Annotated in this window: 51 protein-coding genes and 3 tRNA genes (2 of these 54 running past the window's edge); 26 read left to right on the forward strand and 28 right to left on the reverse strand. The window is 66.9% G+C overall.

Annotation, left to right across the window (positions count from 1 at the left end):
• The 5 genes from ACFXNW_RS01600 to rpmH all read right to left on the reverse strand — a co-directional run.
• A protein-coding gene (locus tag ACFXNW_RS01600) for a protein jag (protein ID WP_379415098.1) crosses the window boundary here: on the reverse strand, positions 1 to 50 show its 5' portion. Its footprint begins 502 nt before the window's first position; only the first 50 of its 552 coding nucleotides appear in the window; the start codon lies at positions 48 to 50; its stop codon lies off the left edge, out of view.
• 99 nt (positions 51 to 149) lie between these two features.
• Positions 150 to 1,232 (reverse strand): membrane protein insertase YidC, encoded by a 1,083-nt coding sequence (gene yidC, locus ACFXNW_RS01605; RefSeq protein WP_379415099.1) that lies wholly within the window; start codon positions 1,230 to 1,232, stop codon positions 150 to 152.
• A 4-nt stretch (positions 1,233 to 1,236) separates the two neighbouring features.
• On the reverse strand, positions 1,237 to 1,623 hold the full coding sequence (gene yidD / locus ACFXNW_RS01610) for a membrane protein insertion efficiency factor YidD (RefSeq protein WP_379415101.1): 387 nt from the start codon (positions 1,621 to 1,623) through the stop codon (positions 1,237 to 1,239).
• A complete protein-coding gene (gene rnpA / locus ACFXNW_RS01615) occupies positions 1,620 to 2,036 on the reverse strand; it encodes a ribonuclease P protein component (RefSeq protein WP_379415102.1) in 417 nt (138 codons plus the stop codon). The genes yidD and rnpA overlap by 4 nt, the downstream gene beginning before the upstream one ends.
• A gap of 88 nt (positions 2,037 to 2,124) precedes the next feature.
• On the reverse strand, positions 2,125 to 2,268 hold the full coding sequence (gene rpmH / locus ACFXNW_RS01620; protein ID WP_280468670.1) for a 50S ribosomal protein L34: 144 nt from the start codon (positions 2,266 to 2,268) through the stop codon (positions 2,125 to 2,127).
• A gap of 531 nt (positions 2,269 to 2,799) precedes the next feature.
• On the opposite strand from rpmH, the gene dnaA reads away from it, so the two are divergent.
• From dnaA to ACFXNW_RS01680, 12 genes are all read left to right on the forward strand, one after another.
• Positions 2,800 to 4,947: a chromosomal replication initiator protein DnaA gene (gene dnaA / locus ACFXNW_RS01625; RefSeq protein ID WP_379415104.1), complete on the forward strand. Its 2,148-nt coding sequence runs from the start codon at positions 2,800 to 2,802 to the stop codon at positions 4,945 to 4,947.
• Between the two features lie 822 nt (positions 4,948 to 5,769).
• Entirely contained in the window at positions 5,770 to 6,945 is a 1,176-nt protein-coding gene (gene dnaN, locus ACFXNW_RS01630; RefSeq protein WP_379415105.1) for a DNA polymerase III subunit beta, read from the forward strand.
• Between the two features lie 162 nt (positions 6,946 to 7,107).
• Positions 7,108 to 8,295 (forward strand): DNA replication/repair protein RecF, encoded by a 1,188-nt coding sequence (gene recF / locus ACFXNW_RS01635; protein WP_379415107.1) that lies wholly within the window; start codon positions 7,108 to 7,110, stop codon positions 8,293 to 8,295.
• 353 nt (positions 8,296 to 8,648) lie between these two features.
• Positions 8,649 to 9,224: a DUF721 family protein gene (locus ACFXNW_RS01640; protein ID WP_379415108.1), complete on the forward strand. Its 576-nt coding sequence runs from the start codon at positions 8,649 to 8,651 to the stop codon at positions 9,222 to 9,224.
• Positions 9,225 to 9,375: 151 nt separating this feature from the next.
• Positions 9,376 to 10,287: an alpha/beta fold hydrolase gene (locus ACFXNW_RS01645; RefSeq protein ID WP_379415109.1), complete on the forward strand. Its 912-nt coding sequence runs from the start codon at positions 9,376 to 9,378 to the stop codon at positions 10,285 to 10,287.
• Between the two features lie 308 nt (positions 10,288 to 10,595).
• Positions 10,596 to 12,653 (forward strand): DNA topoisomerase (ATP-hydrolyzing) subunit B, encoded by a 2,058-nt coding sequence (gene gyrB, locus ACFXNW_RS01650; RefSeq protein ID WP_379415111.1) that lies wholly within the window; start codon positions 10,596 to 10,598, stop codon positions 12,651 to 12,653.
• 92 nt (positions 12,654 to 12,745) lie between these two features.
• Positions 12,746 to 15,256, forward strand: coding sequence for a DNA gyrase subunit A (gene gyrA / locus ACFXNW_RS01655; RefSeq protein ID WP_379415112.1), 2,511 nt, complete (start codon positions 12,746 to 12,748; stop codon positions 15,254 to 15,256).
• 36 nt (positions 15,257 to 15,292) lie between these two features.
• Positions 15,293 to 16,357, forward strand: a complete 1,065-nt coding sequence (locus ACFXNW_RS01660; protein WP_379415113.1) for a DUF3566 domain-containing protein — start codon at positions 15,293 to 15,295, stop codon at positions 16,355 to 16,357.
• A 225-nt stretch (positions 16,358 to 16,582) separates the two neighbouring features.
• A tRNA-Ile gene (locus tag ACFXNW_RS01665) sits at positions 16,583 to 16,656 on the forward strand.
• A 29-nt stretch (positions 16,657 to 16,685) separates the two neighbouring features.
• Entirely contained in the window at positions 16,686 to 16,793 is a 108-nt protein-coding gene (locus ACFXNW_RS01670; RefSeq protein WP_218579846.1) for a DLW-39 family protein, read from the forward strand.
• Between the two features lie 18 nt (positions 16,794 to 16,811).
• Positions 16,812 to 16,884 (forward strand) — tRNA-Ala (locus ACFXNW_RS01675).
• A gap of 461 nt (positions 16,885 to 17,345) precedes the next feature.
• A complete protein-coding gene (locus ACFXNW_RS01680; protein WP_379415114.1) occupies positions 17,346 to 17,879 on the forward strand; it encodes a hypothetical protein in 534 nt (177 codons plus the stop codon).
• 7 nt (positions 17,880 to 17,886) lie between these two features.
• Here the strand turns inward: ACFXNW_RS01680 and ACFXNW_RS01685 are convergent, their stop codons facing one another.
• Positions 17,887 to 18,885, reverse strand: a complete 999-nt coding sequence (locus tag ACFXNW_RS01685) for a hypothetical protein (protein WP_379415116.1) — start codon at positions 18,883 to 18,885, stop codon at positions 17,887 to 17,889.
• Between the two features lie 58 nt (positions 18,886 to 18,943).
• On the reverse strand, positions 18,944 to 19,366 hold the full coding sequence (locus ACFXNW_RS01690) for a winged helix-turn-helix transcriptional regulator (protein WP_379415117.1): 423 nt from the start codon (positions 19,364 to 19,366) through the stop codon (positions 18,944 to 18,946).
• Between the two features lie 82 nt (positions 19,367 to 19,448).
• Between ACFXNW_RS01690 and ACFXNW_RS01695 the strand changes: the two genes are divergently transcribed.
• Positions 19,449 to 19,985, forward strand: a complete 537-nt coding sequence (locus ACFXNW_RS01695; protein ID WP_379415118.1) for a pyridoxamine 5'-phosphate oxidase family protein — start codon at positions 19,449 to 19,451, stop codon at positions 19,983 to 19,985.
• 1 nt (position 19,986) lies between these two features.
• Here the strand turns inward: ACFXNW_RS01695 and ACFXNW_RS01700 are convergent, their stop codons facing one another.
• Entirely contained in the window at positions 19,987 to 20,895 is a 909-nt protein-coding gene (locus tag ACFXNW_RS01700) for an oxygenase MpaB family protein (RefSeq protein ID WP_379415119.1), read from the reverse strand.
• A gap of 122 nt (positions 20,896 to 21,017) precedes the next feature.
• Between ACFXNW_RS01700 and ACFXNW_RS01705 the strand changes: the two genes are divergently transcribed.
• From ACFXNW_RS01705 to ACFXNW_RS01715, 3 genes are all read left to right on the forward strand, one after another.
• The gene (locus tag ACFXNW_RS01705; protein ID WP_379415120.1) at positions 21,018 to 21,938 is read left to right on the forward strand and encodes an acyl-CoA dehydrogenase family protein; all 921 of its coding nucleotides are present in this window, start codon (positions 21,018 to 21,020) and stop codon (positions 21,936 to 21,938) included.
• A 940-nt stretch (positions 21,939 to 22,878) separates the two neighbouring features.
• Positions 22,879 to 23,889, forward strand: coding sequence for an ATP-binding cassette domain-containing protein (locus ACFXNW_RS01710; protein ID WP_379415121.1), 1,011 nt, complete (start codon positions 22,879 to 22,881; stop codon positions 23,887 to 23,889).
• Positions 23,886 to 24,746: an ABC transporter permease gene (locus ACFXNW_RS01715; protein ID WP_379415122.1), complete on the forward strand. Its 861-nt coding sequence runs from the start codon at positions 23,886 to 23,888 to the stop codon at positions 24,744 to 24,746. Before ACFXNW_RS01710 ends, ACFXNW_RS01715 begins: the two co-directional genes overlap by 4 nt.
• A gap of 3 nt (positions 24,747 to 24,749) precedes the next feature.
• Here the strand turns inward: ACFXNW_RS01715 and ACFXNW_RS01720 are convergent, their stop codons facing one another.
• Entirely contained in the window at positions 24,750 to 24,962 is a 213-nt protein-coding gene (locus ACFXNW_RS01720; protein ID WP_379415123.1) for a hypothetical protein, read from the reverse strand.
• Between the two features lie 130 nt (positions 24,963 to 25,092).
• Between ACFXNW_RS01720 and ACFXNW_RS01725 the strand changes: the two genes are divergently transcribed.
• Complete coding sequence (locus ACFXNW_RS01725; RefSeq protein ID WP_379415124.1) at positions 25,093 to 25,965, forward strand: rhomboid family intramembrane serine protease; 873 nt, start codon at positions 25,093 to 25,095, stop codon at positions 25,963 to 25,965.
• A gap of 15 nt (positions 25,966 to 25,980) precedes the next feature.
• Here ACFXNW_RS01725 and ACFXNW_RS01730 read toward each other — a convergent pair whose 3' ends face one another.
• A complete protein-coding gene (locus tag ACFXNW_RS01730; RefSeq protein WP_379415125.1) occupies positions 25,981 to 26,436 on the reverse strand; it encodes a PH domain-containing protein in 456 nt (151 codons plus the stop codon).
• Positions 26,437 to 26,517: 81 nt separating this feature from the next.
• The gene (crgA, locus tag ACFXNW_RS01735; RefSeq protein ID WP_379415126.1) at positions 26,518 to 26,784 is read right to left on the reverse strand and encodes a cell division protein CrgA; all 267 of its coding nucleotides are present in this window, start codon (positions 26,782 to 26,784) and stop codon (positions 26,518 to 26,520) included.
• Between the two features lie 114 nt (positions 26,785 to 26,898).
• Between crgA and ACFXNW_RS01740 the strand changes: the two genes are divergently transcribed.
• From ACFXNW_RS01740 to ACFXNW_RS01750, 3 genes are read left to right on the forward strand one after another with little or no spacing between them, the layout of a single operon-like run.
• Complete coding sequence (locus tag ACFXNW_RS01740) at positions 26,899 to 27,543, forward strand: aminodeoxychorismate/anthranilate synthase component II (protein ID WP_379415127.1); 645 nt, start codon at positions 26,899 to 26,901, stop codon at positions 27,541 to 27,543.
• Positions 27,540 to 28,244 carry a RibD family protein gene (locus ACFXNW_RS01745; protein ID WP_379415128.1) on the forward strand — a complete coding sequence of 235 codons (705 nt, stop codon included), beginning with the start codon at positions 27,540 to 27,542 and terminating at the stop codon, positions 28,242 to 28,244. Before ACFXNW_RS01740 ends, ACFXNW_RS01745 begins: the two co-directional genes overlap by 4 nt.
• A gap of 46 nt (positions 28,245 to 28,290) precedes the next feature.
• Positions 28,291 to 28,752, forward strand: coding sequence for a deaminase (locus ACFXNW_RS01750; protein WP_379415129.1), 462 nt, complete (start codon positions 28,291 to 28,293; stop codon positions 28,750 to 28,752).
• Between the two features lie 12 nt (positions 28,753 to 28,764).
• On the opposite strand, the gene ACFXNW_RS01755 is transcribed toward ACFXNW_RS01750, so the two are convergent.
• From ACFXNW_RS01755 to ACFXNW_RS01790, 8 genes are all read right to left on the reverse strand, one after another.
• Complete coding sequence (locus ACFXNW_RS01755) at positions 28,765 to 29,184, reverse strand: CBS domain-containing protein (protein WP_379415130.1); 420 nt, start codon at positions 29,182 to 29,184, stop codon at positions 28,765 to 28,767.
• A gap of 136 nt (positions 29,185 to 29,320) precedes the next feature.
• Positions 29,321 to 31,264 carry a Stk1 family PASTA domain-containing Ser/Thr kinase gene (gene pknB, locus ACFXNW_RS01760; RefSeq protein WP_379415131.1) on the reverse strand — a complete coding sequence of 648 codons (1,944 nt, stop codon included), beginning with the start codon at positions 31,262 to 31,264 and terminating at the stop codon, positions 29,321 to 29,323.
• Complete coding sequence (locus tag ACFXNW_RS01765) at positions 31,261 to 32,772, reverse strand: protein kinase (protein WP_379415132.1); 1,512 nt, start codon at positions 32,770 to 32,772, stop codon at positions 31,261 to 31,263. Before ACFXNW_RS01765 ends, pknB begins: the two co-directional genes overlap by 4 nt.
• Before the next feature lie 37 nt (positions 32,773 to 32,809).
• Positions 32,810 to 34,276: a peptidoglycan D,D-transpeptidase FtsI family protein gene (locus tag ACFXNW_RS01770; RefSeq protein ID WP_379415134.1), complete on the reverse strand. Its 1,467-nt coding sequence runs from the start codon at positions 34,274 to 34,276 to the stop codon at positions 32,810 to 32,812.
• On the reverse strand, positions 34,273 to 35,763 hold the full coding sequence (locus tag ACFXNW_RS01775) for an FtsW/RodA/SpoVE family cell cycle protein (protein ID WP_379415136.1): 1,491 nt from the start codon (positions 35,761 to 35,763) through the stop codon (positions 34,273 to 34,275). The genes ACFXNW_RS01770 and ACFXNW_RS01775 overlap by 4 nt, the downstream gene beginning before the upstream one ends.
• Positions 35,763 to 37,244, reverse strand: a complete 1,482-nt coding sequence (locus ACFXNW_RS01780) for a PP2C family protein-serine/threonine phosphatase (protein ID WP_379415138.1) — start codon at positions 37,242 to 37,244, stop codon at positions 35,763 to 35,765. Before ACFXNW_RS01780 ends, ACFXNW_RS01775 begins: the two co-directional genes overlap by 1 nt.
• A complete protein-coding gene (locus ACFXNW_RS01785) occupies positions 37,241 to 37,708 on the reverse strand; it encodes an FHA domain-containing protein (protein WP_163822337.1) in 468 nt (155 codons plus the stop codon). The genes ACFXNW_RS01780 and ACFXNW_RS01785 overlap by 4 nt, the downstream gene beginning before the upstream one ends.
• Before the next feature lie 201 nt (positions 37,709 to 37,909).
• The gene (locus tag ACFXNW_RS01790) at positions 37,910 to 39,370 is read right to left on the reverse strand and encodes an FhaA domain-containing protein (protein WP_379415140.1); all 1,461 of its coding nucleotides are present in this window, start codon (positions 39,368 to 39,370) and stop codon (positions 37,910 to 37,912) included.
• A 211-nt stretch (positions 39,371 to 39,581) separates the two neighbouring features.
• On the opposite strand from ACFXNW_RS01790, the gene ACFXNW_RS01795 reads away from it, so the two are divergent.
• Positions 39,582 to 39,664, forward strand: a tRNA-Leu gene (locus ACFXNW_RS01795).
• 62 nt (positions 39,665 to 39,726) lie between these two features.
• On the opposite strand, the gene ACFXNW_RS01800 is transcribed toward ACFXNW_RS01795, so the two are convergent.
• Positions 39,727 to 41,121, reverse strand: coding sequence for an FAD-binding oxidoreductase (locus tag ACFXNW_RS01800; RefSeq protein WP_379415141.1), 1,395 nt, complete (start codon positions 41,119 to 41,121; stop codon positions 39,727 to 39,729).
• A 186-nt stretch (positions 41,122 to 41,307) separates the two neighbouring features.
• On the opposite strand from ACFXNW_RS01800, the gene ACFXNW_RS01805 reads away from it, so the two are divergent.
• Both ACFXNW_RS01805 and ACFXNW_RS01810 read left to right on the forward strand, forming a co-directional pair.
• Positions 41,308 to 41,742: a MarR family winged helix-turn-helix transcriptional regulator gene (locus ACFXNW_RS01805; RefSeq protein ID WP_379415143.1), complete on the forward strand. Its 435-nt coding sequence runs from the start codon at positions 41,308 to 41,310 to the stop codon at positions 41,740 to 41,742.
• Positions 41,743 to 41,798: 56 nt separating this feature from the next.
• Positions 41,799 to 42,566, forward strand: a complete 768-nt coding sequence (locus tag ACFXNW_RS01810) for an SDR family NAD(P)-dependent oxidoreductase (RefSeq protein ID WP_379415145.1) — start codon at positions 41,799 to 41,801, stop codon at positions 42,564 to 42,566.
• 682 nt (positions 42,567 to 43,248) lie between these two features.
• On the opposite strand, the gene ACFXNW_RS01815 is transcribed toward ACFXNW_RS01810, so the two are convergent.
• Positions 43,249 to 44,247: a stage II sporulation protein M gene (locus ACFXNW_RS01815; RefSeq protein WP_379415146.1), complete on the reverse strand. Its 999-nt coding sequence runs from the start codon at positions 44,245 to 44,247 to the stop codon at positions 43,249 to 43,251.
• Between the two features lie 43 nt (positions 44,248 to 44,290).
• On the opposite strand from ACFXNW_RS01815, the gene ACFXNW_RS01820 reads away from it, so the two are divergent.
• The gene (locus ACFXNW_RS01820) at positions 44,291 to 45,094 is read left to right on the forward strand and encodes an RDD family protein (RefSeq protein WP_379415148.1); all 804 of its coding nucleotides are present in this window, start codon (positions 44,291 to 44,293) and stop codon (positions 45,092 to 45,094) included.
• Positions 45,095 to 45,159: 65 nt separating this feature from the next.
• Here the strand turns inward: ACFXNW_RS01820 and ACFXNW_RS01825 are convergent, their stop codons facing one another.
• The 5 genes from ACFXNW_RS01825 to ACFXNW_RS01845 form a co-directional block, all read right to left on the reverse strand.
• A complete protein-coding gene (locus ACFXNW_RS01825) occupies positions 45,160 to 46,467 on the reverse strand; it encodes a DUF58 domain-containing protein (RefSeq protein WP_379415149.1) in 1,308 nt (435 codons plus the stop codon).
• Between the two features lie 3 nt (positions 46,468 to 46,470).
• A complete protein-coding gene (locus ACFXNW_RS01830; RefSeq protein ID WP_379415151.1) occupies positions 46,471 to 47,454 on the reverse strand; it encodes an AAA family ATPase in 984 nt (327 codons plus the stop codon).
• On the reverse strand, positions 47,451 to 48,497 hold the full coding sequence (locus ACFXNW_RS01835) for a DUF4129 domain-containing protein (RefSeq protein WP_379415153.1): 1,047 nt from the start codon (positions 48,495 to 48,497) through the stop codon (positions 47,451 to 47,453). The genes ACFXNW_RS01830 and ACFXNW_RS01835 overlap by 4 nt, the downstream gene beginning before the upstream one ends.
• Positions 48,485 to 49,384 (reverse strand): hypothetical protein, encoded by a 900-nt coding sequence (locus ACFXNW_RS01840; protein ID WP_379415154.1) that lies wholly within the window; start codon positions 49,382 to 49,384, stop codon positions 48,485 to 48,487. Before ACFXNW_RS01840 ends, ACFXNW_RS01835 begins: the two co-directional genes overlap by 13 nt.
• A gap of 67 nt (positions 49,385 to 49,451) precedes the next feature.
• A complete protein-coding gene (locus ACFXNW_RS01845; protein WP_379415155.1) occupies positions 49,452 to 49,994 on the reverse strand; it encodes a TetR/AcrR family transcriptional regulator in 543 nt (180 codons plus the stop codon).
• Between the two features lie 89 nt (positions 49,995 to 50,083).
• Here ACFXNW_RS01845 and ACFXNW_RS01850 point away from each other — a divergent pair, with 89 nt between their 5' ends.
• Complete coding sequence (locus ACFXNW_RS01850) at positions 50,084 to 51,619, forward strand: MFS transporter (RefSeq protein ID WP_379415157.1); 1,536 nt, start codon at positions 50,084 to 50,086, stop codon at positions 51,617 to 51,619.
• Positions 51,620 to 51,640: 21 nt separating this feature from the next.
• On the opposite strand, the gene ACFXNW_RS01855 is transcribed toward ACFXNW_RS01850, so the two are convergent.
• A complete protein-coding gene (locus ACFXNW_RS01855) occupies positions 51,641 to 53,209 on the reverse strand; it encodes an adenylate/guanylate cyclase domain-containing protein (protein WP_379415159.1) in 1,569 nt (522 codons plus the stop codon).
• 313 nt (positions 53,210 to 53,522) lie between these two features.
• Complete coding sequence (locus ACFXNW_RS01860) at positions 53,523 to 55,394, reverse strand: DUF4407 domain-containing protein (protein ID WP_379415161.1); 1,872 nt, start codon at positions 55,392 to 55,394, stop codon at positions 53,523 to 53,525.
• 1,127 nt (positions 55,395 to 56,521) lie between these two features.
• Between ACFXNW_RS01860 and gltB the strand changes: the two genes are divergently transcribed.
• A protein-coding gene (gltB, locus tag ACFXNW_RS01865) for a glutamate synthase large subunit (RefSeq protein WP_379415162.1) crosses the window boundary here: on the forward strand, positions 56,522 to 57,671 show its beginning. 3,497 nt of this gene lie beyond the right edge of the window; only the first 1,150 of its 4,647 coding nucleotides appear in the window; it begins with the start codon at positions 56,522 to 56,524; the stop codon falls past the right edge of the window.

Raw genomic sequence — 57,671 nt, forward strand, 5'->3', positions numbered from 1 at the left:
ACCATCGTCGTTGCCACAGTGGCGTCGCCTCCGTCGGTCTCAACTGTCATGTGATTTCCTTCATCTGCTCGTCGCGGCTGCCGGCTGCCCGGATGTGTCGCGATCAAGGGGTTGCTCGGCGATCGTGGTCTCCCACCGATCGAATGGAATCAGCGGCGTCGCTTCTGATTGGCCCGGCCGCGATTGCCCGACTTCTTCTGACCGCCCGGCCGCTTCTGTCCCGACTGCTTGCCCGATGCCTTCGCCACGGGGGCCGCGCCGTTCGTCGTGGCGGCGTCGTCCTCGCTCTCGCCCTCGGCAGCGGCGCTCGCCTGCTTCTTGCGAGTGTCGACCGGCTTGGCGCCCGGCTTCGGGGCGTTCTGCGCCCGCTGCTCGAGCTTGGCCTGCTTCTTGGCTTCTTCTTCCTTGGCCATCCGGCCGAAGACGAGGTGCTGCTGCCCATAGGTCCAGATGTTGTTGGAGACCCAGTACAGCAGGATGGCGATCGGCAGGAACGGACCACCGACGAGCACACCGAGCGGGAACACCCACAGCGCCAATTTGTTCATCAGTGCGGCCTGCGGGTTGGCGGCAGCTTCCGGCGTTTGGCGCTGGACCGAGGCGCGCGCGTTGAAGTGCGTGGCGACCGAGGCAATGACCATCAGCGGGATGGCGACGGCGGCGATGGAAACCCGACTCGGGATGCCGCCCCAGTCTTCGAAGGCCAGCAGCTCATTGGCCGGGGTGGTGATGAACGCGGAGATCGGCGCGCCGAAGATGCGGGCGCTCAGGAACGACTGGACGTCGGCCGCGCTGAAGACGTAGTTCGGAGTGTTGGCGTTGGTGACGGGATCCATGCCGAGCTGACCCAGACCGTGTCCGGTCCGGTTGAACGAACGCAGCACGTGGAACAGACCGAGGAACACCGGCACCTGAGCCAGGATCGGCAGGCAGCCCATGAGCGGGTTGAAGCCGTTGTCCTTCTGGAGCTTCTGCATCTCCAGCGCCATCTTCTGGCGGTCGTTCTTGTACTTCTTCTGCAGCTCCTTGATCTGAGGCTGCAGCTCCTGCATCTGCTTGGTGGTGCGCACCTGCTTCACGAACGGCTTATAGAGCACAAGCCGCAGCGTGAACACCAGGAACACCACGGCCAGTGCCCAGGTGAGTCCGTTGTCCGCGCCGAACGCGAACCCGAAGACCCGGTGCCAGAACCAAAGGATCCAGGACACCGGGTAATAAATGAAGTCGAGCACGGCTCTATGCACTCCCGTCGTTCGTATCGCCGACCACCGCGGGCGGTGATCCTGTACAAGCCTTGGCCTCCGGCTCCGAGTCGGCCGGCGGGGTCGTATCCCGTGACGATTCGGCGGTTGCCTCGTTCCCGTGCTCGTCGCGGTGTCTGCGCTCCGGAACGGGGTCCCACCCACCAGGGTGCCAGGGTGCACATTTGGCCAGACGCACGACCGTCAGTCCGAGGCCGATGAACAGCCCTCGGGTGCGCAACGCGGTGACCGCGTACTCGCTACAGGTCGGGGTGAAACGGCACACCGGCATGCGGGTGGGGGACACGTATGTCCGGTAGAGCTCGATCAGGAAGATCAGAATATTGGCCGGCAATCGGACCAGAACCGCGGGCGATCTCATACCGGTTCACCCGAACGCACGGCGGGCTGGGCGACGGCGCCGAGACCGAGCTTGCGGACCGCACCGCGCAGTTGGCGCAGCAGCTCCGCCGAATCGGCGGTGGCGGCGCCGGGTAACGCACGAATGACGATATCGGCCTCGACGGGAATCTCGTCGCCGACCTCGGCGCAGATATGACGAAGGCGGCGGGCCACCCGGTGACGAATCACCGCGTTGCCCACCGCCTTGCTGACGATCAATCCGAAGCGCGGACCGCCGACGCGAACCAGCGCGTCCTCGGTCGCTTCGGCAGCCGGATCCACGGTGTGCACGAATGCGTGCACAACCAGATCGCGTCTCCCGGTTCGCCGGCCGCGCCGCACCGTCCTGGAGAAGTCGGCACGACGATGCAGCCGATACGACTCAGGCAGCACCCGAGAGTCCGGGGGCTGGTGAGCGATCAGGGAAGAGGAGCGCAGCGTTCGGCGAACCGGGCATCCGACACCGAATCCGGGAGGAGGATCAGGCCGTCAAGCTGCCGCGGCCCTTACGGCGACGCGCGGAAACGATGGCGCGGCCCGCACGGGTCCGCATCCGGAGACGGAAGCCGTGAACCCGCGCCCGACGACGGTTGTTCGGCTGGAACGTCCGCTTGCCCTTGGCCACGGTCAACACTCCTCGAGTTGGTGGGCACAGGTCGTGCCCGAAGCTTTTCGGTGATTCGCCCATCCTCGGCGCGTGGCGATCCTGGCGAACAGTCAGCACAGGGCAGCCACCGCACCGAGGGGTGACTGTACGAGGGTACTCAGCGGCTACGAACGGGTCAAACTCGCCCATATCAGGGGTATGTGGCCGTGACCTCGTCCACACCCCTGACCGGTGCGCGCGCCGGGCCGATAGTGGCATAGCCGGAGGATTGCCGGCTCCGGTGCTGGTCGAAGCATTACACCCGGTCAGCGCCGCCATGATCCCCAATCCACAGGAGTTCTCCACATCTGTGGATAATTGTGTGGAAAGACCCCGTGAGTGGCATATTCGTTAAGCCGACGGTGCCGCGCCGCCACCGGGAACACCGCGATTCCGGGATGCGACCGAACCGGTCAGGGACCCACGCGGGATCGGATCGAACCACCACGGTAGACGTCTTGCGTACCCCGGCCGTCTGCTCCCATCGACAACCTCCGGGGAGGACACTGCATGGACGACGAGCAGAACGTGTTGGCTACTGTTTGGCCGGAGGTTGTCGCCGAACTCACCACCGGCTCTCCCGATGGTGCCATCCCGTCGGTCTCCCGCGCACAACAGGCGTGGTTGAAGCTCGTCAAGCCATTGACCGTCGCGCAGGGGTTCGCGCTGCTCTCGGTGCCTTCGTCACTGGCACAGGAGGCGATCGAGCGCGATCTACGGGAGCCGATCCTGCGTTCGCTGGCGCGGCGCCTCGGTCCGCAGGTCGAAGGTCTCGGGGTGCGCATCGCCGCGCCGAGCACGCCAGGCACCGAACGTCCGAGCGCCCCGCCTCGGCACGCCAGGATGACCAGCAGGCCGGAACGGCCACGCGAGCAGGCCCGCAGGCCCGAGTATCCGAATGCGGAGTTCGCCGGCCGTGGCGAGTTCAGTCCACCGCGCTATGCCACGGGCAACGATTACGCCCCCGACTATCCCAGCGCCGACTATGCCGCAGGCCGTACCTATCCGCCCGGCCAGGATTATCCACAGGATCAGGAGTTCGATCGGCCCGATAGCTACGGGCGCGCCGACGGGTTCGCCGAGTCCGGTGGGTACGGCGGCTCGGGGGAGAGCTACGAACAGCGCGAGAGCTACGGCAGGCCGGAGTACGGCTCGGACTTCACCGAGGCGAACGAGCACCGACCAGATCAGGACTATCGGCCGGCGGACGACTACCGCAGGCCCGAGTACGCCCCGCGCGGCGAATACCCGGCGCCGAACGCCGAGCGGGAAGACGCGGGTGCGGTCGAGAGCTCGCCCGCACCCCGCCGCGAGTCCGCCCCCGCGCCGCGCCGCGAGTCGGTGCCGCCGGGGCAGGAGTCGCTGTTCACACCTGAGCCCGCGTCGCGCACACCGATCGCCGACCCGCGCGAGCCAGGCCCGGCCGAGGGCCAGTCGCCCGCCGCAGCGCACGAGCCGATTCGCGAAGCAGCACACGAGACCGTCCGGGAACCAGTGCACGAGCCGGTCCGCGAGCCGGTCGGTGATGCCAAGCGCCCCGACCATGACGACGAACCCGTGGTCAACGTCCGCGATTCCTGGCCGACCTACTTCGCCAAGTCACAGGAACCGCAGGCGCCGCAGACCTCGTCGGCGAGTCTGAACGCCAAGTACACCTTCGAGACGTTCGTCATCGGCGCGTCCAACCGTTTCGCGCACGCGGCGGCGGTCGCGATCGCCGAGGCACCGGCGCGGGCCTACAACCCGCTGTTCGTCTGGGGCGCCTCCGGTCTGGGCAAGACTCATCTGCTGCATGCGGCCGGGCATTACGCCCAGCGGCTGTTCCCGGGGATGCGGGTCAAGTACGTCTCCACCGAGGAATTCACCAACGACTTCATCAACAGTCTGCGTGACGATCGCAAAGTGGCGTTCAAGCGCCGCTACCGGGAGACCGACATCCTGCTGGTGGACGACATCCAGTTCATCGAGGGCAAGGAAGGCATCCAGGAAGAGTTCTTCCACACCTTCAACACCCTGCACAACGCCAACAAGCAGATCGTGGTGTCCTCGGACCGGCCGCCCAAGCAGCTGGCCACGCTGGAGGAGCGGCTGCGGACCCGGTTCGAATGGGGCCTGATCACCGATGTGCAGCCGCCCGAGCTGGAGACCCGGATCGCGATCCTGCGCAAAAAGGCCAGGATGGACCGCCTCGATGTCCCGCATGACGTGCTCGAACTCATCGCCAGCCGGGTCGAGCGCAATATCCGCGAGCTCGAAGGCGCGCTGATCCGGGTCACGGCATTCGCCTCGCTGAACGGTCAGCCGCTGGATCTGCCGCTGGCCGAGGTGGTGTTGCGCGATCTGATGCCCGATACCGCGGCACTCGAGATCACCGCGGCCACGATCATGGCCGTCACCGCCGAGTACTTCAATACGACGCTCGAGGAGCTGACCGGCCCGGGTAAGGCCCGTCCGCTGGCTCAGGCACGTCAGATCGCCATGTATCTGTGCCGGGAGCTCACCGATCTGTCGCTGCCGAAGATCGGCCAGGCGTTCGGTCGCGACCACACCACGGTCATGTACGCGGAGAAGAAGGTCCGCAAGGAGATGACCGAACGGCGCCGGGTCTACGACCAGGTTCAAGAACTCACAGCCCGAATCAAACAGCGTTCGCGCTGATCTGCATCCACAGCCTGTGAAAGCTCCTGACCTGGGATGACCCCTGTCCAGGGGTTGTGGATTCCTCGAGGAATTCCTGTGGAGTCCTCGAGGAATCCCATGGTTGTCCACCGTTTTGTGCACAGCCCGCAGCGGCAGGTGCCGCGCGTCCACTCACAGGCCATTTGTCCACAGAGTCCACAGGGTGCGGCCTCCACAGCCGCTGACCGGGCGATATGCGTAGTTGTCCCTGTGGATTCCTCGAGGAATCCATGTGGAGTCCTCGAGGAATCCACCGGTTGTCCACGAGCTGGTGCACATGTGTGAACAACCCGGTGAATCCGGTGGAACAACTCGAGGATGAGCGGTGGATAGATGTGGGACAAACTTCCGGCGTCCACAGACCTCCGCTGTTCATCCTCGAGGCACTCAACACTCATCCCCACCGCACCACGCCCTGTGACCTGCGCAGACGCCCTCATTCCACAGAATCCACAGGGCCTATTACTACTTCAGTTCTTCTTCTAATAGATCTCTCTTCAAAACAGGGTGTGTGGAAAGTCGGTCGGACAGGCTCGGCTTCACGATCGGGTCCAGGCACACAGGCAAGGAGAACGAGCACAGGGCAGAGCCGGACAGCAGAGCCTGCGAGCCGGACCGGAGGGTCGGGCCCGGTGCTCGGCTCGAACGCGGTACCGTTTGGTTGTCGGTCGTCTGTGCCACACTTTCGAAGGCGGCCGCGACAGCACGTCTTTCGAGAACCAGCGCTGACCAGCCGACAGGGCCCGACGACATCGTCGCGCCGCTGCTAGATCACGGAACCGGGAGAGGACAGATCGGGCGATGGAGCTTTCGAGCATGAAGTTTCGGGTCGCCCGTGAGGATTTCGCGGAATCGGTCGCCTGGGTCGCGCGCAGCCTTCCGTCCCGGCCTCCGGTCCCGGTGCTCGGTGGTGTGCTGCTGGTCGCCGACGAAGACGGGCTGACGGTCTCCGGCTTCGACTACGAGGTCTCCGCGCAGATGCGGGTCGCGGCCGAGGTCGCGGGCCCTGGCCAGGTACTCGTCTCCGGGCGGCTGCTGGCCGATATCACCAAGGCGCTGTCCAACAAGCCGGTCGATGTCTCCGTCGACGGCACCCGCGTGCTGATCAGCTGCGGCAGCGCCAAGTTCTCCCTGCCCACGATGCCGGTCGAGGACTATCCCCAGCTTCCCGAGGTCCCGCAGCAGAGCGGTGAACTCAATGCCGATGTCTTCGCCGAGGCGGTCGGCCAGGTGGCCGTCGCCGCGGGCCGCGACGACACGCTGCCGATGCTCACCGGCATCCGGGTCGAGATCGAAGGCCCCCAGGTGGTTCTTGCGGCCACCGACCGCTTCCGGCTCGCGGTGCGCCACATCGAATGGCAGCCCGCCCGCACCGATATCGAGACCGCCGTGCTGATCCCGGCGCGCACCCTGTCGGAGTCGGCGAAGACGCTGGGCGCCACCGATGCGCCGGTACAGCTGTCGCTTGGCACCGGAGCGGGAGCCGACGGGCTGCTCGGCATCGTCAACGCGGGCAGGCGCACCACCACCCGTCTGCTGGACGCGGAATTCCCCAAGTTCCGCCAGTTGCTCCCCAAGGAACACACCTCCCTCGCGACGTTGCAGGTCGCCACCCTCACCGATGCCATCAAGCGTGTGGCCCTCGTCGCCGAGCGCGGTGCCCAGGTGCGGCTGGAGTTCTCCGGTGATGGCCTGTTGCTGTCGGCAGGCGGTGACGACGCCGGCCGGGCCGAGGAGTGGCTGGAGGCCGACTTCCGCGGTGAGCCGCTGACCATCGCCTTCAACCCCGGATACCTCATCGACGGTCTGTCGGCCCTGCATTCGGATCGGGTCACCTTCGGGTTCACCACCCCGAGCCGTCCAGCGGTGCTGCTGCCCGCGTCCGAGGAGGAGCCACAGGCATTGGACTCGGGTGCGTTCGCGGCCCTGGACAGCGCCTACATCTACCTGCTGATGCCGGTCCGGCTCCCGGGCTGAGCGCGGGTGTGACCGTCGGGTGCGAACAGGATCCGAAACCGACCGAACGATACGGCATTTCGGGTCGACGGCATGGATCGGCGACGGAAAACCTTGCGGCACAAGCGACGTTGTCCACAGTTGTGGATACAACTGTGACATCCCATTCGGTGAGCTGAGCCCATGTTCATCCGAGCACTGACGGTGCGCGACTTCCGATCCTGGGAGCACGCGGATATCGAGTTATCCACAGGCGGAACGGTTTTCCTCGGTGCCAACGGCAACGGCAAAACCAATCTGCTGGAAGCCGCGGGCTATCTGTCCACACTCGGCTCACACCGGGTCTCCGGTGACGCACCGTTGCTGCGGATGGGCACCGAGCGCGCCAGAATCGGCGCCACGGTGGTGAATACCGGCCGTGAACTGCGCATCGATATCGAACTCAACCAGGGCTCGCCCAACCGCGCGCAGATCAACCGCTCGCCGGTGCGCAGGCCTCGGGAGATCCTCGGGATCCTGCACACGGTGTTGTTCGCGCCGGAGGATCTGGCACTGGTGCGTGGTGATCCGGGGGAGCGGCGCCGGTTCCTCGACGAGTTGTGCACAGCCAGGCTCCCACGTCTCGCCGCGGTCCGCGCCGATTACGACCGGGTGCTGCGGCAGCGATCGGCGCTGTTGAAGAGCGCGGGCAGGCAGGCCCGCTCGCGCGCCGACCTCGGCACCCTCGACGTGTGGGACGGGCATCTGGCCGCCCACGCGTCGGAGCTGCTTGCCGAGCGGCTGCGGCTGGTGCACGAGCTGTCCCCGCACCTCACCGACTCCTATGCCTCGATCGCACCGCAATCGCGACCGGCCGCCATCGCCTACCGCAGCGCGGCGCTCCCGCCGGAGTTCCTCGACCCCGCGCGTCCGCCCGCTCGCGGCGATATCGCGGAGCTGGAGACGATTCTGCTGCGCGAACTCGCCGCGGCGCGGCCGCGTGAGCTGGAGCGTGGAGTATGCCTGGTCGGCCCGCACCGTGATGATCTCGAGCTGATGCTCGGTGACGCACCGGCGAAGGGGTTCGCCAGCCACGGCGAGTCCTGGTCGTTCGCCCTGGCTCTGCGGCTCGGCTCGTTCGAACTGCTGCGCGAGGGCGGTACCGATCCGGTCCTGCTGCTCGATGACGTCTTCGCCGAGCTCGACCGCCATCGACGTACCGCGCTGGCTTCGGTCGCGGCCGGCGCCGAACAGGTGCTGATCACCGCGGCGGTGCCAGAGGACGTCCCGGCGGAGCTGTCGGCCAACACCCTGCGGGTCGAGACCACCGGTGACGCCGACCGCCGCACCTCCAGGATCATTCACGCCGTCGACTCCTCTGCCGCCGGCTGATCGATGCGCCGCACACCCCCCATCGTCCGGCCCGCCGCGGGCTCGCTGCCGTACAGTTCTCCCATGTGTCCGGACCTCCGTGCCTGGTCGCGCGCATCGATCCCAAGTTGTCAACAACCTGTGGATAACTTCGAATCGTCAGGTCGTGCTCCGTCCTCCCGCAACTCGACCGCGACCGCCGCCCGCACGCGTAAAGAGCGCGAAAAAGTGGGTTCTACCTGGGGGTATACCTTGGTCCATAACGAAACGGCGACGCGGCGCCGCAATGGAACAGCTTGTTGCACAGTGCGTGTCGGAGCCTGGGGACAACTCACCACGACTGGGGACAACTCGACGAGGCGAACGGAGCGACGATGACCGATCAGCCGGAACCTTCGACCACCCCGAGCGCCCCGAGCGACGGTCCGGAGCCGGAACTTCGCGGCATCGACCTGGCCCGACGGGCGTTGGAAGAAGCGCGCGCCGCGGCAAAGGCCAGCGGGAAGTCCGTCGGCCAGGGTCGCTCGTCGCCGCGGCGCGGTCTGCGCACCGGTGCCAGGCGCCGCACCGGATGGTCCGGGCCGAGGCCCGACGAGCGCGATCCACAGATGCTGTCGAAGCTGACCGGCTCGATCGCCAAAAGCCGAGGCTGGTCGACGAAGGTGGCCGAAGGTATGGTGCTCGGCCGCTGGTCCGGCGTGGTCGGTGAGGACATCGCCAGTCACGCCACGCCGGTCAAGCTGGAGAACGGCGTGCTCAGCATTGCCGCCGAATCGACAGCCTGGGCGACGCAACTGCGCATGCTGCAAGCGCAGATTCTGGCCAAGATCAATGCCGCCGTGGGGCAGGGCGTGGTGACCTCGGTGCGGATTTCCGGCCCGGCCGCACCGAGCTGGCGTAAGGGCGAGCGGCATATCAAGGGCCGAGGGCCACGCGATACCTACGGCTGAGCCGACATCTGGTCAGTATGTGGTACTCAGTGTTACGTTGATCCGGCTTGTCGGCCGCCGAAGTCCGCGACGCTGCTGCGTACAGCGGTTTCACGTGGAACAGCGCGCCGATCCGGGTCCGCCGGGCCGCCACTGTCGAAAGGTGAAGTCGATGATCGCCGCCACCGAGCCGTTTCCCGCCCAGTCGACCCGAACGGTCCGCCGGGGCGATATAGAACTCGCGGTGTTCGAATGCGGTAACCCCTCGGGGCCCGCGATCGTCCTGGTCCACGGCTGGCCGGATACCCATACCCTGTGGAACGGCGTCGCCACCAGGCTGGCCGAGCGGTATCGAGTGATCTCCTTCGACAACCGCGGCGCGGGCGCCAGTACTGTCCCGGCCGAGGTCGACGCCTACCGGATCGAGGAGTTGGCCGCAGATGTGCGAGCCGTCGCGGCCGCCGTCGCCCCCGGCGAGCGGGTGCATGTGCTCGGCCACGACTGGGGTTCGGTGATCGGCTGGGAGTTGGCCTCCATGCCCGATGCCGCCGCGTCGATCGCGTCGTTCACCTCGGTCTCCGGCCCGAACCTCGATTTCCTCGGCGCCTACCTGCGCGGCCCGTTCTCCTTCGCCCGCCTGCGTAATTCGTTCGCGCAGGGTATTGCCTCGGCCTACACCGTCGCCTTCCAGATCCCCGGCCTGCCGAATCCCGTGCTGCGGGGTTTGTCCGGTCGGTGGCCGCGCTTCCTCGCCTTCTTCGACGGCCTCGATCCCGCCCTTGTGCGTCCCGCGCCGACCCTGCGCGCCGACATGATCAACAACCTGAAGCTCTACCGCGCCAATATCCGGACGCGGCTCGGCAATCCGCGCCCGCGCCCGATCGACCTGCCGGTCCAGGTGATAGTCGCGACAGGCGACCGCGCGGTGCGCCCGGTGGTGCACGCCGAGGCGGATAATTGGGTGTCGGACCTGACCATGCGCGAGATCCCCGCCCGGCACTGGTCGCCGCTGTCGCATCCGGCGGATCTGGCCCGGCTCACCGCCGAGTTCGTCGATCGAGTGGGTGTAGCGACGCGCGGCTGACGCGCCCGCGGGGACGCGAACCGCAACACAACTCTCACGCCAACACTGATGGCTCGAAACCGGCGGGCGGCGGATCGGACCCGCCGTAATCCGATTTCTTGGATTCTCGTAGCCGTCAGGGGTGTCGTAGGTGCACTGTAGTTTGGGCGTACCAGTAGGATGGTGACGTAACTAGCGGCGATACCTTCGGCGCGTTCCGCACAGCCGCGCGGTGGACCGTGAATCTCGACCAGCTCAGAATCCGGCCCCTGGCGTGTGCTGTGGCGACGCTGTGCTGAGGATCAGCAAGTAAGGAGAGCTACCGACCAGTGGCTGCCAACGACTCCAATGCATCGGGCTCGACCAAGGCGTCTTCGGGTAAGGCGGGCAACAAGGACTACGGTGCCTCCTCCATCACGGTCCTCGAGGGGCTCGAGGCCGTCCGTAAGCGTCCAGGCATGTACATCGGCTCCACCGGTGAGCGCGGTCTGCATCATCTGATCTGGGAAGTGGTCGACAACTCCGTCGACGAGGCGATGGCCGGGTACGCCAGCAAGGTCGAGGTCACCATGCTCGCCGACGGCGGCGTCCAGGTGGTCGACGATGGTCGTGGCATCCCGGTCGCCATGCACGCCCAGGGTGTCCCGACCGTCGAGGTCGTCATGACCCAGCTACACGCAGGCGGAAAGTTCGACTCCGACTCCTACGCTGTTTCCGGTGGTCTGCACGGCGTCGGCATCTCCGTGGTGAACGCGCTGTCCACTCGGCTCGAAGCCGAGATCGATCGCGACGGCTACCACTGGAGCCAGACCTACAAGGACGCCACCCCCGGCAAACTGGTGCAGGGTGAACCGACCAAGCGAACCGGTACCACGATCCGCTTCTGGGCCGATCCGGAAATCTTCGAGACCACCTACTTCAACTTCGAGACGGTCGCACGCCGGCTGCAGGAGATGGCGTTCCTGAACAAGGGACTCACCATCGTCTTGAACGATGAGCGGGTCAGCGATGCCGAGGTCATCGACGAGGTGGTCAGCGAGACCGCTGAGGCGCCCAAGCATGCCGATCCCGACGCGCCCGAGCCCGAGCACAAGGTGAAGACGCGGACCTACCACTACCCGGGCGGCCTGGAGGACTTCGTCCGCCATATCAACCGGACCAAGCAGGCGATCCACAACTCCGTCGTCGGGTTCACCGGCAAGGGTACCGGGCATGAGCTCGAGGTGGCCATGCAGTGGAACTCCGGCTACTCCGAATCGGTGCACACCTTCGCCAACACCATCAACACTCATGAGGGCGGCACCCACGAGGAAGGCTTCCGGTCGGCGCTGACCACGGTGGTCAACAAGTACGCCAAGGACAAGAAGCTCCTCAAGGAAAAAGACGGCAACCTCACCGGTGACGACATCCGTGAGGGCCTGGCCGCCATCGTCAGCGTGAAGGTCAGTGAGCCGCAGTTCGAGGGCCAGACCAAGACCAAGCTGGGCAATACCGAGGTGAAGTCGTTCGTGCAGCGCACCTGCAACGAGCACCTCGCGCATTGGTTCGAGGCCAATCCGGCCGATGCCAAGACCATCGTGAACAAGGCCGTGTCCTCGGCGCAGGCGCGTGTGGCCGCGCGTAAGGCGAGGGAACTGGTGCGCCGCAAGAGCGCCACCGATCTGGGCGGGCTGCCCGGCAAGCTGGCCGACTGCCGGTCCAAGGATCCGAGCAAGTCCGAGATCTACATCGTCGAGGGTGATTCCGCCGGCGGCTCGGCCAAGTCCGGCCGCGACTCGATGTATCAGGCGATCCTGCCCCTGCGCGGCAAGATCATCAACGTCGAGAAGGCGCGCATCGACAGGGTCCTCAAGAACAACGAGGTCCAGGCGATCATCACCGCGTTCGGTACCGGTATCCACGACGAGTTCGATATCGCCAAGCTGCGCTATCACAAGATCGTGCTGATGGCCGACGCCGACGTCGACGGCCAGCACATCTCCACCCTGCTGCTGACGCTGCTGTTCCGGTTCATGCGTCCGCTGATCGAGCACGGGCACGTCTACCTGGCCCAGCCGCCGCTCTACAAGCTGAAATGGCAGCGCACCGATCCGGAATTCGCCTACTCCGACCGGGAGCGTGACGGGCTGCTCGAGGCGGGTCTGGCCGCGGGCAAGAAGATCAACAAGGATGACGGCGTCCAGCGCTACAAGGGTCTGGGCGAGATGAACGCCAAGGAACTGTGGGAAACCACGATGGACCCGGCGGTCCGGGTGCTGCGCCAGGTGACTCTCGACGACGCCGCCGCGGCCGACGAGCTGTTCTCCATTCTGATGGGCGAGGACGTCGAGGCGCGTCGCAGCTTCATCACCCGCAATGCCAAGGACGTTCGCTTCCTCGACGTGTAGCCGGTTCGGCAGGGATCAGGGGAATCGAATCGACCCCCTAGCCCTGCCCGCAACTGCCGTTGCCCCCGAGCCTTCCTACGGAGACCTCTTTCATGACTGAGACCACACTGCCCCCGAACGGCGGCGCAGGCGACCGGATCGAACCGGTCGACATCCAGAACGAAATGCAGAGCAGCTACATCGATTACGCGATGAGCGTGATCGTCGGCCGCGCGCTGCCCGATGTGCGTGACGGCCTCAAGCCGGTGCACCGGCGCGTGCTCTACGCGATGTACGACAACGGCTACCGACCCGACCGCGGTTACGTGAAGTCGGCGCGCCCGGTCGCCGAGACCATGGGTAACTACCACCCGCACGGCGACTCGTCGATCTACGACACTCTCGTGCGCATGGCCCAGCCCTGGTCGCTGCGCTATCCACTGGTCGACGGTCAGGGCAACTTCGGTTCCCGCGGCAACGACGGCGCGGCAGCCATGCGGTACACCGAGTGCCGCCTCACGCCGCTGGCGATGGAGATGCTGCGCGAGATCGACCACGAGACGGTCGATTTCGTCCCCAACTATGACGGTCGCTCGCAGGAGCCGACCGTGCTGCCCGCCCGCGTGCCCGCCCTGCTGATGAACGGCAGCAATGGCATCGCGGTCGGTATGGCGACCAATATCCCGCCGCACAATCTCAACGAGCTGGCCGAGGCCATCTACTGGGCGCTGGAAAACTACGACGCCGACGAGGAAACCACCCTCGCCGCCTGCATGGAGCGGGTCAAGGGCCCGGACTTCCCGACCTCAGGGCTGATCGTCGGTGGTCAGGGCATCCATGACGCCTACACCACCGGTCGCGGTTCCATCCGCATGCGCGGTGTGGTGGAGATCGAGGAAGACGCGCGCGGCCGCACCACGATCGTCATCACCGAGCTGCCGTACCAGGTCAACACCGACAACTTCATCAACTCGATCGCCGAGCAGGTGAAGGACGGCAAGATCGGCGGCATCTCCGATATCCACGACGAGTCCTCCGACCGTGCGGGTATGCGGATTGTCGTGACGGTCAAGCGTGACGCCGTCGCCAAGGTCGTGCTGAACAACCTCTACAAGCACACCCAGCTGCAGACCAGCTTCGGCGCCAACATGCTCTCCATCGTCGACGGTGTGCCGCGCACACTGCGTCTGGATCAGATGATCCGGTTCTACGTCGAGCACCAGTTGGAAGTCATCATCCGGCGTACCCGCTACCTGCTGCGCAAGGCCGAGGAACGCGCTCACATCCTGCGCGGCCTCGTCAAAGCCCTGGACGCGCTCGACGAGGTCATCGCGCTGATCCGGCGTTCGGCCAACACCGACACCGCGCGCACCGGCTTGATGCAACTGCTCGACATCGATGAGATCCAGGCGACCGCCATCCTCGATATGCAGCTGCGCAGGCTCTCTGCCCTGGAACGGCAGAAGATCGTCGACGAGCTGGCCAAGATCGAGGCCGAGATCGCCGACCTCAAGGACATCCTGGAAAAGCCGGAGCGTCAGCGCGCGATCGTGCGCGACGAGCTGGCCGAGATCGTCGAGAAGTACGGCGATGATCGGCGCACCAGGATCATCGCCGCCGACGGCGATGTGGCCGACGAGGATCTGATCGCCCGCGAGGACGTCGTCGTCACCATCACCGAAACCGGCTACGCCAAGCGCACCAAGACCGACCTCTACCGCAGCCAGAAGCGCGGCGGTAAGGGCGTGCAGGGCGCGGGCCTCAAGCAGGACGACCTGGTCAGGCACTTCTTCATCACCTCGACCCACGATTGGCTGCTGTTCTTCACCAACAAGGGCCGGGTGTACCGGGCAAAGGCCTACGAGCTGCCCGAAGCCAGCCGCACCGCGCGCGGTCAGCACGTGGCGAACCTGCTGGCCTTCCAGCCGGACGAGAAGATCGCCCAGATCATTCGGATCAAATCCTACGAAGACGCCCCGTATCTGGTGCTGGCCACCAAGAATGGCCTCGTGAAGAAGTCGCGGCTGTCGGATTTCGACTCCAACCGCAGCGGAGGCATCGTCGCGGTGAACCTGCGCGACAACGACGAACTGGTCGGTGCCGTGCTGTGCTCGGCGGACGACGACCTGCTGCTCGTCTCGGCGCAGGGACAGTCGATCCGCTTCGCGGCGACCGACGAGGCGCTGCGTCCGATGGGCCGCGCCACCTCGGGCGTGCAGGGCATGCGGTTCAACACCGACGACGAGCTGCTCTCCCTCAATGTGGTTCGTGAGGGGACATATCTGCTGGTCGCGACGTCCGGAGGCTATGCGAAGCGGACCGCGATCGAGGAGTACACCGCGCAGGGCCGCGGCGGTAAGGGTGTGTTGACCATCCAGTACGACACCCGGCGTGGCACGCTGGTCGGTGCGCTCATCGTCGACGACGACGACGAGCTGTACGCGATCACCTCCGGGGGTGGTGTCATCCGGACGGCGGCCAAGCAAGTTCGCAAGGCAGGCCGCCAGACCAAGGGCGTGCGATTGATGAACCTCGGCGAGGGCGATACCTTGCTTGCGATCGCGCGCAACGCCGATGAGCCCGATCAAATCGGCGACGACACCAGCGATTCTTCCGAGCAGTAAACACAGCGGCGGCAACGAACGGATCTGAGGATTGCATTGACCACTCCGAATCAGCCGAATGACGAGCGGCAGCAGACGAACGGTGTGACCGAACGGATCGCACCGTCACCGATTCCGCCCCGGCCGATCCAACGACCGGAGTCCGAATCCCCCAAGGGCGCTCCCGCGGGCCCGAATCCGCAGGAAGCCGCTGCTCCGTCGCGCGAAAATGCTGAAAAGCAGGGCGAATTCGGCGCCGAAGGTGCCGCGAAGCCCGCACCGGCCGAGGGCGGCAACGCCTTCGACCAGACCGTACGGATGAACGGCTCCGGTGAAGCGCCGCAGGGCGATTCGGGTGCGCCGGGCAGCAATGGCGGCGGTCAGTCGCGCTACCAGGACGGGTGGTCGCAGCTACCGCAGCGTGAGCCACAGTCCAACCTGCCACGGCCGGGCCACTCACCGGTGGGATCCGGACGCCCGGCACCCGCACCCACGGGTGGACTCGGCGGCGGTGTGGGCAACGCGCGCACTACCGCCGACCTCGCCGCCAAGGCGGCCCGTAAGGAAGCGGCGATGGTGAAGTCGGTCGGCCTCGACGGGCCGACCCGCAGCATCTCCCGCCCCGAGTTGACCAAGGACATGCCGGATCTGTCCGAGATCCGGCATCCGCTGCCGCCGGAGCACCATGCCGCGCCGAAGGCAGGCCCTCCGGCCGTCTCGCCCGCGGTTCCGGTCGCGGTCGCGCAGGCGGTCGCCGGCGAACCGCTGCGCGCCACGGTGCAGATCCGCCGCATCGACCCATGGTCGACGCTGAAGATCACCCTCGTCATCAGTGTGGCGCTGTTCTTCGTGTGGATGCTCGCGGTCGGGTTGCTCTACATCGTGCTCGAGGGCATGGGCGTATGGGAGCGGCTCAACGACACCTTCACCGAGATGGTGTCGCAGGACAACGGCAGCTCCACCGGATTGATCGATGCGGGCACGGTCTTCGGCTATGCCGGCGTCATCGGGCTGATCAACGTGGTGTTGTTCACCGCGCTGGCCACCATCGGCACGTTCATCTACAACCAGTGCTGCGACCTGGTCGGCGGCATCCAGGTCACCCTGGCCGACCCGGACTAGCAATCGCGCGAGCGGCCGGTACCGATCCCATTCGCGGGAGCGGTACCGGCCGTTCTTGTCTGTGGTGACATGTGGATGGTTTGCGACTTACTGACAACGCCACAGTTTGTGTTGGCTGTAGCGCTTCTACCAGCCGTTTTGGTCGTTCTCGGCGCGTCGGGTAATCTCTGTTCTCGGTTGTTGCGTTGCGTGTAGGTGATAGCGGAACACAACAAGCAAATACACGGGCCTATAGCTCAGGCGGTTAGAGCGCTTCGCTGATAACGAAGAGGTCGGAGGTTCAAGTCCTCCTAGGCCCACTCCCGAACATCACAGTAGGGTGGGAATCATGAAACTTCTCCTCACACTCGGTGTCGTGGTCGCGGTTCTCATCGGTATCACCAAACTGCGCCAGCGTAACGATGCGGATCTGTGGCACGAAGTCACCACCCGCTGACCGCTCGGGCAGCCACCCGGGGCCTTAGCTCAATTGGCAGAGCACTGCCTTTGCAAGGCAGGGGTTAGGGGTTCGATTCCCCTAGGCTCCACTTCGATTCCACACCCATGCCCACGGAAAGCCTGGGCTTTATCTCGTTCCGCGTGTTTTTTTGGGGTCGGAGCCCCCAAACCCGCCCGGCGGGCTTTGCCCCCGGACCCCCACCCGGGTTTGCCTGCCTCAATGGTGCGGCGTCCATCGTTCACGGGGGCTTCGCCCCCGGACCCCCTTCCAGGTTTGCTTGGCCCAAATGGCGCGGCGTAAGCGGTGGTCGCGTCGGGATTGTCAGCTCTGGATCTGGACTGTAGTTCCGCGTCTGCATCGGCTACCCAGGTCGGTCACTCGCGATTTCGAGGCTCTTCGTGCTGTGCCGCGCACGGTAGTTTCGATTCTTGGCCGTGTGGCCGCGCCGGCTGATGCCGGCAGGGCGTACCGGGCGCTATTGCCTGCCTACTCGTGCGGGCTTACCGTTACTGCACTCGACCATGGGGCGGGTGTGGAATGGAGGGGCCGATGCGGATTTCGCTGCACGGGGATGGGGACGGGATTCGGGTGCGGATGCGGCTCGATGTCAATCGGCGGCGGTGGCTGGCTACCCGAATCATCTTGTGGGTGCTGGCGATCCAAGGGCTGATCGTCGGAGCGTGGGCTACCTTCGCGCCGCATTCCTGGTACACCAGCTTTCCCGGGCTCGGGATGCGGTGGGTGGGGGTGGACGGGCCGTATAACCATCATCTGGCCGGGGATGTGGGGGCGTTCTTTCTCGCGCTGGCGGCCGTCACCTGTGCGGCGCTGTACTACCGCGACAGTCTGCTGTCGCGGGTCGCTGGGCTCGGGTGGCTGGTGTTCGGTGTGCCGCACCTGATCTACCACGCGTTCCACAAGCCTGCCGAGATGGGCGGGGTGAGCTTCACTCTGAGCGTCGTCGCGGCCGCGTTGCTGCCGATACTCGGGCTCGCGGCAATTCTGGTCGCGCCCGCCGAACGCACGCAGGTGCGTGACCCGGCGCCGCTGAACATCCGGTTCGGGCGGCGCCGGGATCGCTGAGCCGCACTCAGCCGGTGACTGCGGCCTGCTCGATTCGTTGCAGCAACTCGGGCTCGGGCCAGCTTCTGATCTCGTAGCGGGGCGGGGCGAGGCCCGGCACCGGAGTCAGCCCCAGTATCTCGACCACGCGGGCGAAAGGCGCGTCGAACAGGGTGCGTTCGTTGCCGTCGTCGTCGGTATCGCAGAAGACGACGAGATCCGCCTCCGGCAGCAGATAGTCCACACCCTCGCCCCAGGCGGTGATGGTGCGCGGACCGTCATCGGAGTCGTAGTACATCAGCGCGGCGACGAAAGCTGTGGACGAATCGGCGAGATCGGCGTCGAGTGACTCGAAATCCAGTTCTATGTCGAGGATTTCGTTCAACCACTCCGACTGTGCCGCGTACTCCGTGACAGCGAGGCCGCAGCGGGCGCGATGTGCGGCGGGCAGCTGCTCATGCGCCCCGGCTTGATCGAACGGCACCACCCGGCCATCGTCGTCCACGGTGTAGGCCTGCGGGGAGAGCGGACGCTCGGACTCGCCGTACTGCCCCTCGATCATCTCGAACAGGTCGCCGATCAGTTCCGGCTCGTCGGGCGCGACCACCAGGGTGTCTGCATCGGGCAGGAACGCGACAGGGCGGCGGCCGTAACCGGTGCGGAAGCTGTCGAGCCAGCCCGGCACCAGAATCCAGGAAGCGAAGTAGCCGTCGCCGTCCTCGTCGGCGTAGTGGAGGATGGAGTCCTTGTCCATGTCCGGCGGCTGCACCATCTCGGCCAGATTCGCCTGCGCCGCGGCGAAAACCTCGTCCTCGGACACATTCCACGCCGCGCAGTGGTCACCCTGGACAACAACACGACGGTCGGGCAGATCGACGGCCACCAGCTCGTCCACGAACGGAAACACCGTGCGCCCGAGCGGCTGATCTTCCGCGGGCACGGTGGAGCGGTAGGTCACGGGACGCAGGACCGGCCGCAGCAGCGGACGTGCATCGGTCCAGTTCTTGGGAACCTCGAAGTCGGTCACGGCGACACCGTAGCGGTCCGCTGCGACATTTCCTGGTGCTGGCGACAACCGCCGGGTATCAAGCGATTTCGACCCGGGTGTCGTAGTCGGTGTGCGCCTGCGCGATCTCACGCTGATGCGTTTCGGTCCAGGTAACCAGGGCCTGGATCGTCTCGTGCAGGCTCGCGCCGAGCGGGGTCAGTGCGTAGTCCACCCGGGGCGGCACCACCGGGTACACCGTGCGATGCACCAGCCCGTCGCGTTCCAGATGGCGCAATGTGCGTGTGAGCATGCGTTGGCTGACGCCGTCGATCTCGCGCCGCAATTCGGTGAACCGCATGGTCCGCCCGGCCAGCAACGCGATGGTGAGCAGCGACCATTTGTCGGCGATACGGTCGAGGATCTGGCGTACATCGCAATCCTCGCGGGGGTCCCACTGTTTGGCCGTGTAGTCGTCGGTATCCGCGCAGTAACCGAGGGACTCTGAAGTGCCGTCTTCCATGAATACCCATAGTGACCGATGATGCTCTCAGTTACAAGAAGTAACCGACAGTTGTTTCGGGAACCAGGGTGGAGGTGGCGTAATGGCCGGCAAGGTGAGGTCGTTCGCGGAGATCGAATCCGAATTCGATGCCTATGTGGGGCGCATCGTGTACTCCACGATGGTGACGGTGGACAGCAAGAACCGCCCGCGCACCCGGGTGCTGATTCCGGTGTGGGAGAACGTCGACGGCACGCCGGTCGGTTGGCTGGCGACCTATCGGACGCCGATCAAATCGGCGCATATCGCCCGCAATCCACAGGTGAACTTCTCGTATTGGGCGCAGGGCAGCAATAATTCGGTCGCCGTCGACGCGACCGCGCAATGGATCGACGATCCGGCCAACGGTGTGCACGATCCAGCGACCCGGGAGCGGATCTGGCGGATGTACGCACGGACCAGCCCCCGGGGCGCGGGATATCACCTCGGGCAGTTCTGGAACTCGCCCGATGACCCGAAACTGCACATCATGCGGCTGGAGCCGTGGCGGATCCAGGTCATCCGCGGCCGGGACCTGCGCAGCCGGATCTGGCAGGCGCCGGCCGAGGTGAAGGCACGGCCGGCGCTGGTGGGGCAGTGACTCAGATCGGGCGCTTCGCGATGACCTTCTGCAGCCGGGCGCGGTCGCGTTCGAGCTTGCGCGCCTCGTAGGCGATGGGGAAGTAGCGCAGGCGTTCGGGCAGCAGCGGCACCATCCTCGCGATCACCCAGCCGATCGCGCGTAGTTTGCGCTCGTCTGATTCCGACCAGGTCAGTCCCAGTTTCCGGCGGGCGGCCTCGGGCGTGGTTCCGACGGTGACGAAGTACTGCAGCGCACCGATCGGCGCCACCGCCCGCCGCCATACCGGACGCAGGAACCGGGGCAACTGTTGCGGTGCACCGACCGAGCGGATGACCCGCAGGTAGTCGTGCGCGGTCTGGGTCGCGACGAGGTGGTTCTCCACCTGGTCGGCGAAGAACTTCTCGAAATCGGCGTAGGTGGCGGGAAGTTCCTTGGGCGGCACCGAGAAGTTGCGCATCAGCTGCAGCGTCTCGTGGTAGTACTCCTGCTTCTCCTGCGGCGTCAGTGGCCGCTTGGCGAAGTATCTGGCGTTCTCGCTGAAGGCGAAGGTGCCGGTGTGCAGCACCCAGGCCCACGGGCCGCTCGACAGCGCACGGTGTTTGACGCCCGCGGCATCAGTGGTGTTGAGCGAGGCGTGCATGGCGCGCAGTCGTTCGGTCTCGGCCAGTGCCTCGGGGCCGCCGTAGGTCCAGGTCATCACCGCGGACAGGCTGCGCACCGCGCGGCCGACCGGATCGGTGCGGAAGGTGGAGTGGGCGTCGACCACCGCGGAGATCGTCGGCTCCATGGTCTGCAGCAGGAACGCGGATCCGGCGGTGAGTGAGAAGGTGACCAGCCCGGTTTCCTCCCACATTCTGGTGCCGGGGCCGAAGGCGCGGCGTTCGGGAAGCGTGGGGGTCCTGGACTCGACCTCGACGGACGCTGTCATGGCGATCTCCCTTGATCGACGATTGAGCGAGTGTGAGAAAATAATACTCTAACTCTCTCACAATCGCAGGGCGAGCGAGTCGAGCCGAGCCGGATGCGGTTCGCACCCATTAGCGTGCAGGGGTGGATTCTGTTCTCGATTACCTGCTCACCGCGCCGACCGAGGTGGCTGCGCTCACGAGCGTGCGGGCGGCCTGGCAACGTCATCAGCGGACCGCCGAGCGGTTCGATGTCCCGGTGGACGCGGCATTGGCGTGTGGGTTCGGCGCGGACCGGCTCGGTTATGCGTTCCTGTCCGGCTATCAAGCGGCGCTGCGGGCATTGCTGCCGGAGCTGGCGCCGGGGGAGCTGGTGTCGCTGTGCGCGACCGAGGCCGGTGGCGGGCATCCGGCAGCCATCCGGACCGCCGTGACCGAGCGCGACGGCGAATGGTTCGTCGACGGGACCAAGACCTTCGCGACACTCGGCGGGCCTGCCGACCGCCTGGTGGTGATCGGCAGCGTGGGCGCAGGCGCGGACGGCCGTAACCGGTTGCGTGCGGTGCTGGTGGATACCGATCAATCAGCGGTCGTGCGCACCGAGCTGCCCGAAACCCCGTTCATCCCGGAAATACCGCACGCGGCGGTGACATTCACCGATGCACGGGCCCGAGCGCTGCCCGGCGACGGCTACTCCGGCTATCTGAAACCGTTCCGCACCATCGAGGACATCCACGTGCTCGCCGCCGCACTCGGCTGGCTGATCCGGATGGGAAGAAGCGGCGCGGTAGCGCGACCGTTGCTCGAGCAGCTGCTTGCCACGGCGGCGGCACTGCGTGATCTCGGCCGGATGCCTGCGAGCTCGCCCGGCGCGCATATCGCGCTCGGCGGCGTACTGGCTCGATTCGACGAACTGCCGCAATCGACGGCGCCGATCTGGGAGCGGGTCGATCCGGCTGATCGTGCGCGCTGGGAGCGTGATCTGGCGCTGCTGCGGGTTGCCGGGAAGGTGCGGGGCCTGCGCCTGGAGGCGGCGTGGCACGCGGTGCGCGACTCGGCTGGTTAGTGCCGGAAACGAGGTTCCGCCAACCCGTTCCGATAAACCGGGTCCGGACATGAGAGCGGGCCTCGGCGAAGGGGGGGAGTTTGCCGAGGCCCGCGTAAGGTCGGCCCGGGGGGGAGGGGCCGACGTGAACGATCCTACGCGAAGATCCGCGTTTTTGTGTGCTCGAGGACAGTCGGTTTCGAAGTTTTTTCGGGGTAATTCACAGAGTTCCGGGCGGGCCTTTGGTGAAACAGACACTCGGGGGCTGTCGGGATGATCACGACGATGGCTCCGGGGTTGCCAAAATCACTGGCACGCATCGTCTTCCGGGGCTGTATACGTTGTTGTCCAGGCCGTCCATGGCGGTCGAGAAAACATGCCGACCGGTCGCTGTAGCCACGCGGGCGGCGGTGCCACAGGGCCGGGCGGCCCGCGTGTCGGAGGGCCGGGAACTCGGAAGTTCAGGCGTCGGCCGCCGAGATCTCAAAGGTGTCGTACCCCCGTGGCAGCATTCGGTGCGTGGACGACTTCGGTCCGGAAAACATGTCGTTGTTCGGGTATTGCCCCGCCGGGCTACGCGGACGTGATCGGCTCGCGCGCGCGAACGAGTATCGGCGCGGGGCGAATCGAGTAGTGCGGTACGCACGCCCCGAGGCCACTGCGCGCGGCATCATCGAATCGGTCGCACCTCGATCCGGAACCCCCGAGCACCGCCCGGATCGAGGTGCGACCGTTCTTTGTTGCCCGTCGGTAACCGGACAGTCGGACAAATCGGATGAAATCGGCCGCGCAAGGCGCGATACTCACACCGGATCGGGTCGATCGCACGGTAGATCCGCCCCTTGCGGGTACCGGCCCCGGCGATTAGTTTCGGCCGCGCCGGCCGTCATATCAGCAGGTCGCCGAGGAGCCGGCCGCCCGACACCGCATGTCATCGAGCTCTACGAACTTCAGGAGAATCATGGGTGACGCAATAGTCGCCGAGGGCCTGGTCAAGCGCTACGGCCCGCTGGTCGCCCTCGATGGACTCGACCTGACCGTGCCCGAGGGCACCGTCACCGCACTGCTCGGCCCGAACGGAGCGGGTAAAACCACCACCGTTCGCGTGCTGACCACACTGCTGATCCCCGATGGCGGCCGCGCCACGGTCGCGGGCATCGACGTCCTGCGCGATCCGCGGGCCTTGCGCCGCCATATCGGGGCGTCGGGCCAGTACGCCGCGGTCGACGAGTACCTCACCGGCTTCGAGAACCTCGAGATGGTGGGACGCCTGTACCACATGGGTGTGCAGCGAAGTAAGGAACGCGCCCGCGAACTGCTCGATCGGTTCCGGCTCAGCGACGCCGCCGACCGCCCGGTCAAGGGCTATTCCGGCGGTATGCGCAGGCGGCTGGACCTGGCGGGTGCGCTGGTCGCGGAGCCACCGGTGCTGTTCCTCGACGAACCGACCACCGGCCTCGATCCGCGCGCTCGCCTCGACCTGTGGGATGTGATCGAAGAACTCGTCGCCGGTGGCACCACGCTGCTGCTGACCACCCAGTACATGGAGGAGGCCGACCGGCTCGCCGATTCCATCGCCGTGATCGATCGCGGCAAGGTGATCGCCAAGGGCACCGCCGACGAGTTGAAGACGATGGTCGGCGGCGACCGCATCGAGCTGACCGTCGACCATGTGGACAACCTCGTGATCGCACAGCAGGCGCTGGCCGGTCTCGCCGACGGTGAGATCCACCTGGAGCCGGGCCTGCGGCGCATCATCGTTCCGGTCAGCAACGGCTCACAAGCGCTGGTCGAGGCGGTCGGCAAGCTCAACGATCACAGCGTGAAGATCCACGACGTCGGGCTGCGGCGACCCTCGCTCGACGATGTCTTCCTCACTCTCACCGGGCACGAGGCCGAGGAAATGGTCAGTGCCGAGGACGCGGCCGAGGGACTGGCCGAACTGGAACCAACGGAAGGAACGACCCGATGACCGCGGTCACCACCTCGACGGTCGTGCCCGATCACGGCCCAGGCGTCGGGGAACGGCTCACCACCGTTCTGTCCGACACCATCACCATCACCAAGCGCAATGTCATCAAGATCAAGCGCGTACCCGATGTGCTGATCTTCAGCACATTGTCGCCGATCATGTTCGTGCTGCTGTTCGCCTACATCTTCGGCACGGCGATCAAGGTGCCCGGCCTCGAAGGCGGCTACCGGGAGTTCCTCATCGCGGGCATCTTCGCCCAGACCTGTGTCTTCGGCGCGACCTTCACCGGGCTCAGCCTGGTCGAGGATATGCAGAAGGGCATCATCGACCGGTTCCGGTCGCTGCCGATGGAGCCGGTCGCGGTGCTGATCGGGCGCACCATCAGTGACGTCGTGATCAATGTGGTGAGCCTGGTCGTCATGTCGCTGACCGGCCTGATCGTCGGCTGGCGGATCCGCGGCTCGTTCCTCGATGCCGTGCTGGCCTACGTGCTGTTGCTGCTGTTCGCCTACGCGATCTCCTGGATCATGGCGTTCGTCGGGCTCATCGTGCGGGCGCCGGAGGTGTTCAACAACGCCAGCTTCATGGTGATCTTCCCGCTGACGTTCCTCGCCAACACCTTCGTGCCGATCGAGGAACTGCCCACCGTGCTGCGAGTCTTCGCCGAATGGAACCCGGTATCGGCGGTGACGCAGGCGATCCGCGAGTTGTTCGGCAATACCTCGCCGGTCCAGCCGCCGCCGGACACCTGGCCGATGGAGCATCCGGTCGCGACGACCCTCATCTGGGTGGTGGTGATCCTGGCGATCTTCGTACCGCTCACGCTCTGGCGGTACAAGCGCAGCGTCAGCCGCTGAGCCTCAGCTCTGAGATTCCGCGCCGGTTCCCGCCTCGGGGGCCGGCGCGGACCCGTTTCGGGAGTAGCCGATCCGTGGCGGCGACGGGGCAGGCGCCGGCGGCAACGGACGCTTGGCGCGGGCCAGCCATGCGGCACCGCCCGCGGCCGCGACAGCGGCGGCGGTCAGAAGCCGATTACGGGAACGCGAAGACAGGTGCAGGGACCTCGAGCTCATGGCTCAACTCTGACACAGACCCAGGGTTCGTGCATCGAAGCCCAGGTCAGCGTGCTGCCGAAGTGGTCATGGCACGATGGTCGGGTGACCATGACCGCGTCGGCCAGCCCGGCACGATTCGAATGAGCCGATGAAACCCCAACCCCCTGCGACGACGTGTGTCCGGCATCCGGACCGAGTGACCGGCCTGTCCTGCACTAGATGCGGCCGCCCCGCCTGCCCGGAATGTCTGCGCCCGGCCTCGGTCGGCCAGCATTGCGTGGACTGCCTGCGCTCGGATCAGCGCAGCACGCCGCAGGTGCGCACTGTGTCGACGGCCGCCGCGCCGCGGGTGCGGATTCCGTATGTCACTTATGCGCTGATCGCGGTGAATGTCGCGGTGTTCGCCGTGACAGCCGCACAGTCACGCAGCCTGATCGACAACTACAACGGCTCGTCGCTGTTTCTTCGCTGGGTGATGTTCCCGCCCGCGGTCGCCGATGGTGACTGGGTGCGGGTGATCGGGTCCGGTTTCCTGCACTACGGCCCGCTCCATCTGCTGCTCAATATGTTCGCGCTGTATGTAGTCGGCCGCGATATCGAGCTGGTGCTCGGCAGGCTGCGCTACTGCGCGGTCTATCTGGCCTCGCTGCTCGGCGGCTCGGCCGCGGTTATGGTGTTCTCGCAGGACAGCCTCACCGCCGGCGCCTCGGGTGCGGTCTACGGCCTGTTCGGCGCGATCACGGTGATCATGATCCGGCTGCGGCAGAACGCCAACAGCATGTTCATCCTCATCGGGATCAACGTGTTCATCAGCTTCTCGCTGCCCGGGATCTCGTTGTTCGGCCATCTAGGTGGTCTCGCGGCGGGCACCCTCGCCACCCTCGGCATCCTGTTCCTGCCCGCGTGGTTGCGGGCCGGTTCGACTCGGAACGCCCAGATCATCGGGTGGTCAGCGGTCGCGGCGGTCACCGTTGTCTCGCTGTCAGTGATCGGCGTAGCAGCGGCTTCCCTGCTGCCATGAGGTGAGAGCCACCATTCAGGGCCGGGTGATGTCCCCGCTCAGCCGCAACTGCTCGACCAGCACGTCGTAGACGTCTTCAGGATGGGTGCCCAGATCCCAGCGCCCGAAGATCAACAGCCGTTCGGCGTCGTGGTGCAGGATCTCGACCTCCAGCATCGGCATCCGGCGGCCGAGGCGGCGGTAGTAGACGATGCGGGCCCGCAGGATCTGCTCGGGACGGTATTCGGTGGGACCGGTCAGTGACCTGATGACCAGCCGTGGGTCGTCGCCGGGGATCACCGACAACCGGGGTCGCTGCCGGAACCCGAGCCCGGCCAGCCCGAGCAGCAGCACGGCGGCCAGGCCGACGAGCAAACGGCCGGGTGGATCGCTGTTCAATACGGCGACCACGGCCAGGACGACCCCGCCCCCAGTCGCTGCGACCAGCGCGGACAGCGGGGTGGTCCACGAGAGGCGCGGCTCAGGATTCACGGGCTTCCTCGAGTTGTCCACAGGTTCATCCACAGGTGTGTATGAATGACACGTCTGTAATACGGCCGGTGGAAACCCGGCTCAGCGCCACCGCATGGTCATGATCAGGCCGACCACCATCAGGCCGAAGCCGATGAGGAAGTTCCAAGCGTCGAGGTCGCTCATCCAGCTGAGCTGGTCGCCCGCGAGGTAATACACAAGCAGCCACACCAGGCCTGCGAGCATGAACCCGAGCATGATGGTCACGTACCAGACCGGCGAGGGGCCGACGGCCTTCACCTTCACCGGGGTCCGGCTGGCGGGGGAGCTGGAGTAGTCGGTCTTCTTACGGACCTTGGACTTGGGCATGACGTCCTCGAATTCGGCGAACAGGGCAATACCGGCGTCCCTCCGGTTCCCTCTAGGCTATCCCAACTGGTAATGGATGCGACGGCCTGTGGGTCGGGCACGTAATCTCGAACCATGCGTGTTCTGGTCGTCGACAACTACGACAGCTTCGTCTACAACCTGGTCCAGTATCTGGGCCAGCTGGGCGCGGAGGCCGAAGTCTGGCGCAACGACGACCAGAGACTCGCCGATCTGGACGCGGTGGCCACCGAATACGACGGCATTCTCATCAGCCCGGGGCCTGGCACCCCCGACCGCGCGGGCGTCAGCATCGAGTTGGTCCACGCCGCGGCCCGCCACCGTACCCCGCTGCTCGGTGTCTGCCTCGGCCATCAGTCCATCGGCGCGGCCTTCGGCGCGACCGTCACCAGGGCGCCGGAGCTGCTGCACGGCAAGACCAGTTCGGTATTCCACATCGGCGCCGGTGTCCTGGCCGGACTGCCCGACCCATTCACCGCCACCCGCTATCACTCGCTCACCGTCCTCGAAGACACCCTGCCCGACGAGATCGAGGTCCTCGGCCGCACCGAGAGCGGCATCGTCATGGCGATGCGCCACCATGAGCTGCCCATCCACGGAGTGCAGTTCCATCCGGAATCGGTACTCACCCAGGGCGGGCACCGCATGCTGGCGAACTGGCTGGAGGTGTGCGGGGAGCGCCCGGCCGAGGGTCTGGTGGAGATGCTCGAGGCGGAGGTCGCGGCGCTGGCGGTCTCGTGACCCGTCCCTATGTGCTGCTGTCGGTCGCGACGAGCGTCGACGGCTACATCGACGACGCGAGCCCGGATCGCCTGCTGTTGTCCGGCGCCGCCGATTTCGACCGGGTCGATCAGGTGCGTGCCGAATCCGACGCCTTGCTGGTCGGCGCGCAGACGCTGCGTCGCGACAATCCACGACTGCTGGTGAATGATGCGGCCCGCCGCGCCGTCCGCGTCGCCGCAGGCAAACCCGAATACCCGCTCAAGATCACGGTGAGTGCGAGCGGTGACCTCGATCCGGAGCTGTTGTTCTGGCATCACGGTGGCGACAAGCTCGTCTACACCACCACCGCGGGTGCGGCACGACTCGGCGACCGGCTCGGCGATACGGCCGAGGTCGTGTCGCTCGGTGTGGAGGTCGATCTGGGTCTGCTGCTCGATGATCTGGGCCGGCGCGGAATCGGCAGGCTCATGGTGGAGGGTGGTACGCGAATCCTCACCGGCTTCCTGGCGGCAGATCTCGCCGATGAACTGCACGTGGCCATCGCACCGTTGATCGTCGGAGACACCGCGGCACCGCGCGTGCTCGGCCCGGCCGCCTATCCCGGTGGTGCGCAGCGACGAATGACGCTGGTGGATGTCGAGCGTGTCGACGACGTCGCGGTCCTGCGTTATCTGCCGAAGGCGGGCGGCCGGGCAACTGAGTCGGCGGCCGCCAGGTGACATCGGACCGGCGGCCGCGGGTGTCGACCAGCAGAAGGAGAGCACGGTGAGCGATGCATCGCCGGATGATCGCGCATGGATGACGCGGGCGATCGAATTGGCCCGCCTGTCTCCGCGCAGCGAGACCGCCTTCTCCGTCGGCGCGGTCATCGTCGCGAGCGATGCCGAGATCGCCACCGGCTACTCCAGGGAAACGGACCCGAAGGTCCACGCCGAGGAGTCCGCGCTGGACAAATTGGCCGCAGACGACCCCCGGTTGGCGGGTGCCACGATCTACAGCACCCTCGAACCGTGTTCGCAGCGCGCGACGGCGACGCGGCTGCCGTGCACCGAGCGGATCCTTCGCGCCGGAATTCCCAGAGTTGTCATCGCCTGGCGGGAACCCTCGACATTCGTCACCAACTGTGTCGGTGTGGAACTGCTGCGGCAGCGCGGCGTCGAGGTGGTCGAACTACCGGAACTGGCCGAGGCGGCGATGTCGATGAACCGCCACCTCGACCTGTCCTGACCGGGTTGTGCCTCAGGGCCTGCCGTAGACCGCGGTGACGAACTCGCCGAGCTGATTGTCATCGAGATGCCTGGCCAGATCGGCTTCGCTGATCATGCCGACTAGGCGTTTGTTCTCGATCACCGGCATGCGTTTGATCTGGCGGGTCTCCATTTCGTCGAGCACCTCGCCGATATCGGCGTCGGCGGAAACCCAGCGGGGGGTGGCCTCGCAGAGTTCGGCGGCGCGGGTGCCGGACGGGGACAAACCCTGGGCGATGCACTTCACCACGATGTCGCGGTCGGTGATGATGCCGCACATCCGTTCGTTCTCGTCGGCGATGACGAGCGAGCCGACACCGAGTTCGGCCATGACACGGGCCGCCTGGGCGACCGTTTGATCTCTGGAAATCCACTGAGCGCCGGGCTTCATGATGTCCCTGGCAGTGGTCATCTGGGCTACCTCCTCATTGCTCAGCTGTGCTGATCGGGATGGAGCCCATCAATTGTCGCACCGTACGGACCGGCCGGTTCGCCGAATCGGTATCCGGTTCGCCCGAATTCGCCCGACCCGCCGGTCTGTCACCGGATCAGGGTGGGCCGAGCGGAAGAACCCCGGTGTAGATGACGATGGAGCTGTTGCGCCCGACCGAGCTGCCCGCCGCGGGCTGCTGATTGAGCACCTTGCCCACACTCGCAGAATCCAGTGTGACCTGCGTGTTCTGCACAATCTGTGTGGTGGAGCCGGACCAGCCGGCCTGCCGCAGCCGGTCGATCGCCTGCGAGGCGTTGAGCCCGACCAGGCTCGGCATGGTGAACTCGGCGCCGAGCGAGACCTGCACCGTCACGGTGGATCCCTTCTCGGCATTCGAACCGCCCGCGGGACTGGTCGCGATGACCTCGCCCTTCGGCCTCGACGAGGCGACCTCCTGGACGACGACCTTGAACTTGGCGCCGTCCACCAGATTCGGCTCGGCGACGTCGATGTCCTGGCCGACCACATTGGGTACCCGGACCTGCTCGGGACCGCTGCCGATGGTGACCTTGACGGCCCGGTCGACCTCGACGCTCGCCCCCTCGGCCGGGTTCTGCCCGATGACCTTGTCCATTTCGGCCTCGCTGGAGGCGTCCTTGTCGACCTGGGGATCGAGGCGAAGGCCGATGGCGTTGAGCTTCTGTTCGGCCTGCTGCTGGGTCAGCCCGGTCAGCCTCGGCACCTGCACCTGCGCGGGCCCGGTGGACACCTGCAGGGTGATGGTGCTGCCCTCGTCGACCCGGGAACCGCCGAGCGGTTGGGTGGCGATGACGTTGCCGGTGCCGACCTTGGCATCGGGCTTCTCGTGGATGGCGACGGAGAATCCGAGGTCCTCGAGCTTGCGCTGGGCATCCTGCACCGAACTGTTGGACATATCCGGCACCGCCACCTGGTCCGGCTTGCTACCTGGTCCGATCAATACCCAGAACAGCGCGATGGTGACGATCACCGCGGCCACCGCGCCGAGCGCGAGATAGGCGGTGCGGCGCGGGTTCGCCGGCTCGACCGGTTCCTGCTCACCGGTGTGGTCGTCGCGATCGTGGTCGTAGCCGCCGTCGTCGTGGTGGTCCACGGCGTGGAACGTGCGCGGTGCGGGTTCCTCGGAGCCGAGGATGGTCGTGCGGTCCTCGTCGGTCATGACCATCGGCGCACTCGGCTTCTGCCCGCCGAGCACCCGGATCAGATCCGCGCGCATCTCGGCGGCGGTCTGATACCGGTTGGCGGGGTTCTTGCTCATCGCCTTGAGCACCACCGAATCCAGTTCGCGTGACACCCCGTTGTGCACATGCGAGGGCAGGCGGGGATCCTCGCGGACGTGCTGCACGGCCACCGCGATCGGCGAATCACCGGTGAAAGGCGGTTCGCCGGTGAGGATCTCGAAGAGCACACAGCCCACCGAGTACACATCCGAACGGGCATCGGCGGACTCACCGCGCGCCTGCTCGGGGGACAGATATTGGGCGGTACCGATGACAGCGGCGGTCTGCGTCATCGGATTGGCGGCGTCGGCGATGGCGCGGGCGATGCCGAAGTCCATCACCTTCACCGCGCCGGCCCGGTTGATCATGATGTTGGCCGGCTTCATATCGCGGTGCACGATGCCGGCCTTATGGCTGAAATCCAGTGCGGCGCAGACATCGGCGATGATCTCCATCGCCCGGCGCGGCGGCATCGGGCCCTTACCGCGCACGATATCGCGCAGCGTATCGCCGTCGACGTACTCCATCACGATGTAGGGCAGCGGCCCACCGTCGACCTCGGCCTCACCGGTGTCGTACACCGCGACGATGGCCGGATGATTCAACGCGGCCGCGTTCTGCGCCTCGCGCTTGAAGCGCAGATAGAACGTGGGGTCCCGGGCCAGATCGGCCCGCAGCACCTTGATCGCCACATCCCGGCTCAGTCGAACGTCGCGTGCCTTGTGGACCTCCGACATTCCGCCGAACCCGATGATCTCACCCAGCTCATACCGGGAGGAGAGATTCTTCGGGGTCGTCATGGCGTTCCTTGCTCAGAAGTAGCCGGCGTGCTGCTTTCGGTGACCACAGGACGTCGGGCACCGGGAATCTCGGGCAATGGTATGTCCGGAAAACGATCGCGCACGGTGGTCGTCGGCTGTGTCGTGGTGCGTTCGACGGTGGTGGTCCGTGTGGTCGTCGTCGGTTCGGTCGTGGTGGTGGTCGTCGAAGTCGGCGCCTCGGTGGTGGTTGTCGGCGCTTCGGTCGTGGTGGTCGGCTCCTCGGTGGTCTCCACCGGGGGTGGCACCGGCCGGACGGTCGTGGCGACCGGCGGGGGCAGCGGCTTGGTGGTGTGCGGCGCGACGGTCGTCGACTCGGGTGACCTGGTCGGATCCGGGTTGGTGTCGCCGCCGAACAACAGCCAGATCACCAGACCACCGAGCAGCACGGCGCCGACGCCGAGTCCGGCCATCCACTTCTGGGTGGAGGTCAGACCGCCTTTGTGGCCCTCGGGCGGCAGCGGGGCGTGGCCGGAGGTCGCGCCGACGGCGGCCGGGGCGGCCGCACCGGTCGACGGCGCGGTCGGATATCGCACCGTCGCGCTGTTGTCGTAGGCGGGCTGTGCCGAGGGCAGCGCGACCGTCGGCCCGGGCGGCAGCACCCGAGTCGCGCCGGTGGGCGCGGGTCCGGTCCCGAGACCGCGCGGGGGCGGTGGCCTGCGGCCCGCGCGCACCGCGGCGACCGCGTCGGCGAATTCGCCGCCGTCGGCATAACGCTGAGCGGGGTCCTTGCCGATGGTGATATCGATCAGTTCCCGCACGTTCGGGGGCAGATCGCCGGGCATCGGGGGTGGGGTCTCCCGGACATGCTTCATCGCGACAGTGATCGCGCCGTCGCCGCTGAACGGCCGCTGACCGGCCAACGCCTCATAGCCGACGATGCCGAGGGAGTACACGTCGCTGGCCGCGGTGGCGTCCTCGCCGACCGCCTGCTCTGGTGCGATGTACTGGGCGGTGCCCATCACCATGCCGGTCTTGGTCACCGGCGAAGCGTCCACCGCCTTGGCGATGCCGAAGTCGGTGATCTTGATCTGGCCCGCGGGGGTAACCAGGATATTGCCGGGCTTCACATCGCGGTGCACGACGCCCGCGGCGTGTGCGACCTGCAGTGCCCGGCCGGTCTGTTCGAGCATGTCCAGACCCTGGGCCACCGACAGCCTGCCGAGCCGGTTCAGCACCGTATTGAGCGGCTCACCCTGGACCAGCTCCATGACCAGGTAGGCCACCTCCCCGCCCTGCGGGTCGACGGTCTCGCCGTAGTCGTAGATGCCCGCGATGCCCGAATGGTTGAGCTGCGCGGTGGTCTTGGCCTCGGTGCGGAACCGATGCCGGAAGGTGGGGTCGGCGGAGAACTCGGCCTTGAGCACCTTGACCGCGACACGCCGGTCGAGACGGGTGTCGAGGGCCTCCCAGACCTGGCCCATCCCGCCGGTGGCGATCAGCCGCTGCAGCCGGTACCGGTCCGCGATCATCGCACCGTTGTTCAGCATCGGTTTCCCCGCAGATTCACTCGCACATCCATCTCGTTCAGCGCCCTTGCAGGCCCGCGTCCAGTACCGCACGGGCTACCGGCGCGGCGACCGACCCACCGGTTGCCGCCTCCCCGAGGTCACCGCCGTTCTCCACGATGACCGCTATGGCGATCTTCGGGTTCTGTGCGGGCGCGAAGGCGATATACCAGGCGTGTGGTGGCGTGTTACGCGGGTCCGAGCCGTGTTCGGCCGTTCCGGTCTTGGACGCGATCTGGTACGGCGTCCCGCCACTGCCCTTGGTGTTCTGTTCGGAGGCGACCATCAGGTTGGTCAGGGTTGACGCTACCTGGGCGCTGACGGCCTGCCCGACCGACACCGGTGTGGTTTCCGACAGCACGCTCAGATCCGGGCCCTGCAGCTGGTCGACCAGGTACGGCTCCATCCGCACGCCGCCGTTGGCGATGGTCGCCGCGATCACCGCGTTGTTGAGCGGGGTGAGCGCGACGTCACGCTGACCGATGCTGGTCACGCCGAGCGCGGCGTCGTCGGGGATCGGCCCGACGGTGCTCTCGGCGACCGGGATCGGCACACCGCGATGCGGGCCGATCCCGAACGCGGCGGCTTCGTCCTTCAGATTCGAGGCGCCGACGTCGACGCCGAGCTCGACGAACGCGGTATTGCACGACATCCGGAAGGCGTCGTACAGCGAGGCGGTCGGGCCGGGGCCGCAGGTCATGCCGTTGTAGTTCTCCAGCCGGGTGCTGGTGTTGGGCAACTCGATGTTCGGCGCCGCGGTGAACTGCGACTCCGGGGTGGCCACACCGTTCGACAGCGCGGCGGCGGTCACGATCACCTTGAAGGTCGAGCCGGGCGGATAGGTCTGGGAGACGGCGCGATTGAGCATCGGCTGATCCGGATCCGAGCTGAGCTGCTCCCACGCCTGGGTGCCCTGGGCGCCGTCGTGGCCCGACAGCAGGTTCGGGTCGTAGCTCGGGGTGGAGACCATCGTCAGGATCTTGCCCGTGCTCGGCTCGATCGCGACCACCGAACCGGTGTGGCCCTTGCTGGTCAGCTCGTCGTAGGCGACCTGCTGCATGACCGGGTCGATGGTGGTGACCACATTGCCGCCGCGCGGATCGCGGCCGGAGAACAGGTCGACGATGCGGCTGCCGAACAGCTGATTGTCCGAGCCGTTGAGCACCGGATCCTCCGCACGCTCGAGCCCGGTGCTGCCGTACTGCATCGAATAGAAGCCGGTGACCGGTGCGAACGCCGACGGCGCGGTCGGATAGGTGCGCAGGTACTTGTAGCGGTCGTCGGTGGCGACCGAGCTGGCGAGCACAGTGCCGCCTGCCGAGATCTGGCCGCGCTGGCGGGAGTACTCGTCGAGCAGCACCCGGGAATTGCGTGGATCGGCCCGCAGATCGTCGGCCTTGATGACCTGGACGTAGGTGATGTTGGCCAGTAGCGCGACGACCATGACCATCACCGCGACCGCGACCCGGCGCAGGGGAGTGTTCACTGTCTCGGCCCCCCTTCCTGGCGGTTCTGGTCACGGCGCATCATCTCGGTCTGCGCCTCGGCGATCGGTGGTGGTGCGGCTTCGCGCTTGCGCACCGGAGCGGGGGCACGGGCGGCGTCGGAGATCTTGATCAGCAGTGCGAGCAGCGCGTAGTTGGCCAGCAGCGAGGAACCGCCATAGGACATGAACGGTGTGGTCAGACCCGTCAGCGGAATGAGCTTGGTGACACCGCCGACGACGACGAACAGCTGCACCGCGATGGTGAACGACAGACCCGCGGCCAGCAGCTTGCCGAAGCTGTCGCGCACTGCCAGTGCCGTGCGCATGCCGCGCATCACGAACATCAGGAACAAGATCAGAACAGCGGTCAGGCCGATCAGGCCGAGTTCCTCACCGATGGTGGTGACGATGAAGTCGGTCTTGGCGAAGGGCACCTGTGAGGGGCGCCCACTGCCGAGGCCGGTACCCGCGAGCCCACCGGTGGCCAGGCCGAACAGCGACTGCGAGATCTGATAGCCGGTGTTGTTGTAGTCGTCGAAGGGATGCAGCCAGGTCTCCACGCGCACCCGCACGTGCCCGAACATCTGATAGGCGAAGACGAATCCGAGCGCGAGCAGCCCGCCGCCGATGATCAGCCAGCCGACGCGTTCGGTGGCGATGTAGAGCATCACCAGCACGGTGCTGAAGATCAGCAGCGAGGTGCCGAGGTCCTTCTCGAACACCAGCACGCCGATACAGACGACCCACACCGCGAGGATCGGTCCTAGGTCGCGGGCACGCGGGAATTCCATGCCGAGGAAATGCCTACCCGCGGCGGTGAACAGATCGCGCTTGGCGACGAGCACCGAGGCGAAGAAGATGATCAGCAGGATCTTGGCGAACTCACCCGGTTGCATGCTGAAACCCGGCAGCCGGATCCAGATCTTGGCGCCGTTGGTCTCGGAGAACCGGCTCGGCAGAATGGCCGGGATCGCCAGTGCGACCAGTCCGATCAGGCCGAGGGTGTAGCTGTAGCGGGCCAGTGTCCGGTAGTCGCGCAACACGATCAGCAACGTGATGAACACGATGGTGCCGAGCGCGGTCCACAGGATCTGCTGGGTGGCGTCGGGGGAGGGAATCGCCCAGTCGTTGTAGGCCGCGGTCTGCTGATCGGCCAGATCGAGGCGATGGATCAGTACAAGGCCGAGCCCGTTGAGCAGCGCGACGATGGGGAGTAGCAGGGGATCGGCGAAGGGTGCGAACCGGCGGATCGCCAGATGCGCGATAGCGAAGAGAGCGAGGTAGGCCAGACCGTACTTGGCGATATCCCAGGTGATCGACTGCTCCTGGCTGGCCTCGACCAGGAACAGCGATGCCGTGGTGACCACTGCCGCGAAGCCGAGCAACAACAATTCGGTGTTGCGTCTTGTGCTCGGCGCAGGCGCGGGAGCGAAACCGCCCGGGGGACTTGGATAGGCCCCGGCGGACGGTGGTGCCGGTGCGGACATCAGTCCGTCACCCGGCAGTTCTCCCCCGCGGTCTGGGGCTGGGTCGGCGGTGCCGTTGTGGTCGGAGCCGCAGGCGCCTGCGTGGCCGGAGCCGGTGTGGCTTCACCGTTGGGCGCCGGCGTCGGCGGAGGCGGAGCCGTGGTGGTCGTCGGCGCGGGACCTGGCGGCGGCGCGACCGGCGGAACGACGACACCCGGCTGCGGGACCGAACTCTTGGTGTCGCACGGCGGCAACAGCTCTCGGTCGGCCAGCACCTTCATCTGGTCCTTGGCCTTGTCCAGCGAACCGGGCGGCAGGCCCGTGTCGACCTGATCGCGGCCGGTCTGCTTCAGGTCGTCGACCTTCAGTTCGCGGCAGTCCGACGGCATATCGACGTCGGCACCGACCAGCGTGAGTGCCCCGTCCGGATCGACACAGCCGACCAGATCGACCTCGTGAATCGAGTAGCCGAGGATCGAGCCCGGTAGTCCACGCATGACCACGACGCGGTCGTTGTCGGCACCCACGTAGTAGTTGGACCGGATCATCTTGTAGCCGACCAGCAGACCGACACCGACCGCCACCACAAGGGCGACGGCAAGCAGGATCCAGCGCAGCTTATGCGATTTCGCCGCGGGCGGCGGTTCCGGAGTGGACGCGGCCCGGCGCGGTGCCGCACGCGGTGGGCGCATGGCGGCGGCCCGGCCCGCGGCGGTGTTCGGCGGCGGGGTGTCCTCGTCCTGACCGGACGCGGCGCCCGCGACGATCGGATGGCTCTGCCCGTAATCGAGATCGATGACATCGGCGACGACGACGGTGACGTTGTCGGGTCCGCCGCTGCGCAGCGCCAGCTCGATGAGCCGATCGGCGCATTCGTCGGTGCTGCCCTCGCGCATGGTGTTGGCGATGGTCTCATCGCTGACCACGTCCGAGAGGCCGTCCGAACAGAGCAGATACCGGTCGCCCGCGCGTGCCTCACGCATGATGAGGGTCGGCTCGATCTCGTTTCCGGTGAGCGCCCGCATGATCAGCGAACGCTGCGGATGGGTATGTGCCTGCTCCGCGGTGATCCTGCCCTCGTCGACCAGTGATTGGACGAAGGTGTCGTCCCTGGTGATCTGGGCCAGCTCACCCTCGCGCAGCATGTAGGCGCGGGAGTCGCCGATATGGACGAGGCCGAGTTTCTTGCCCGCGAACAGGATGGCGGTGAGCGTGGTGCCCATGCCGTCGAGTTCGGGTTCCTCCTCGACTTGGTCGGCGATGGCCGCGTTGCCCTCACGGGTGGCGCGGTCGAGCTTGCCGAGGAGATCGTCGCCCGGTTCGTCGTCGTCGAGATGGGCGAGGGCGGCGATCATCAGCTGCGATGCCACCTCGCCCGCCGCGTGTCCGCCCATGCCATCGGCGAGGGCGAGCAGGCGGGCGCCCGCGTAGACGGAATCTTCGTTGTTGGCCCGGACCAGACCGCGGTCGCTGCGCGCTGCGTAGCGGAGAACAAGTGTCACGATCGGAGCTCGATCACAGTTTTGCCGACCCGGACGGGAGCGCCGAGCGGAACACGGACAGCGGTGGTGACCTTCGCGCGGTCGAGATAAGTGCCGTTCGTCGAGCCGAGATCCTCGACGTACCAGTCGTCACCACGCTGTGACAGCCGCGCATGCCTGGTCGAAGCGTAGTCGTCGGTGAGTACCAGCGTGGAATCGTCCGCACGGCCGATCAGCACCGGTTGGGTGCCGAGGGTGATGCGGGTGCCGGCTAATGAACCTTGAGTCACCACAAGATATTTGGCGCCCTTCTGGCCTCGGCGCAGGGACGGCAGTACCGCAGGACCGCGAGCGGCCTTCGGCTGGACCCGGATGCCGGAGGCCGCGTAGATGTCGCTGCGCAAGGTTCGCAGCACTGCCCAGACGAACAGCCACAACAGCAGCAGGAAGCCCGCACGGGTCAACTGCAGGATCAGTCCCTGCACGGCGCTCCACCTCCTGTTCGACCGTGTGTCGGTGCCGTAGGTGTGGTTGGACCCACCCCCACCGCTGTGCTGGTCTTGCCGGCTCCGTATGCGGTGCCTCGCGTGTGTTGGCACATCATAGGGCCGTCAGCCGATACGGACACGCCATGACCGCCCATTTCCGGCCAGTCATGTCGTGACCTGCATCGCGAGCTTACGGGATCAGACGATGCGGATCAGGATCTCGGAATGCCCGGCGCGGATCACATCACCGTCGGCGAGTTGCCAATCCTGGACCGGAGAGCCGTTCACCAGGGTGCCGTTGGTGGAACCGAGGTCTGACAGCATCGCGGTCTGGCCGTCCCAGCGCACCTCGATATGCCTGCGCGAGACACCGGTGTCGGGCAGGCGGAAGTGGGCGTCCTGGCCGCGACCGATGATGTTGCTGCCCTCGCGCAGCTGGTACGTGCGGCCGCTGCCGTCGTCGAGCTGGAGGGTTGCCGAGAAGCCCGAGCCCGCCGCTGCGCCCGCCGCGTAGCCGCCGCCCGCGTAGCCGCCCTGTGCGCCGTAACCGGGCTGCTGGGAGTACGCCTGGCCGTAGTTCTGGTCCTCGCCGTAGCCGGCCTGGTCGCCGTATCCCTGATCGGCGTAGCCCTGCTGGCCGTAACCCTGCTGAGCGCCCTGCGCGCCGTAGCCCTGCTGACCGGCGTACCCCTGGTCGCCGTAGCCCTGGTCGGCGTAACCGGGTTGGCCCTGGCTTTGCTGGCCACCTGCGGGCTGCGCGTACCCCTGGTCGGGATAACCCTGCTGGCCATAGCCCTGCTCGGAGTAGCCGCCACCTTGCTGGCCGTAGCCCTGGTCGGCATAGCCCTGCTGCTGATAGCCCTGGTCCGAGTAGCCCTGCTGACCGTAGCCCTGCTCGGCCTGACCGTAGCCCTGCTCGGGGTAGCCACCTTGCTGGCCGTAGGCCTGCTGACCGCCCTGCTGGTAGTCGTAGCCGTTCTGGTATTCGCCACCCTGCTGGTATTCGCCACCCTGGTAGTCGCCGTAGCCCTGTGACTCGGGCGCGCGGTAGTCGGCGCCGCCGCCGTAGGGCGCGCCCGAGCCGTAGTCCTCGGGATACGCGCCGTTCTGCGGCCCGCGTCCCGCGGGCGGGGGTGCGTACCCGCGGTTGCGTGGATCGGACTCCGCGGGCTCACGGCTCGGGTCGTAGCCAGAGTTCTGCGTCATGGGGCCAGCTCCTGGTTGCGGGTGTGCGGGTCGTTGTGGCGGGGGTTCCGGGCTGCGAGCTGCGGGAGCCGCACGACCGACGTCGGGATCGACCCGGCCGCTCGCCCTGAACTGTCCGGTGTGCAGCGTAGGGGATGCCTCGAACGCCACGTGTACTTCGCCGTAGGTCTGCCACCCTTGATCGCGGATGAAGTCCTGCAGATGCTTGGCGAACGCGCGCGTCGTGAGGTCGTGATCGGCGTCGAGCTGTTGATGGTCCGACGAGTTGATCGTGATCACATAACTGTTGGGTGCGAGCCGGTGCCCGCCGCCGAGTTCCTGGATGTGATCGGTGGCCTCACGCTGCAAGGCCGCCTCCACCTCCTGTGGCACGACGCTCCCACCGAAGACCCTGGCGAACACGTCACCGACGGCGCCTTGCAGACGACGCTCGAATCTCGAAACGATGCCCATCTCGGCCTCCCTTCGGTGAGATGTCTCCTCATTCGCAACGACGACACGCGGACGTGGCGTGTCGTTCAACGAGCACGTTCACTGCATGATATCCACGATCGTCCACACCTGTAACTGATGGAAGCCGTGCCGGGTTCCCGCGGGTCGTGCCTGGGCGGGGATCGCGATTTCGTTTCGGCGTCGCCTCCGTGATACTGTCACCCAGTCGCTCGGGCGAGTGGCGGAATGGCAGACGCGCTGGCTTCAGGTGCCAGTGTCCTTCGGGACGTGGGGGTTCAAGTCCCCCTTCGCCCACAAATGCGGGAAAGCCGCAGATCAGATTACCTATCTGATCTGCGGCTTTTCTCGTTTCCGGCTCAGGAAGGCTTGATGTTGGCATTGCGATGGAGCACATTGCCGGGGTCGTAATGAGCCTTGAGCCCGGCCAGCTTCGCGTACTTGTCACCGTAGGACGTACGTACCAGATCCTCATGCGGTTCGGCCATGAAATTGATATACGACCCCGCGTTGGACGACAGCGGCCGCAGCGCGTCGTAGCCGGCCCTGGCCCACTGCCTATCCCTGGCCAAAAGTTCGGGGTCGGGGGCGACCGCGGCGAAATTGCAGACGAAGTGTGGCGTACGTGCGCCACCGAAGGCGGTGTCGTCGGCGCCTGCCGCCGTGAACGCGCCATCGAGGGAGAAGCACGGCATGAACGACATCGGCGACGACGTCTGCGGGATGTACTCGGTGAGGACAGCGATCGCCTCCTCGGACAACTCGTCGATATCCAAGGCCTTCTCATAGGCGAGAATTCCCCAGGGCGCGGAGTTGTCGAGCAGGCTCTGCAACCCCGTGTAGGGAATCGGGGTGACGAATTCGAACAGCGGTGTGAGCGCGTCCCGGATCGGAGCCACCATCCGCGCATGCTCCTCTGCGGTACCGAAACCGGCGACGAGCAGGGCATAGCCGGGCATCATGTGGAATTGCTCCGGAACGAACGGCTCCGGAGGCGCGGACAAGCCGAGCGCCATCAGCGCACCCGCTCGCTCGGGCAGCGTGGGGATGAACTCACGGCACAGCCGCAGCATGTCGGTGCCCGCGGAGCGATCCCAGAAGAACAGCCCGAAATGGATCTCGGGTCCGAGCCGGTGCAGTCGATACTCGAACTCCGTCACCACTCCGAAATTGCCGCCACCGCCGCGCAGTGCCCAGAACAGGTCGGAATTCTCCTTCTCGGAGGCGCGTTCGATGCTGCCGTCGGCGAGGACGACCTGCGCGCCGACCAGATTGTCGATGGCGAGGCCGAAGCTGTGGGTCAGCCAGCCCATTCCGCCGCCGAGGGTCAGGCCGCCGACGCCGGTATGGCTGATGACGCCGCCGGGCACGGCCATGCCGTGCGCCTGGGTGCCCGCATCCATATCCGCCATCGTCGCTCCGCCGCCGACCTTGGCGCGTTCGGCCTCGGGGTCGACCGCGACGTGGTTCATGCCGCTGAGGTTGATCATCAGCCCGTCGTCGACGACCGAGGACCCGCTGAAGGCGTGGCCGCCGCCTCGTACGGCGATCTCGAGGTCGTGATTCTTGCCGAAGGACAGGGCCGTTGCCACGTCTTCTGCCGTCAAGCAGCCGGCGATCGCGGCGGGGTGCCGGTCGATGTCACCGTTCCAGAGTCCGCGCGCGGTGTCGTAGCCCGCGTCTTCGGGACCGAATACCGGCCCGCTGATCATCGATCGCAGAGCTCCCAGATCAGAGCGCACTGTTTGCGTCATAGCTTTCTCCAGCCACGTGGCCCCGACCCACTGGTATTCGAGTCAGGGCACCGCCACCGACTCCCCGCCGCGTCACCGACTTCCTTGGCGGTGCGCTTGGCTCCCGCACACGCTCGACGCTGAGAATGTGGTACGCAGCACATCCTATTTCACTAGGTTCCCTAGTGGCAAGGTAATCTAGCGAGTATGGCGGACGGTGACATGGAATTGGCATTGGCCGTGCGCGAACTGGTTCGCAGGGCGGATGTCTACCGGGGCGAGCGTGCGGACGCGATCGGCGGGGTGGCCGTGACCGACATCGTCGCGCTCGGGCACCTGTTCGTGCAGGGCCCGCAGTCGCCCACCGAACTCGCCGCTCGACTGCACGTCACCACCGCCTCGGTCACCGAATTGGTAGACCGGCTCGAGCAACGCGGCTGGACCAGCCGCGGACCGCATCCGCACGACCGTCGCCGGATCCTGGTGTCGCTCACCGACACCGGCCGCACGCTCATCTCCGAGACGTATCAGGATCTGGCCTTGCGGCTGACTCCCGCCTTCGCGGCCCTGACCACCGACCAGCAGCAGGCCGTGATGCTTTTCCTGCGCCTGGCCGCGGACGGGCTGGCCGACGGCAGCTGAGGTCTGATCGCACGAACGCGGTCGATCCACAATGAGAACCTGTTCTAATTCTTGCCATGCGTAGATTTGACGGCCGCCGTGTGGTGGTGACAGGTGCAGGATCGGGTATCGGACAGGGCATCGCATTGCGACTGCTCGATGAGGGGGCCCAGCTGGTGGCCGTCGACATCGATGAGCCCGGTTTGGCAGCGACCGCGGACAAGGCCGGTGACGCCGCGGATCGGCTGCGGACGGTCCGGCTGGATATCGCCGATCCGGAGTCGGTGCGTACCGGCACCGACTCGGCGCTGGAATTCCTCGGTGGACTCGACGTGCTGGTGAATGCTGCGGGCATCCTTCGCCCCGCTCGCACCCACGAGATGCCGATCGATGCGTGGGAGACCGTGATCAGGGTGAATCTGACCGGTACCTTCCTGATGACCAAGGCCGCGCTGCCCGCCCTGCTGGAATCGGGGCACGGCGTTGTGGTGAACCTGTCATCCACCGCGGCCTTCCAGGGCTCGCCTTATCTCGCGGCCTACGCGGCGTCCAAGGGCGGCGTCGCCAGCTTCACCCACGCCATCGCGCTCGAATACGCCAAGCAGGGCCTGCGCGCGGTGAACATCGTGCCGGCGGGCATCACCAGCGGGATCACCACGAAGTCGATTCTGGAGCAGCCGGAAGGTTTCGACCCGAGCCTGTTCGCCCGCCTTACCGGCTGGCTCAACGGCGGCGCGCTCGGCAGCCCCGAGGACATCGCCGGTGTCGTCGCGATGGTGGCCTCCGACGACGGCCGTTATATGACGGGTACCGAGATCCGGGTCGACGGTGGCGCGCTCATGTAAGTAGGAGCACGGTCGGCCCGAATCGCCCGATTGATCGGCCGATGAGGCGAAGATCACAGCACCAATTTCGGTAACCCTGACGCTGCTGATCCACGCCGGCCGACCGGCCACCGGCGGTCGTTTTCGTGACCGGATAACCCCCCGGTTAACTGGTTCTTGGTACATGTAGACCCGTCCCCGCATGATGCTGATCGTGTTTGTTCCGTTATAAACAAACCTATGGTCGCTTTCGCGTCATTGTTCGTTCAGCTATCCCCGCTATCCGCAGGAAAACCCCTGGTAGACGGGCAGGTTGTGAGTACCGACCGGTAGCGGACAAGGCGGCGTGGCTAATCGCCTGAGGGTGTCCGCTGGGGGCGAGTCTGTGACCTCGAAAAACGAAATGCAATTGCAGATGAAAGGTCCAAATCGCGGTTCACATCGGCCGCTGTGAGTTAGCTGGAACCGTGAAAAATGAGGTCCTCACAGGGGTTTGCCAGTGCGCTGCTTTATACGCTCGGGGCCTGTGAAGAGGGTTGCACGGGCATAACGATTGTGTAGAGTCAACGGCAACGCTGGCCGCAGCTGAGCACGACTCGCTGCGGCCAGCGGAACTCAAATGGGGGAGTTCTTCACCGATCCGATTCCTGGCATAGCCAACGGTTTCCCGAACTGTGATCGCTCACCGTGTGCTCGGCGATGGCTATCGCGACGGGATAACCGAATCAGCTACCGTCTGGTCGGTTTTATCTCGGCCGCTTTCCAGCACTGCCCGCCGCCCCGCACCGAACACATACAGCAGGAACAACGCCTCGGCCGCGAACCCGATCGCGATCCGCAGCGGTGCGGGCAATCCGCTCGGGGTCACGAAACCCTCCAGCAGACCCGCCACCAGCAGCACCCCGACGAGCCCGAGCGCAATCGTCGCCGTCGCCCGGCCCTGCCGCGCTACCGCCTCCAGCCGACTCAACCGACCCGGATCGACCAGGGTCCAGCCGAGTTTCAGCCCCGCGCCACCGGCAACGAAAACCGCGGTGAGCTCGAGAGTCCCGTGCGGCAGGATGAAACCGAAGAACGAGTCGAGTCGTCCGGCCTCGGTCATCAAGCCCGCGGTGACACCGAGATTGAGCGCGTTCATGAACAGCAGGTACACCGCAGGCAGAATCAGCACGCCGGTGAACAGGGCGATCGCCGACACCCAGGCGTTATTGGTCCACACCTGCGCCGCGAACGCCTCGTTCGCATGCTCGGAGTAATAGGTCTCGAATGCGCCACCCGGCGCGGTGATCGCCTCCGTGTTCTTCGGAATGCCGAGAACCGAACGCGCCGAATCGGACTCGGCCACCCAGCCGCCGACACCCGCGGAGACCAACAGGAACACCGCGGCCACCGCCGCCCACCACGGCCAGGCCCGATACACCGCGGCCGGGAAGCGGTGGGTGAAGAAGCGCCCGATTTCCGACCAGGTGTCGGCCCTGGTGCCGAGCACCTTCGCCCGCGCCCTGGCCAGTACCGCGCTCAAGCCCGCCACCAACTCCGGGTCGGGGCTGTGGGTCTGCAACCGGGCCAGCTGCTGGGAGGTGCGCCGGTACAGCGCGACGAGTTCATCGGCCTCGGCGCCGGTGAGTTTGCCCTTACGGGCCAAGAAGTCCAGTCGGTTCCAGGACCCGCGATGCGCGTAGCTGTATGCGTCCACGTCCATTCGGTTGCCACCCACTCCCACTCTGGGAAGAATGCTAGGCGACATGGCTGAGTTCACCACCGGCGAAGCAGTGGCCCTGGAGCTGCCCATCGCGCGCATACCCACCAGGGCGGCGGCTTTTTTCGTCGATGTGGTGTTGCAGGTGTTCATCGGCTGGATGCTGATGTTCGGCATCGTGACGGTCCTGCTACCCAGCGATCTGGACTCGGCGTGGCTGGCCACCGCGATGCTGGTCACCGTGGTGATCGTGCTGGTCGGATATCCCGTCGCCAGTGAGACCATCGGCCGCGGCCGCACCATCGGCAAATTGATGTTCGGGCTGCGTGTGGTGCGTGCCGACGGCGGTCCCACCGACTTCCGGCACGCGCTGACTCGCGGCCTGGCAGGCGCCATCGTCGATTTCTGGATGCTCGGCGGGTTCGGTGCCATCGCCATGATCACCTCGCTGTGCTCACCCAACGCGCGCCGCGTCGGCGATGTGCTGGCAGGCACCGTCGTCGTCTACAGCCAAAAGCGGCTGCCTATACCCGCGCTCGCCGTGCCGCCGCCCTGGCTGGCGGACTGGGCCACCCGGCAGGACCCCGCCGCCCTGCCCGATGATCTGGCGATGGCGGTCCGGCAGTACCTGACCCGAATCCGAACCCTCACCCCGGCCGTCCAGGTCGAACTCGGCAATGCCCTCACCGACGCCGTCTGTACGCGCCTCGGCATCGTGCGGCCGGGAAACTATCCGCCGCCCCAGATTCTCGGCAGCATCATGGCCGAACGCCAGCGCCGGGCACTGACGGCGCCGATGACCGCACCGCCGGCGATCGGGTGGGCAGCGAAGCCGGCCGCCATCGGCTGAGCGGGCCGCACGTCGGCGCACATCTCCGCGCAGACCCCATTGCGGTGCGATCCTGGCGCCGCCGCCTACATGCTGCCGGACTGCTTCAACTCCAGGTATTCATCTGCGAGCGCTTCCGGCAACCGATCCGGCGGTGCCGCGACCACGTCGATACCTTTGCGCCGCAGCGACTCCTGCACCAGTGCGCGCTCGGCGAGCAGGGATTCGGCAGCCGCGGCGCCAAAGAGGTCGGCGGGATCGTCGCGGCGGGTCGCGGCGGCGGCGACTTCGGGGTCGGTGACCGAGACGATGAGCACGCGATGCCGGTGGGCGAGCACCGGCAGGACCGGAAGCAGGTTCTCCTCGACCGCGGCGCCGTCGAGGGTGGTGAACCAGACGATCAGGCTGCGCCGGCGAGTGCGGTCGATGGCCGCGCGGACCAGGGCGGCGGTATCGGTGTCGACGAGGGCGGGGGTAACGCCGGCCAGTGCGTGCATCAGTTTCAGTTGCAGCCGTTTGCCGCCGATGCCGCGCACCTCGGCGCGCACCTGACGGTCGAAGGCGAGCAGATCGACCGAATCGCCTGCCGCGGCGGCGAGCCCACCCAGAAGCAGTGCGGCCTCGATACTCGCGTCCAGACGGGTGCCGTCGGTGCCGCCGGTTCCGACCCGTCCGGCGCTGACGCGGCCGGTATCGAGCAGCATCAGCATGTGCCGGTTGCGTTCCGGACGCCAGGTGCGCACCAGGACATCGGTGGCGCGGGCGGTGGCCCGCCAGTCGATGGTGCGTACGTCATCACCGGCGACATACTCGCGGAAGGAATCGAATTCGGTGCCCTGACCGCGCATATTCGCCACATTGCGGCCCTCGAGATGTTGCAGCCGTTTCACTTTCGAACTCAGCAGCCGCTCGCTGCGGAAAGGTGGTAGCGCACGCACTCGCGCGGGCACGGTATGCCGGGTCTGGCGCCCGGCCAGCCCGAGTGGTCCGAGCGCCCGTATGGTGATCGGCCCGGCGACCCGGTCGCCGCGGTGGGTGGGCGTCAGGGTGGTGCGGTAGCGAGATCGGGTGCCGGGGTCCAGTGCGATGCGGTGGGTCCGGTCGACGGCGTGTGCGCTGCCCGGCCAGTCGTCCCACAGCATTCCCCGGACCGTGCGCGCGCCGGTGTTGGTCACCGCCAATTCGATCTCGGTGCTGCGACCGAGTCGCACGACCGTCAACGGTTCCCTGGCCAACGTCAGCGCACCGGCGCTGCCCGCGGCGCCGAGATCGACGAGCACAGCCACCACCAGCAGCGCACTCACCACCGCGACGCCGAGCCAGGACGGCAGCACGAACGTGACCAACAGCGCCGCCACCGCGGCGACGGCGGCCAACCGGCCGGTGACGACCACGGCCTACACCGGAACCGGGACCGCGAGCAGCAGCGACCGCATGACGCTTTCGGCGGTCACCCCGTCCAGCTCGGCTTCCGGACGCAAGTGCAGCCGATGCCGCAGCACCGCCACCGCAACGGTTTTCACATCGTCGGGTGTCACGAATCCGCGCCCGTTCAACCAGGCGAACGCCCGTGCTGCCGCCATCAACGCGGTCGCCCCACGGGTGGACGCGCCGTGCTGCACGGCCGGTGCGGCGCGGGTGGCCCGGCAGATGTCGACGATGTAGGCCAGTACCTCGGGACTGATGGTGACCTGCCCGATTGCGGCCCTGGCCGCGGCGATATGTGCGGGACCGGCCACCGGCCGCAGACCCGCCGCGGCCAGATCGCGCGGATCGAAACCGCCGGCGTGCCGTTGCAGGATCCGGAACTCGTCGTCGCGTTCGGGCAGATGAATATCGACCTTGAACAGGAAGCGGTCCAGCTGCGCCTCGGGCAGCGGATAGGTGCCTTCTTGCTCGATCGGGTTCTGGGTGGCCACCACGACGAACGGGTCCGGCAGCGGGCGAGGCTTGCCGTCGACGGAGACCTGGCGCTCTTCCATCGATTCCAGCAGTGAGGACTGGGTTTTCGGCGGGGTGCGGTTGATTTCGTCGGCCAACAGCAGGTTGGTGAACACCGGGCCGGACCGGAAGGTGAATTCGGTGGTGTGCGGATCGTAGATCTGCGATCCGGTGACGTCACCCGGCATGAGATCCGGGGTGAACTGCACCCGCGAGTGTTCGAGGTCGAGCGCGGTGGCCAGCGCGCGCACCAGCAGCGTCTTCGCCACGCCGGGAACGCCTTCGAGCAGCACATGCCCGCGGCACAGCAGTGCGAGCACGAGATACATGATGGCGTTGTCGTTGCCGACCACCGCCTTACCGATCTCGGTGCGCAGCGCCGCGAACGCGGCCGCCGCCTGCTCGGCGCTCGGGGCTTTGCTGGTGTCAATGCTGGTCACGAGACCTCCGCTTCGATCCATTCGAGTTGCGCGGCAACCATTGCCAAGGTGGGTTCATCGGGCACCGGACCGTACAGCGCGGCATCGACCCAGGTGGAGTCCGCCCCGGTCCGTGCGGTGATCGCGGCGACCACCTGGTGCGGCGCGGTCTCGGCGGTGACCCCGAGCGCCGACCGGATCCGGCGCAGGGTGGCCGCGCGCAGCTTGGCCGCGACGTATTCGTGGTCGCCCGAGCACCGGTACAGCGCCGCCTGCCCGGCGAGCAGTTCATTGGCGGTGACCTCGACCGGGCGCGGTTCGCCGACCAGCGCGCCACGACGTCGCGCCCGCCACCACACCAGCAGCGCGCCCGCGATCAGGAACTGCAGCCCGCCGAAAGCGATCGGGGCGGGCAGGCGTTCGAAGATCGAATCCGAACCGGTGCCGAATTCGGGGTCGACATCGTCGGGGTAGTCGGGTTCGGGCATATCCGGCGGCGGCAATTCTGGTGGCGGGGGAGCGTCGGGCGCACCGCAGGACTGCAGCACCGCCCACAGCAGCAGGACCAGCGCGGCTATGCCCGCGAGCGTGGCCCAGAACTTGGGGTCGCGCAGCAGATCCGGCAGCGGCGGCAGTGTGGGCCGGGTGCGAGCCTTGCGCTCGGTGGCCTCGACTTCGCGCGGTCCGGCGACCGGGGCCGGCGCGGCCGCGGAGTACTTGTCGACGAACTCGAGCCTGCGGTACTCGTCCTCGGTCGCACGCCTGCCGCCGTAGACGACCTCGTCGAAACTGTGCGCGGCGGGACGGAATTCGCCTGCGTGCTCCACCGGTTCTGCGGCGGTGGTCACGTCGTCGGCGGTTTCGGCCGCAGTGCGCGATCGGCGGATTTCGAGCATCCCGCGTTGTTCGAGTCCGCGCAGCGTGGCCCGGAAACGCTCGCGCACCGCCGAGTCGTAATCGCGGCGCTGTAGCGCGGATTCGGCTGCGGCCCGGTGGTCCGCGGCGGAGCCGAGCAGGGGCGGCTGCGGCGCTTGCCCTTCCTCGGGCTTGTTCAGCTCGGCCACGAAGCCCCCTCGACCACGGGCTGCCGGGTGGGGGCAGGCAACCGGATATCCATGCCTTCGCGGCGGCAGCGGCGATCCACATAGGCGACGACGCGGGTGGCGGATTCGACGATCTCACCGAACGCGACGATCAGCAGCACCGCCGACGTCGTCAGGACGATGACCGCCCACCGATGGGTGCCGGAGAAATCGGAGACGAGCCACGGGATGCCGAGCAGCGGCAACGCCATCAGCACCAGCAGCGCCCGGACACTGAGCCACAGCAGCGCCGTCGGCCAATTCGCCCCGTCCACCAGCAGTTTCGACCTCGCCACGGCGTCTCGGTGACTCGTGCCCTCGGCGAAGATCACCGGCACCGCGACGAAACGTTTGGCGCGTAGCCAGGCCAGCCAGAGCACGGCGAACGGGAAGGTGATGATCAGTAGGGAACCGAATCCGAGCACCGCGACGCCGACCAGGGTGAACAGCGATCCGAACAGCAGCTGCGGGCCGAGCTGCGCCCCGAATCGCCGCAGCGCGGTGCGCCAGTCGATCGGTGCGCCCGCGATCGTGGCCGTGCCGATCGCGGTGGTGATCCCGCGCAGGGTGAATCGAATCAGCCAGGCGCAGACCAGAGTGCTGAGCACCACCGCCCAGGCGACCGCGGCATCGGCATTACCGGTGAGCTGCGAGACTCCGGCCGTCACCCCGGCGATGACGAGCTGGCCGGCGAGCAGCAGGGACGCGCCGAATCCGGCGAGTTGGCGGATCGACGACTGAATGAGCGCGAACGGCGTATCGAGCAGTTCGCGGAAGGTCATCGGGCGGATCGGCACCGTCGTTCCGAGAGACCCCGGCACCGGATCGTTCCCCGCCCCGACGGCACCTGCCGTTTCGGCTGGTGGCACGCGGCCGAGTCTAACCGGTCGGTGAGCTCGGAGCTCGGCGATGACGTCGCGGGGTGCTGCAGGTCGCTCAGTGCAGCAGGTGCTCGACGACCCGGCGGTACCGCTCGGGATCGATCGGGGGCAGGCCGAGCAATGCGCGCAGGTAGACCCCGTCGCCCACCAGCCGCACCAGATCCGCGCGCACCGGATCGTCGATCTCGGCATCCAGGCCGTCCGACCAGGAGTTCATCATCTCGGCAAGGGCTTGCTGGACGGCGTCGGTTTCCGGGCCGGCTGTGGCGTCGACGGTGCGCATGGTGGCCAACATCGATCGATACAGCTCGAGTTCGAGCGCTTCGTCCGTGGAGTCGCTGTTCGGAATCTGCAAGTACCACTCGGCCACCGAGCCGCCCGCGGCGACCGAATCGTCGAGCTGGATGCGGGCGCGGTCGGTGAGCCGCCGGACCAGACCGGCGAGCAGCGCGTCCTTGCTCTTGAAGTGATAGAGCAGCCCACCCTTGGACACGCCCGCGGCGGCGGCGACGTTCTCGAGGGTCATCTGGGACATGCCCTTGTCCAGCAGCAGTGTTTCGAGGGCGTCCAGGATGCGATCGCGGGTGGTGGTTGTCACGGGAATAACTGTACCGGCTGGACGGTAATGTTAGGTACTATACCGTCTGGACGGTTAACGACGACTGACGACGAAAGTCGAGAAGGATCATGGACATCACCACGGGGATCAGCCCCGACCTGCGCGACGCCCCGCCCCGCGCCACCACGCGGGACTGGATCGGCCTGGCCGTGCTGGCGCTGGCGCTGCTGCTACTCGCGATCGACGCCACCGTCCTTGACATCGCGGTGCCCGCCATCAGCGCCGACCTGGCGCCGAGCACCACCCAGCTGCTCTGGATCATCGACGTCTACTCGTTCGTGCTCGCCGGTCTGCTTGTGGTCATGGGCAACCTCGGCGACCGGATCGGCAGGCGCAAACTGCTGCTGATCGGCGCCGTCGGATTCGGTCTCGCCTCGCTGCTCGCGGCCTGGGCTGTCAGCCCGGAGATGCTGATCGCCGCGCGCGTGCTCCAGGGCATCACCGGCGCGACGCTGATGCCCGCGACCCTCGGCCTGATCCGTTCGATGTTCCTCGACCCGCGCCAGCGCACCTTCGCCATCGCGGTCTGGGGCGCGATGGCAGGCGGCGGTGCCGCGGCGGGTCCGCTGCTGGGTGGCTGGCTGCTCGAGCACTACTGGTGGGGTTCGGTGTTCCTGGCGAACCTGCCGGTCATGCTGGCGCTGATCGCGCTGGGACCGATGCTGATTCCGGAATCGAAGGATCCGAATCCAGGACGCTTCGACATCCCGAGCGCCGTGCTGTCGATGCTGGCGCTGGTGCCGTTCGTGTACGCGGTCAAGGAATTCGCGGCCCACGGCGTGAGCGCGGTGCCCGTGGTCGCCGGTGTGATCGGCGTGGTGGCCGGCGTGCTGTTCGTGCGCAGGCAGCGGACGCTGGAGCAGCCGATGCTCGACCTGAAGCTGTTCGAGGTGCCCCAGTTCCGTACCGCGGTGCTGACCAACTTGCTCGCGGTGTTCGCGCTGGCCGGTGTGCTGTTCTTCGGCTCGCAATATCTGCAGCTGGTGCTCGGCCGCTCGCCGATGCAGGCCGGTGTGCTGTTGCTGCCCGGTCTGGTGGCCAGCGTCGTCGGATCGCTGCTGGCTGCCGTACTGGTGCAGCGATGGCGGCCGACGGCGGTGCTCGGCGCTTCGCTGACGGTGGCGGCGCTCGGTGCGGCGCTGTTCGTGTGGCTGACCGCTGACCCCGCGACCGGTGTCGCACCGTTCGTGCTCGGCTTCGGGCTGATCGGTACCGGTGTCGGCATCGCGTTGACGGTGTCGTCGGATCTGGTGGTCAGCTCGGCGCCGGTCGAGCGGGCCGGTGCCGCGGCGGCCATCTCCGAGACGGCCTATGAAACCGGTATCGCGCTCGGTGTGGCATTGCTGGGCAGCATGGTGATGGCGGTGTTCCGCAATGGCCTCGACCTGTCGGCCATCCCCGGCGATGCCGGCGGTGCGGCCGCCGAATCGCTCGGTGGTGCAGCGGATCTGGCCCGGCAGCTACCGGAGGCGGCGGGTGCGTCGTTCCTGGCGTCGGCGCACGAATCCTTCGTCACCGGTATCCATCTGGCCTCGATCGGTACCGCGGGCATCCTGCTGGTGGCGGCGGTGCTGGCGTTCCGGTCGCGGGCTGCGCGCGGCTGAGCGTTCGGTCGCGCCCGGCGCTCAATTCGTCCGTGGACGGGCGAGTTCGGTGCGCTGGGTGCGGCCGCGCAGCGTCACCGACTCGCCCAGTTTCCAGCGCGTCGCCTCGTCGGCGTCGGCCGCGGCGACGGTGCTCGCCGAACTCAGCAGCAGACTCGGATCCTGTTTGGCCAGTTCGCACAGTCGTGCGGCCTCGTTCACCGCGTCACCGATGACGGTGAACTCGTACCGCTGATGCGCACCGACATTGCCCGCGACGACTCGTCCCGCGGCGACGCCGATGGCGGCGGAGAAGTCGGAGGTATGCGCGTCCAGCCGGGTACGAATCGCGCGGGCGCAGGCCAGGGCGGCGCCCGCGGCATCGGGCAGCGGCGCGGGCGCGCCGAAAACCGCGAGCGCCGCATCGCCTTCGAACTTGTTGACCAGCCCGCCCTGTCGTTCGACCTCGTCCACCACGATGGCGAAGAACTCGTTGAGGATGGCGACGATCTCGGTGGCCGCGCGGGTGGCGGTCATCGTTGTGGAGCCGATGATGTCGATGAACAGCGCCGCCGCCTCGCATTCCTGCCCGCCGAGCTGCGGATTGCTGCCGATCGCCGCGACGGCGACGTCGTGGCCGACGTGCCTGCCGAACAGATCGCGAATCTGTTCGCGTTCGCGCAGTCCGTGCACCATCCGGTTGAAACCGCTTTGCAGCTCACCGAGTTCGGTGCCGTCATAGACGGTGACCGCGACATTCAAATCGCCGCCCTCCACCTGACGCAATGCGCGGCGCACTCCTCGGATGGGCGCCACTGTGGCGGCCGAAGCCTGCATCATCAACAGCATTCCGAAGACCAGGGTGGCGCCGCCGAGGGTCAGCACGCATACCGCCATGCGCTCGGTGCTGACGTCGAATCCGGTCAGCGACAGCAGCGCGACCACCATCGACAGCGCCACCGGCACCGCCGAACCAAGCAGCCACATCAGCATGGTGCGCCCGAAGACGCCGATGCTGTGGATGGCACGTCCAGGTGCCGCGTCGAGCACCCGTGCCGTCACCGCACGGAGCGCGAACTCCGCGATCAGATAGCTGTTGGCGCACACCACGATCGCGCTGAACCCGATACCGAGCACGATCTTCGGGATCAACGCCGGATCGGCGAGGCCGTACAGCAGGCTGAGCACCGCCGCCCCACCGAACCACAGCCACGCCTGCTGCCGCACCAGCCGCCGCGGCACCCGGACCGCCGCGCGCTGTTCGGCCTCGGTCGGTACATGATCGGGATCGGTCGCCCAGCGCAACGTACGCAGACCCGACATCGTGCCCCACAGCGTGCCGATCACCAACGCCAGCGCCGCATACAACGGGGCGGCAATCGCATTGAGCGGTAGCAACCGCAGCGTGAAGATCGTCGGCCCTGGCAGCACGAATCCGATCAGCACGATCGCGACCGCGATCCCGATCAGGTTGGCCCCGAGCAACGGAATCGTCAGCAGCAGCTGGATGCGGACCCGCCGGATCCCCGACTTCTCATCGGCAGGCCCGAGCAGGCGCGAACCCCACGGCTTGGAACCGAAGGCTTCGGGCGTCAGCTGACTGTCGGGCATGGTTGGCAGCGTATGCGCGTGTGTGCGCGGGGAAGGGCCTGCGGCGGTATCGGTGGTGAGGCCGGACAGCCCCAGGCCCCGGCTGTTGTGAGTCGCCCCGGACTTTCGCCGTCCAGCTGATCGGCGGCGGGCGGTCACCGGCAGATCTCGGATGCATGAGCGCACGGATGCGTGTGCGGGACACAGGTCGACGAGGATCGTGCGGACGCCGCTGCTGAGGGCGCCGGCGATCCGTCGTGACGTCGCGAAGGGTCATGAGCCGATTCGAGCATGCTGGACACTGCGGAACTCCGCCCTTGCGGCGGACAGAACTTCAGCGACCCGGCGGGAGTTCGCGCGGACCCGAATGTCCGGGCAGCTCTGGCGCCTGGCGGCCCGGGAGTTCGTCATGCGGGGCATACGGCAACCCGAGGCCGGTGGCCGAGGCCTGGGGGAGGGCCGAGTAGCGCGGGTCGGCCGAGTAGCGGGGGTCGGTGGTCGGGTAGTAGTGCGGCACATTCGGGTCGACGGCCGCGCCGGCGATGCGCTGGGCATGCCAGTACTCGGGCGTGCCGGGCGTCAGCTGGTATCCGGTGGGCGCCTGGTAGCCGACCTGCGGGGCCGACTGCACGGCCGAATCCTCGGAATCGACGGTGACCTTGCGGGTGCGGCGCAGGGTGAAGGTGATCTCCTCCACCTCTTCGAACGCCTGCCGTGCGGTGCGCAGCGGGTGGGTGGCGGTATCGATGGCATTGGCGACGAAGGAGGGGACCAGCGGACGGATCCAGCGGGCGGCGGTATCGGTGAAAGGCACCTGGCCGATCAGCGGCAGCTCCAATCCGCCGCGGTCGCCTGCCTGCTCGGCCTTGGCCGGGACCGGAGCGGACACCGCGGGTGCGGTTGCGCCGGGCACCGGGGCGATGGCGTTCGCACCGACCGGGGCGGGCAGGTTCGGCGTGGCGATCCCGTCGTACGACACGGTGGGGTCCTTTCGGTCGGTGGCCGGGGTCCCGGCCGGTAGTTCGGCGGTCGCGCCAACGCCGAGGGCCCGGCGCGAGGGTTCGGTGATACCGATCTCCAGGCCGCCGATGGCCGCGATGACGCGGGTGCGCTGGCGTTCCCTGTCGATCGCGGTATCGGCCTCCACCGCCAGCCGGGTGGCGGTGAGCTGCTGATCGGCGCGTAGTAGTTCGGCCTCGGTGCGCACCTCGGCCCGCTTCACCGCGATCGCGGCGTCGGCGGTGCGTTCGGCCCGGTCGCGGATGGTGTCGGCGGCCAGTCGCCGGTCCTGCGCGGTCTCCCCGCGCCAGCGCCGCAGGATCAGCAGCAGCAGCGCGAGCAGGACGAAGACGATCACTGTCAGCAGCCGCAGCAGCAGTGCGCCGAAGTGGTCGGTGGTGTGGTCGTGCACAGCCACCCAGCGCGCGCCGAGTCCGCGGTCGGCGTCGGCGATGGCGTCGGTCTCGGCGGCGTCGACGCGTGTCTGCGCGTCGATGATGCGCTGGTCCAGCGGTTCGATACGGGCCTGCGCGGCGGTGAGCTGGGCGCGGGCGTCGTCGAGCATGTCATTGGCGGTCTGCGATTCCGGTCCGCGACCAGGGACGCCGGTGATCCTGGTCTGCGGGCAGTCCGGCGTGGGGTTGTACTCGCACCGGGCGGTGACCAGTGCCGTGTCGATATCGGCCTGGGCCTGGGTGATCGTCTGGTTCAGGTTCGTCCGGTCGGTGCGGGCCCGGTCCAGATCGGCGCGGGCATCCCGCACCGCGGGCACCGACGACGCCGAGGCCGCGCCGCGCTCGTCGAGCAGCCGGTCGATGGTGCCGCCGAACAACACTGTGGAGGCGAGTTCGGCGATCAGAACACCGGTGAGTGCGGCGACGGCAACGCGGCCGAGCGAGCCACTCCGGCCGACGGCCTCGCCCGCCCGGCGCAGGACGGATTCCGGGCTGACGGTCGCAAGCGCCTTACCAACAGCCCCGGCGATGAGAGCCACGACCAGAGCGGCAGCCACCACACCGACCGGCGCCCACTGCGCTGCCGCAACGGCCACGGCGGTGACGGCTCCCGCAACCACCGCGAACAGCGCGACCACCGCACCGGTGAGTTCGTATCCGCTGCGCTCATGGCGCTTGTCAGTGTTGTTGTCGTCCGGTCGGGCGTCGGAGTGAGCACCGCCGAGCCAGGTGAGCATGCCGATGACGGTCATGGGATCCCCACATCCTCTACGTCCGAGTCCTTGTCGCGCTCGGCTCCGATCTCGCGCGCCGGGCCGGTCCGCCGCCTGCGATGGCGGGGCGCCCGCGCTTGGCGAAAGTGTCACGGATTCGTTGTCACAGCGTGACAGGCGAGCTGCCGATCCACCGAGCGTGGAGCCGGGGATGTGGTCAGCTTCACAGCGGGTCAGGTGGTTGGTGCCGGATCGGTGCGGCGACCGATGTGCGGCGCCGGTCGGATCCGATCGCGCAGGTAGGGCACACCGAGACGAAGACGTCGGTGCCGCAACGACATCCGGATCGGCCCGTGGATGCGCGTTGCCGCGCCAAGTGTGGCGAAGACCACTTTCGGTCTATTTGCTGCAAGTGTGCTGAAGCCCACTGTGGGCAAAACAGGCCGAACGGTCGGATCGCATTCTGTGCTCGTCACAACCCTGTCGGAAATATCTCACCGGCCCGCGCGACAGTTAGCCGCACCACGATTGGTTTGCCAGGCTCCGACGAGGGGAAATCTGCTTCGATGCAGGTGAAAGCGGGTGTGTGAACGCAACGACGCGTTCGCTCATCTACCGGGAAGCCCCCTGAGAACCCCTCCGACCTGCGCGGAACGGGATCGATCAGTGCCCGGATGCTGCTTTACACTGGACGACGCGCACACGTGGAGGACCTGAATGAAGAAGCCCAGCTAGGCCTGGTTATTAGTGAAACCTAAGTTGGTTGGGCTCAAGTCCTGACTTATCGTTTGCTCTTACGCCGAACACAGAATGTTCGGTGGCCCAACGCACGCACGGGCATCCGAAACAGGTGTCAACCGTAGCGGGCGAACCCCGCGCGGCGGTAAGGAACACGTAAGCGTTCCGTTGCTGCCGAGCACCCCTACTTCATAACAGGAGCGGGTGGACAACTAGAGACATGACTGCACCACAGCGGCGTGAGCATCGGGCTCGAAACCGAAAGCCTGCGCAACCACGCAGAGCCTGCGAGCGCCGCATATCGGTACAGAGAACCATCAGCGCGGCTGGTTTTCCGAACGTACGGACGCAGTCTTGACGGAGGCGTTCGACAGGGCGTTTTTCGATGGCCGCCCGAATCGAGGGCCGACTTTCTTGAAGGCAGAGGCATGACGCAACTTCCTGGCCACAGGTCACCTGGACCCATCGGTCTCTACGACCCGGCGAATGAGCACGACGCGTGTGGCGTCGCATTCGTCGTGGACATGCACGGCCGCCGCAGCCGTGACATCGTCGACAAGGCCATTACCGCCTTGCTGAATCTGGAGCACCGTGGTGCCGCAGGCGCCGAGCCCAACAGCGGTGACGGCGCGGGCATCCTGATCCAGGTGCCGGACCGGTTCTTCCGTGCCGTCGTCGACTTCGAGCTGCCGCAGGCGGGCTCCTACGCCACCGGTATCGCCTTCCTGCCGCAGGCCCGCCGCGAGGCCGCCGTTGCCGCCTACGGCGTCGACAAGATCGTCAAGGAAGAGGGCCTCGCCGTCCTCGGCTGGCGTGAGGTCCCGATCGACGAGACCTCGCTCGGCGCGCTCTCGCGCGACGCGATGCCGACCTTCCGCCAGATCTTCATCGGCTCCGCCGACGGCGAGCAGCTGTCGGAGATGGACCTGGAGCGTCGCGCCTACGTCGTGCGCAAGCGGGTCGAGCGCGAGCTCGGCAAGGCGGGTGCCGGTGAGGGTGCGGTCGGCCGCGAGTCGGTGTACTTCCCGAGCCTGTCCGGACAGACCTTCGTCTACAAGGGCATGTTCACCACGCCGCAGCTGCGTGCCTTCTACCTCGACCTGCAGGACGACCGGGTGGAATCGGCCCTCGGCATCGTGCACTCGCGCTTCTCTACCAACACCTTCCCGTCCTGGCCGCTGGCCCATCCGTTCCGCCGGGTCGCGCACAACGGTGAGATCAACACCGTCAGTGGTAACGAGAACTGGATGCGCGCCCGCGAGGCGCTGCTGCGCTCGGACGTGTTCGGCACCGACAGCGCGGGCAAGAACCGGCTGGAGAAGATCTTCCCGGTCTGCACCCCCGGCGCCAGTGACACCGCCCGCTTCGACGAGGTGCTCGAGCTGCTGCACCTGGGCGGGCGCAGCCTGCCGCACGCGGTGCTGATGATGATTCCCGAGGCCTGGGAGCGCAACGAGACCATGGACGCGCAGCGCCGCGCGTTCTACGAGTACCACTCGATGCTGATGGAGCCGTGGGACGGCCCGGCATCGGTGTGCTTCTCCGACGGCACCGTCATCGGTGCGGTGCTCGACCGCA

The organism is Nocardia sp. NPDC059180 (assembly GCF_042754945.1).
GTDB lineage: Bacteria > Actinomycetota > Actinomycetes > Mycobacteriales > Mycobacteriaceae > Nocardia.

Coding starts and splice junctions, on each gene's coding strand:
- yidD (WP_379415101.1), bottom strand. CDS start 1,623: ATGAGATCGCCCGCGGTTCTGGTCCGATTGCCGGCCAATATTCTGATC.
- dnaA (WP_379415104.1), top strand. CDS start 2,800: ATGGACGACGAGCAGAACGTGTTGGCTACTGTTTGGCCGGAGGTTGTC.
- dnaN (WP_379415105.1), top strand. CDS start 5,770: ATGGAGCTTTCGAGCATGAAGTTTCGGGTCGCCCGTGAGGATTTCGCG.
- recF (WP_379415107.1), top strand. CDS start 7,108: ATGTTCATCCGAGCACTGACGGTGCGCGACTTCCGATCCTGGGAGCAC.
- ACFXNW_RS01640 (WP_379415108.1), top strand. CDS start 8,649: ATGACCGATCAGCCGGAACCTTCGACCACCCCGAGCGCCCCGAGCGAC.
- ACFXNW_RS01645 (WP_379415109.1), top strand. CDS start 9,376: ATGATCGCCGCCACCGAGCCGTTTCCCGCCCAGTCGACCCGAACGGTC.
- gyrA (WP_379415112.1), top strand. CDS start 12,746: ATGACTGAGACCACACTGCCCCCGAACGGCGGCGCAGGCGACCGGATC.
- ACFXNW_RS01670 (WP_218579846.1), top strand. CDS start 16,686: ATGAAACTTCTCCTCACACTCGGTGTCGTGGTCGCGGTTCTCATCGGT.
- ACFXNW_RS01680 (WP_379415114.1), top strand. CDS start 17,346: ATGCGGATTTCGCTGCACGGGGATGGGGACGGGATTCGGGTGCGGATG.
- ACFXNW_RS01690 (WP_379415117.1), bottom strand. CDS start 19,366: ATGGAAGACGGCACTTCAGAGTCCCTCGGTTACTGCGCGGATACCGAC.
- ACFXNW_RS01695 (WP_379415118.1), top strand. CDS start 19,449: ATGGCCGGCAAGGTGAGGTCGTTCGCGGAGATCGAATCCGAATTCGAT.
- ACFXNW_RS01700 (WP_379415119.1), bottom strand. CDS start 20,895: ATGACAGCGTCCGTCGAGGTCGAGTCCAGGACCCCCACGCTTCCCGAA.
- ACFXNW_RS01710 (WP_379415121.1), top strand. CDS start 22,879: ATGGGTGACGCAATAGTCGCCGAGGGCCTGGTCAAGCGCTACGGCCCG.
- ACFXNW_RS01715 (WP_379415122.1), top strand. CDS start 23,886: ATGACCGCGGTCACCACCTCGACGGTCGTGCCCGATCACGGCCCAGGC.
- ACFXNW_RS01720 (WP_379415123.1), bottom strand. CDS start 24,962: ATGAGCTCGAGGTCCCTGCACCTGTCTTCGCGTTCCCGTAATCGGCTT.
- ACFXNW_RS01725 (WP_379415124.1), top strand. CDS start 25,093: ATGAAACCCCAACCCCCTGCGACGACGTGTGTCCGGCATCCGGACCGA.
- crgA (WP_379415126.1), bottom strand. CDS start 26,784: ATGCCCAAGTCCAAGGTCCGTAAGAAGACCGACTACTCCAGCTCCCCC.
- ACFXNW_RS01740 (WP_379415127.1), top strand. CDS start 26,899: ATGCGTGTTCTGGTCGTCGACAACTACGACAGCTTCGTCTACAACCTG.
- ACFXNW_RS01755 (WP_379415130.1), bottom strand. CDS start 29,184: ATGACCACTGCCAGGGACATCATGAAGCCCGGCGCTCAGTGGATTTCC.
- pknB (WP_379415131.1), bottom strand. CDS start 31,264: ATGACGACCCCGAAGAATCTCTCCTCCCGGTATGAGCTGGGTGAGATC.
- ACFXNW_RS01765 (WP_379415132.1), bottom strand. CDS start 32,772: ATGCTGAACAACGGTGCGATGATCGCGGACCGGTACCGGCTGCAGCGG.
- ACFXNW_RS01775 (WP_379415136.1), bottom strand. CDS start 35,763: ATGTCCGCACCGGCACCACCGTCCGCCGGGGCCTATCCAAGTCCCCCG.
- ACFXNW_RS01790 (WP_379415140.1), bottom strand. CDS start 39,370: ATGGGCATCGTTTCGAGATTCGAGCGTCGTCTGCAAGGCGCCGTCGGT.
- ACFXNW_RS01800 (WP_379415141.1), bottom strand. CDS start 41,121: ATGACGCAAACAGTGCGCTCTGATCTGGGAGCTCTGCGATCGATGATC.
- ACFXNW_RS01805 (WP_379415143.1), top strand. CDS start 41,308: ATGGCGGACGGTGACATGGAATTGGCATTGGCCGTGCGCGAACTGGTT.
- ACFXNW_RS01810 (WP_379415145.1), top strand. CDS start 41,799: ATGCGTAGATTTGACGGCCGCCGTGTGGTGGTGACAGGTGCAGGATCG.
- ACFXNW_RS01815 (WP_379415146.1), bottom strand. CDS start 44,247: ATGGACGTGGACGCATACAGCTACGCGCATCGCGGGTCCTGGAACCGA.
- ACFXNW_RS01820 (WP_379415148.1), top strand. CDS start 44,291: ATGGCTGAGTTCACCACCGGCGAAGCAGTGGCCCTGGAGCTGCCCATC.
- ACFXNW_RS01850 (WP_379415157.1), top strand. CDS start 50,084: ATGGACATCACCACGGGGATCAGCCCCGACCTGCGCGACGCCCCGCCC.
- ACFXNW_RS01855 (WP_379415159.1), bottom strand. CDS start 53,209: ATGCCCGACAGTCAGCTGACGCCCGAAGCCTTCGGTTCCAAGCCGTGG.
- ACFXNW_RS01860 (WP_379415161.1), bottom strand. CDS start 55,394: ATGACCGTCATCGGCATGCTCACCTGGCTCGGCGGTGCTCACTCCGAC.